Annotated in this window: 49 protein-coding genes; 31 read left to right on the forward strand and 18 right to left on the reverse strand. The window is 63.3% G+C overall.

From position 1 onward, the window contains the following. The 3 genes from L981_RS35040 to L981_RS13955 all read left to right on the forward strand — a co-directional run. A partial coding sequence (locus L981_RS35040) for a hypothetical protein (protein WP_043616249.1) occupies positions 1 to 203 on the forward strand: 203 nt, incomplete at its 5' end. Positions 204 to 319: 116 nt separating this feature from the next. Next, the gene (locus tag L981_RS13950) at positions 320 to 1,204 is read left to right on the forward strand and encodes an AraC family transcriptional regulator (protein WP_043616891.1); all 885 of its coding nucleotides are present in this window, start codon (positions 320 to 322) and stop codon (positions 1,202 to 1,204) included. 174 nt (positions 1,205 to 1,378) lie between these two features. Then, positions 1,379 to 3,583 carry a TonB-dependent siderophore receptor gene (locus L981_RS13955; protein WP_043616894.1) on the forward strand — a complete coding sequence of 735 codons (2,205 nt, stop codon included), beginning with the start codon at positions 1,379 to 1,381 and terminating at the stop codon, positions 3,581 to 3,583. 197 nt (positions 3,584 to 3,780) lie between these two features. Here L981_RS13955 and L981_RS13960 read toward each other — a convergent pair whose 3' ends face one another. The 6 genes from L981_RS13960 to L981_RS13990 form a co-directional block, all read right to left on the reverse strand. Continuing rightward, positions 3,781 to 4,263, reverse strand: a complete 483-nt coding sequence (locus L981_RS13960) for a heme-binding protein (RefSeq protein WP_043616896.1) — start codon at positions 4,261 to 4,263, stop codon at positions 3,781 to 3,783. 88 nt (positions 4,264 to 4,351) lie between these two features. Next, positions 4,352 to 4,960, reverse strand: coding sequence for a response regulator transcription factor (locus L981_RS13965; protein ID WP_043616898.1), 609 nt, complete (start codon positions 4,958 to 4,960; stop codon positions 4,352 to 4,354). Next, complete coding sequence (locus L981_RS13970) at positions 4,957 to 6,498, reverse strand: sensor histidine kinase (protein ID WP_043616900.1); 1,542 nt, start codon at positions 6,496 to 6,498, stop codon at positions 4,957 to 4,959. Before L981_RS13970 ends, L981_RS13965 begins: the two co-directional genes overlap by 4 nt. Before the next feature lie 219 nt (positions 6,499 to 6,717). After that, positions 6,718 to 8,310: an MDR family MFS transporter gene (locus L981_RS13980; RefSeq protein WP_043616982.1), complete on the reverse strand. Its 1,593-nt coding sequence runs from the start codon at positions 8,308 to 8,310 to the stop codon at positions 6,718 to 6,720. 68 nt (positions 8,311 to 8,378) lie between these two features. Next, entirely contained in the window at positions 8,379 to 9,581 is a 1,203-nt protein-coding gene (locus L981_RS13985; protein WP_043616904.1) for an HlyD family secretion protein, read from the reverse strand. Positions 9,582 to 9,823: 242 nt separating this feature from the next. After that, a complete protein-coding gene (locus L981_RS13990) occupies positions 9,824 to 10,720 on the reverse strand; it encodes a LysR family transcriptional regulator (RefSeq protein WP_043616906.1) in 897 nt (298 codons plus the stop codon). Between the two features lie 116 nt (positions 10,721 to 10,836). Here L981_RS13990 and L981_RS13995 point away from each other — a divergent pair, with 116 nt between their 5' ends. Further along, the gene (locus L981_RS13995) at positions 10,837 to 11,823 is read left to right on the forward strand and encodes a cyclase family protein (RefSeq protein ID WP_043616985.1); all 987 of its coding nucleotides are present in this window, start codon (positions 10,837 to 10,839) and stop codon (positions 11,821 to 11,823) included. A 190-nt stretch (positions 11,824 to 12,013) separates the two neighbouring features. Continuing rightward, on the forward strand, positions 12,014 to 12,625 hold the full coding sequence (locus tag L981_RS14000) for an NUDIX domain-containing protein (protein WP_043616987.1): 612 nt from the start codon (positions 12,014 to 12,016) through the stop codon (positions 12,623 to 12,625). Between the two features lie 37 nt (positions 12,626 to 12,662). Here the strand turns inward: L981_RS14000 and L981_RS14005 are convergent, their stop codons facing one another. From L981_RS14005 to L981_RS14015, 3 genes are read right to left on the reverse strand one after another with little or no spacing between them, the layout of a single operon-like run. Then, positions 12,663 to 13,613 carry a U32 family peptidase gene (locus L981_RS14005; RefSeq protein ID WP_043616907.1) on the reverse strand — a complete coding sequence of 317 codons (951 nt, stop codon included), beginning with the start codon at positions 13,611 to 13,613 and terminating at the stop codon, positions 12,663 to 12,665. A 5-nt stretch (positions 13,614 to 13,618) separates the two neighbouring features. After that, on the reverse strand, positions 13,619 to 14,596 hold the full coding sequence (locus L981_RS14010) for a peptidase U32 family protein (protein WP_043616908.1): 978 nt from the start codon (positions 14,594 to 14,596) through the stop codon (positions 13,619 to 13,621). Continuing rightward, positions 14,587 to 15,105, reverse strand: coding sequence for an SCP2 domain-containing protein (locus L981_RS14015; protein ID WP_043616909.1), 519 nt, complete (start codon positions 15,103 to 15,105; stop codon positions 14,587 to 14,589). Before L981_RS14015 ends, L981_RS14010 begins: the two co-directional genes overlap by 10 nt. Before the next feature lie 115 nt (positions 15,106 to 15,220). Between L981_RS14015 and L981_RS14020 the strand changes: the two genes are divergently transcribed. Next, complete coding sequence (locus L981_RS14020; RefSeq protein ID WP_043616911.1) at positions 15,221 to 16,723, forward strand: UbiD family decarboxylase; 1,503 nt, start codon at positions 15,221 to 15,223, stop codon at positions 16,721 to 16,723. A 4-nt stretch (positions 16,724 to 16,727) separates the two neighbouring features. Continuing rightward, a complete protein-coding gene (locus L981_RS14025) occupies positions 16,728 to 17,318 on the forward strand; it encodes a UbiX family flavin prenyltransferase (RefSeq protein ID WP_043616913.1) in 591 nt (196 codons plus the stop codon). Position 17,319: 1 nt separating this feature from the next. Here the strand turns inward: L981_RS14025 and L981_RS14030 are convergent, their stop codons facing one another. From L981_RS14030 to L981_RS34505, 3 genes are all read right to left on the reverse strand, one after another. After that, complete coding sequence (locus L981_RS14030; protein ID WP_043616915.1) at positions 17,320 to 18,009, reverse strand: NnrU family protein; 690 nt, start codon at positions 18,007 to 18,009, stop codon at positions 17,320 to 17,322. Between the two features lie 10 nt (positions 18,010 to 18,019). Then, positions 18,020 to 18,448 carry a hemerythrin domain-containing protein gene (locus L981_RS14035; RefSeq protein WP_043616917.1) on the reverse strand — a complete coding sequence of 143 codons (429 nt, stop codon included), beginning with the start codon at positions 18,446 to 18,448 and terminating at the stop codon, positions 18,020 to 18,022. A gap of 78 nt (positions 18,449 to 18,526) precedes the next feature. Further along, entirely contained in the window at positions 18,527 to 18,682 is a 156-nt protein-coding gene (locus tag L981_RS34505; protein ID WP_089044838.1) for a hypothetical protein, read from the reverse strand. A 122-nt stretch (positions 18,683 to 18,804) separates the two neighbouring features. On the opposite strand from L981_RS34505, the gene L981_RS14040 reads away from it, so the two are divergent. The 6 genes from L981_RS14040 (at position 18,805) to L981_RS14065 (ending at position 24,428) form a co-directional block, all read left to right on the forward strand. Further along, positions 18,805 to 19,362, forward strand: coding sequence for a cytochrome c oxidase subunit 3 (locus L981_RS14040; RefSeq protein WP_156134080.1), 558 nt, complete (start codon positions 18,805 to 18,807; stop codon positions 19,360 to 19,362). A 5-nt stretch (positions 19,363 to 19,367) separates the two neighbouring features. Next, complete coding sequence (locus L981_RS14045; RefSeq protein ID WP_043616919.1) at positions 19,368 to 19,646, forward strand: cytochrome C oxidase subunit IV family protein; 279 nt, start codon at positions 19,368 to 19,370, stop codon at positions 19,644 to 19,646. Between the two features lie 169 nt (positions 19,647 to 19,815). Next, the gene (locus tag L981_RS14050) at positions 19,816 to 20,268 is read left to right on the forward strand and encodes a cytochrome c (RefSeq protein ID WP_034790599.1); all 453 of its coding nucleotides are present in this window, start codon (positions 19,816 to 19,818) and stop codon (positions 20,266 to 20,268) included. A 24-nt stretch (positions 20,269 to 20,292) separates the two neighbouring features. Beyond that, the gene (locus L981_RS14055; protein ID WP_043616924.1) at positions 20,293 to 21,639 is read left to right on the forward strand and encodes a nitric-oxide reductase large subunit; all 1,347 of its coding nucleotides are present in this window, start codon (positions 20,293 to 20,295) and stop codon (positions 21,637 to 21,639) included. Between the two features lie 66 nt (positions 21,640 to 21,705). Continuing rightward, entirely contained in the window at positions 21,706 to 22,518 is an 813-nt protein-coding gene (locus tag L981_RS14060; protein WP_043616927.1) for a CbbQ/NirQ/NorQ/GpvN family protein, read from the forward strand. A gap of 8 nt (positions 22,519 to 22,526) precedes the next feature. Further along, the gene (locus tag L981_RS14065; RefSeq protein ID WP_043616930.1) at positions 22,527 to 24,428 is read left to right on the forward strand and encodes a nitric oxide reductase activation protein NorD; all 1,902 of its coding nucleotides are present in this window, start codon (positions 22,527 to 22,529) and stop codon (positions 24,426 to 24,428) included. Positions 24,429 to 24,900: 472 nt separating this feature from the next. On the opposite strand, the gene hemN is transcribed toward L981_RS14065, so the two are convergent. Further along, positions 24,901 to 26,253: an oxygen-independent coproporphyrinogen III oxidase gene (gene hemN / locus L981_RS14070; protein ID WP_043616934.1), complete on the reverse strand. Its 1,353-nt coding sequence runs from the start codon at positions 26,251 to 26,253 to the stop codon at positions 24,901 to 24,903. Between the two features lie 224 nt (positions 26,254 to 26,477). On the opposite strand from hemN, the gene L981_RS14075 reads away from it, so the two are divergent. From L981_RS14075 to L981_RS14090, 4 genes are all read left to right on the forward strand, one after another. After that, positions 26,478 to 26,756, forward strand: a complete 279-nt coding sequence (locus L981_RS14075; protein WP_156134081.1) for a DUF2249 domain-containing protein — start codon at positions 26,478 to 26,480, stop codon at positions 26,754 to 26,756. Between the two features lie 135 nt (positions 26,757 to 26,891). Continuing rightward, entirely contained in the window at positions 26,892 to 28,271 is a 1,380-nt protein-coding gene (locus L981_RS14080) for a hypothetical protein (RefSeq protein WP_052201790.1), read from the forward strand. Next, entirely contained in the window at positions 28,252 to 28,782 is a 531-nt protein-coding gene (locus L981_RS14085) for a DUF2249 domain-containing protein (RefSeq protein ID WP_043616941.1), read from the forward strand. Before L981_RS14080 ends, L981_RS14085 begins: the two co-directional genes overlap by 20 nt. Continuing rightward, positions 28,769 to 29,095, forward strand: coding sequence for a metal-sulfur cluster assembly factor (locus tag L981_RS14090; protein WP_043616944.1), 327 nt, complete (start codon positions 28,769 to 28,771; stop codon positions 29,093 to 29,095). Before L981_RS14085 ends, L981_RS14090 begins: the two co-directional genes overlap by 14 nt. A 69-nt stretch (positions 29,096 to 29,164) precedes the next feature. Here L981_RS14090 and L981_RS14095 read toward each other — a convergent pair whose 3' ends face one another. After that, positions 29,165 to 30,388 carry an NnrS family protein gene (locus tag L981_RS14095; protein ID WP_043616947.1) on the reverse strand — a complete coding sequence of 408 codons (1,224 nt, stop codon included), beginning with the start codon at positions 30,386 to 30,388 and terminating at the stop codon, positions 29,165 to 29,167. 339 nt (positions 30,389 to 30,727) lie between these two features. Between L981_RS14095 and nirK the strand changes: the two genes are divergently transcribed. From nirK to L981_RS14130, 7 genes are all read left to right on the forward strand, one after another. Next, complete coding sequence (gene nirK, locus L981_RS14100) at positions 30,728 to 31,864, forward strand: copper-containing nitrite reductase (RefSeq protein ID WP_043616950.1); 1,137 nt, start codon at positions 30,728 to 30,730, stop codon at positions 31,862 to 31,864. A 102-nt stretch (positions 31,865 to 31,966) separates the two neighbouring features. Then, entirely contained in the window at positions 31,967 to 32,884 is a 918-nt protein-coding gene (locus L981_RS14105) for an SUMF1/EgtB/PvdO family nonheme iron enzyme (protein ID WP_052201791.1), read from the forward strand. A gap of 175 nt (positions 32,885 to 33,059) precedes the next feature. Further along, a complete protein-coding gene (locus L981_RS14110) occupies positions 33,060 to 33,707 on the forward strand; it encodes a Crp/Fnr family transcriptional regulator (protein WP_082006020.1) in 648 nt (215 codons plus the stop codon). A 273-nt stretch (positions 33,708 to 33,980) separates the two neighbouring features. Then, positions 33,981 to 34,214 (forward strand): YtcA family lipoprotein, encoded by a 234-nt coding sequence (locus L981_RS14115; RefSeq protein ID WP_245281628.1) that lies wholly within the window; start codon positions 33,981 to 33,983, stop codon positions 34,212 to 34,214. Further along, a complete protein-coding gene (gene mdtN, locus L981_RS14120) occupies positions 34,211 to 35,275 on the forward strand; it encodes a multidrug transporter subunit MdtN (protein WP_043616956.1) in 1,065 nt (354 codons plus the stop codon). The genes L981_RS14115 and mdtN overlap by 4 nt, the downstream gene beginning before the upstream one ends. After that, a complete protein-coding gene (locus tag L981_RS14125; protein ID WP_052201793.1) occupies positions 35,253 to 37,313 on the forward strand; it encodes an FUSC family protein in 2,061 nt (686 codons plus the stop codon). Before mdtN ends, L981_RS14125 begins: the two co-directional genes overlap by 23 nt. After that, positions 37,310 to 38,902: a TolC family protein gene (locus L981_RS14130; RefSeq protein WP_082006018.1), complete on the forward strand. Its 1,593-nt coding sequence runs from the start codon at positions 37,310 to 37,312 to the stop codon at positions 38,900 to 38,902. Before L981_RS14125 ends, L981_RS14130 begins: the two co-directional genes overlap by 4 nt. Before the next feature lie 419 nt (positions 38,903 to 39,321). Here the strand turns inward: L981_RS14130 and L981_RS14135 are convergent, their stop codons facing one another. Next, positions 39,322 to 40,242 (reverse strand): LysR family transcriptional regulator, encoded by a 921-nt coding sequence (locus tag L981_RS14135; protein ID WP_043616961.1) that lies wholly within the window; start codon positions 40,240 to 40,242, stop codon positions 39,322 to 39,324. A gap of 395 nt (positions 40,243 to 40,637) precedes the next feature. Between L981_RS14135 and L981_RS14140 the strand changes: the two genes are divergently transcribed. Both L981_RS14140 and L981_RS14145 read left to right on the forward strand, forming a co-directional pair. Then, positions 40,638 to 41,561, forward strand: a complete 924-nt coding sequence (locus L981_RS14140) for a DMT family transporter (RefSeq protein ID WP_043616964.1) — start codon at positions 40,638 to 40,640, stop codon at positions 41,559 to 41,561. Between the two features lie 42 nt (positions 41,562 to 41,603). Beyond that, the gene (locus L981_RS14145) at positions 41,604 to 41,936 is read left to right on the forward strand and encodes a multidrug efflux SMR transporter (protein WP_043616967.1); all 333 of its coding nucleotides are present in this window, start codon (positions 41,604 to 41,606) and stop codon (positions 41,934 to 41,936) included. A gap of 169 nt (positions 41,937 to 42,105) precedes the next feature. Here the strand turns inward: L981_RS14145 and L981_RS14150 are convergent, their stop codons facing one another. Continuing rightward, positions 42,106 to 42,873: a sulfite exporter TauE/SafE family protein gene (locus tag L981_RS14150; protein ID WP_371258869.1), complete on the reverse strand. Its 768-nt coding sequence runs from the start codon at positions 42,871 to 42,873 to the stop codon at positions 42,106 to 42,108. 87 nt (positions 42,874 to 42,960) lie between these two features. Between L981_RS14150 and L981_RS14155 the strand changes: the two genes are divergently transcribed. Together L981_RS14155 and L981_RS14160 are read left to right on the forward strand one after the other, a co-directional pair. Continuing rightward, entirely contained in the window at positions 42,961 to 43,851 is an 891-nt protein-coding gene (locus L981_RS14155; RefSeq protein ID WP_043616970.1) for a LysR family transcriptional regulator, read from the forward strand. Positions 43,852 to 44,124: 273 nt separating this feature from the next. After that, the gene (locus L981_RS14160; protein WP_043616973.1) at positions 44,125 to 44,406 is read left to right on the forward strand and encodes a hypothetical protein; all 282 of its coding nucleotides are present in this window, start codon (positions 44,125 to 44,127) and stop codon (positions 44,404 to 44,406) included. Positions 44,407 to 44,463: 57 nt separating this feature from the next. On the opposite strand, the gene L981_RS35800 is transcribed toward L981_RS14160, so the two are convergent. Further along, entirely contained in the window at positions 44,464 to 44,586 is a 123-nt protein-coding gene (locus L981_RS35800) for a hypothetical protein (RefSeq protein WP_256364282.1), read from the reverse strand. Between the two features lie 391 nt (positions 44,587 to 44,977). Between L981_RS35800 and L981_RS35045 the strand changes: the two genes are divergently transcribed. Both L981_RS35045 and L981_RS34510 read left to right on the forward strand, forming a co-directional pair. Next, on the forward strand, positions 44,978 to 45,328 hold the full coding sequence (locus L981_RS35045; protein ID WP_043616976.1) for a GNAT family N-acetyltransferase: 351 nt from the start codon (positions 44,978 to 44,980) through the stop codon (positions 45,326 to 45,328). 51 nt (positions 45,329 to 45,379) lie between these two features. After that, entirely contained in the window at positions 45,380 to 45,544 is a 165-nt protein-coding gene (locus L981_RS34510; protein WP_156134083.1) for a hypothetical protein, read from the forward strand. Positions 45,545 to 45,602: 58 nt separating this feature from the next. Here the strand turns inward: L981_RS34510 and L981_RS14170 are convergent, their stop codons facing one another. Further along, positions 45,603 to 46,592 carry a hypothetical protein gene (locus L981_RS14170; protein WP_156134084.1) on the reverse strand — a complete coding sequence of 330 codons (990 nt, stop codon included), beginning with the start codon at positions 46,590 to 46,592 and terminating at the stop codon, positions 45,603 to 45,605. A 314-nt stretch (positions 46,593 to 46,906) separates the two neighbouring features. Between L981_RS14170 and L981_RS14175 the strand changes: the two genes are divergently transcribed. Then, positions 46,907 to 48,041 (forward strand): IPT/TIG domain-containing protein (locus L981_RS14175; RefSeq protein ID WP_043616979.1); only part of this gene is annotated, 1,135 nt, incomplete at its 3' end.

Here is a 48,041-nt window from a genome sequence, read left to right on the forward strand (position 1 = left end):
ACGGCCTGATCCTGTCGCCGACGATCGGCGCCGATGTCGGCTTTGCTTCGCTCGATGGCGAAGGCCTGTTTGGCCGGGTCTCGGCCGGGCTTGCCCTTTCCAATAACGACAACTGGGACCTCGACTTCTCGTTGCTGTTCAACATCGAGGGCGACGGTTCGCAAGCCGCCGGCGCCAAAGTCGGTGCGCGCGTCCGGTTCTGACGGCGGAAGCCCCGTCGCCTTATCGACGGGGCTTCCGCAAAACATTAAAGATGAGTAATAGAGGAAGGAATTAGCCGGAGGCGTCGCCTCGTCCCTAGAGCATTGGATACGCCTGGATGTCGTTTCAACCGCGGATGCAGAACAAGATTTCCGGGTTCAAGGTGATCGGCGGGCTCAATCGGCGGGAGTGGAACGGCATCATCGCCGATGTCTGGGACGTCGAGTGCGAGGCGGGGGCAGGTGGCCACTATTTCTCGGATGATCCGCGCATGTTCATCGTGCTCGACGCCGAGGGTGGTAGCCGCTGCAATGTCAGACTTTCGCCCGACGGGCGCGGCGCGGTTGAGAACGCGCACCAGCAGGCGCTTTCCTATATTCCAGCGGGTATGGAAATCTGGGCCGACATGGTCGATGTCAGGCGCATCCGCCACCTCGATTTGCATTTCAATCTCGATGTCCTCAGCCGGCGCCTGGCGGAAGATCTCGATGCCGGCCGTTGCGACACACCGCGGCTGATGTTTCATGACGAGCGCTTTCTGCAACTCGCGCAATTGATCGCCGCCGAATGCGTCAATCCGCAGCCTTTGCACGATCTCTACGGCGATGGCCTCACGGTCGCCCTGTTCATCGACCTGATGAAACTCAACCGCAACGATGGCCGCAAACGCAGCCCGCTTGCGGCCTGGCAGCTTCGCCGTGCGGTCGAGTACATCGAAGAGAACTGGGGGCGCAACATCCGCCTGGAGGAATTGGCGTCTCTCGCCGGACTGTCGCAGTCGCATTTCAGCCATGCGTTCAAGGCGTCGACCGGCATGGCGCCGCACCAGTGGCAGACCAATGCACGGGTCGAACGAGCCAAGGAATTGTTGCTGAAGAACGAGGCGTCGTTGACGACGGTTGCGGCCGAGACCGGCTTCTCCGATCAGGCGCACTTCACCCGGGTGTTCCGCAAAGTCGTAGGTGCCACGCCGGCAGCGTGGAAGCGCAACCGAACGGCCTGAGCAAGTGCCATCTTCCAAAGCAGTTGTTCGCAGTAAAGAGCCCAGGAACGTTCAATTTCCGCCGATCGCGACAAGAGTTGCCCGAATAGTTGATATAAACACTCATCTTATTAGAGGGTGTACGCCGCGTCGCCTGGAAAGGCTCTGCGGTCGATCGGGTGAGACGACAGACAGATGATGGTAAGAGGCAAGGCAATACGGCTGACGGAATGGCTGGCAAGCGGGGTCGCCGCCGTTGCGGTTCTGGCAGCGGGCGCAGCTATCGCGCAGGATGCACCGGCGACGAGGTTGGAAACGATCGAGGCGACCAGCGCCAGGACGGAGAGCGATGCGACCGGTCCGGTCGACGGTTACGTCGCCAAGGCAACGACGACCGGCTCGAAATCCGCAACGCCGATCGCCGAAATCCCGCAGAGCGTTTCCGTCATCGGACGTGAGGAGCTTGACGACCGCGGCGTCGTCAACAAGGTCGACGAGGCGTTGCGTTACACGCCGGGCGTGATGGCCGAGCCCTTCGGCGTCGATCCGGATACCGACTGGTTCTACATCCGCGGCTTCGACGCGACGCAGACCGGCGTTTTCCTCGACGGTCTCAACCTTTTCTCCTACGGTTTCGGAGGGTTCCAGATCGATCCGTTCATGCTGGAGCGTGTCGAGGTGCTCAAAGGTCCGGCCTCCGTGCTCTATGGCGGCGCCAACCCGGGCGGCATCATCAGCCTCATCAGCAAGCGGCCGCAGGCGGAGAACTCGACCTATGTCGAGACCGGCATCAACAACAACGGCAATGCCTTTCTCGGCATCGACGTGAACCGGCAGCTGGACGACGCGATCAACTACCGCGTCACCGGCAAGGTTTCCGGCGGCAACAACTATGTCGACCACTCGGAGGATCTGCGCGGCTTCATTCTGCCGCAGATCACCTACGAGCCCGACGATGCGACCAGCCTGACCGTCTACGGCCTGCTGCAGGGCCTCGATCAGGTCCATACCGGCGGCGGCTTCCTGCCCTATAACGGCTCCGTCGTCGACGCATCCTTCGGCAAGATCGATCGCAAGGCCTTCTTCGGTGAACCGGACATCGATACCGGAACCTACGTGCAGCAGATGCTCGGCTACGAATTCAAGCACGAGTTCGACAGCGGCTGGCAGTTCAGCCAGAACCTGCGCTACGGCCATCTCTACAAGCACGAAAACGGGCCTTACACCTACGGCTACTACGATCCGAGCCTTCCCTTCCCGGTTTCGAACACGCCGGCGACCCCGGGCAATCTGCTTTATCGCCTTGGCTTCGAGGCGACCTCGAAGGTGGATACGTTTGCCGTCGACAACCGGCTTGAAGGCGAGTTCGAGACGGGAGCGCTTGAACATACAGTCCTCGTTGGTCTCGACTACAAGTTCTTCCGGCTGGACCACGTCCAGGCGTCGTCGGCGGGAACGCCGATCAGCGCCACCGATCCGGTCTATGGCGCGCCGCAGCCGGCCAACGCCATCTACATCAACCAGGTGATCACGCAGCAGCAGCTCGGCGTTTACGCGCAAGACCAGATCCGCTTCGGCGATGGCTGGCTCGTGACGCTTAACGGCCGCTACGACTATGTCGACACCAAAACCGACAATGGACCGACCTTCTGGGTGCCGACCCAGAATTCGAGCTTCGACTACAGCGAAGGCGCGCTCAGCGGCCGCGCCGGACTTGCCTATGAATTCGACAATGGCCTCACCCCCTACGTTAGCGCCGCGACCTTCTTCAATCCGGTCGTGGCGGTAACGGCGACCGGCAACACAAAGCCGGAAGAGGGCGAGCAGTTCGAAGCCGGGATCAAGTACGAACCGACCTTCTTTGACGGCGTGCTGACGGCGTCCATCTACCAGCTGACCAAGCGCAACGCTCTCGTCACCGACCCGCTGACCAGCATCTCCACCCAGACCGGTGAAGTCCGTTCCCGCGGCATCGAGTTCGAAGGCAAGGTCAATCTTGACGAAAGCTGGAAGCTGATTGCAGGTCTCGATTTCATGGATATCGAGGTGACCGAGGACGCAAACCGGGCGCTGATCGGCAAGGCGCCCTATTTAGCGCCCGATACACAGGCCTCGCTGTGGCTCGACTACACGGTGCAGCAGGGCGCGCTGGAAGGCCTCAGCCTCGGCGCCGGCGTGCGCTATCGCGGCGAGAGTTGGGCGGACAAGGAAAACACCAAGAAGGTGCCGGCATCGGCGGTCTTCGATGCAGCCCTGCGCTACGAGAAAGATGGCTGGGGTGCTGCCCTCAATGTGACCAACCTGTTCGACAAGGACTATGTCAGCGGCTGCAGCGGCCTGCTTGTCTGCGGATATGGCGATGCGCGCACGGTCACGTTGAAGCTCAGCAAGACCTGGTGAGACCGGTCGGCTGATCGACGATCTGCCAAAAGCAAACAGGGCGCTCTACCCGTGTCGGGGAGCGCCCTGTTTTCAACCCGGAGTGCCGCTATCGCACGCCAAAGGCGCCGACGACTGAGAGCACTCGAAACGGGTAGTGGCCTTTAGATGGAGAGACCTCACGCCTTTTCAAGGGCGGGAGCCTCCCTTGGAGCAAATTACTTCGCGCCGATTGCAGCAAGGCCCGCGGTTGCGCAGTTTGCGTCAACATCGCCCGACGGCGCGCCGCCGACACCGATGCCGCCGACGAGCGCCTTGCCGAACTTGATCGGCACGCCGCCGGCCTGGATGACCATGCGCGCGTCCATGTCGCGAAGGCCTTCGTTGGCGGGCTTCGAAGCAATGAACTCGCCGAGGCCAGCCGTGTCGCGACCCATGGCCGCCGAGGTGAAAGCCTTGCCCTGGGCGCTGTTTCCGGTATGCGGGCCGGCATTGTCGGCCTTCAGCAGAACCTTGGTCGAACCGTCACGTGCAACGACCGCGACGCTGACATTGTGGCCTTCTGCGGCGCATGCCTTCAGTGCCACGTCGGCAGCCTTGACGGCCATGTCGAGCGGCAGGTAGGCAGCGGTCGGAAGCTCCTGCGCGGTGGCGGCAACGGGAGCGAGAAGAGCGGCTGCAAGCACGATATTGCGGATCATCAATGGGTTCCTTTCCTGTTGATATGGAAAGGTTATTGCGGAACGCTGCCCGTCGGTATTCGTAGCTCTTCCGTCACCATCCGTAGTTCTACGGAGTTTGCGTCCCTTCGAGCCAGATGCGGGTCATCTCCGCCTGCGAGGTGCTGCCGAGCTTGGCGCCGATCGCGGCGCGATGGCTTTCCACTGTTCGCGGCGACAGGCCGAGCCCCTCGGCGATCTGGCGGGTGGTGAAGCCTGCCGCAATGCGGTCGAGAACCTCGCGCTCGCGCTGCGTGAGTGCCGCCAAGAGGGCAAGCGTTTCCGCCTTTTCCGCCCGCGCCTGCAGGGTGCGTACCAGCATTTCCTGCCCCTTGTGGATCGCGTCGATCAGGTCCTGCTCGTCGATGGGCTTGGAGAGAAAGTCGATGGCACCATTGCGGAAGGCGCGCCGGCAGGCCTCGATATCGCCATGGCCGGAAATGACGATCGTCGGCCAGTCGACGCCACTTTCACGGAGCTTTTCCTGCAGCTTCAGTCCGGAGATCGCCGGCATGCGGATGTCAAGGATCAGGCAGCCCGGCTCTAGGCGCGACAATTGCCCGAGAAAAGCCTGCGGATCGCCGAAGGGGATGACCCTGATGCCGACCGTCGAGAGCAGCAGGCTTAGCGCGCGGCGGACCGCATCGTCGTCGTCGACGAGATAGACGGGAACGGTCATTGTGTCTCTTCCTGTCGCGCCCGCGCTTTGGGCAGTGTCACCCGGAAGGTTGCACCCTCGTCGCCGGTCACCAACGCGATCTCGCCGCCGGCGCGTTCCACCAGGCGTTGGCTGAGGGCGAGGCCAAGCCCCGTGCCGCCCGCCCGCGTCGTCATGAACGGGGTGAACAGGCGCGGGCGCAGCGCTTCGGGAATGCCCGGACCATTGTCCACGACATCGAAGACCACCCCGGTGCCTTCCTGCGTCAAGGTTACGACGACGCGGGGCGTTTCGCCCGCATGGCCGTCGAGCGCTTCCATTGCATTGCGCACCAGATTGAAGGCGACCTGCTCGATTTCAACGGGATCGCCACTCACGATTACGGGCGCTTCCGGAAAGCGGAACTCAAGTTGGATCTGCCGCGACCGGGCGTCCTGCTCCAACAGCGCCTCGACATTGCCAAGCGCCCGGCGCAGGTCAAACGTCGTCACCGGCGTCGCGTGCGGCTGCGACCAGTTGCGGAACCGCTCCAGAATGCCGGAGGCCCGGCGCGCCTGGCTGACGGTATCGTCGAGCACAGAGGCGAGGGCTGCGTGGTTTCCCTGGTTGAGCAGGCGGCGCCCGGCCTGCGCCTGGGCGAGGATCGCGGTCAGGGGCTGGGTCAGTTCGTGGGCCATGCCGCTTGCCATCTCTCCAAGCGCGTTGACGCGCGAGGCGTGGCTGAGCCGTGAATCGAGCGCGCTCAGCCGCGCCTGCTGTTCCGCCATGCGGGTCCTTGCCCGTTGGCGCAAGGCGGCCAATCCGGCGAGATAGGCCAGCGTGAGGGCAACGAGGGTCAGACCCGTCTGGACCGGCGGAAACATATCGGAGAGGCCGATATCCATGCCGGTTTCGAGTACGAGCGGTTGCGACGCGCTGCTGAGCGGCCTGGAAAAGCGGATGGCATCGGGGAGTGCCGCCGGCTGAAGCAGGCTGTGGCCGTCGGGCAGTGAAAGCCGGACGGCGGTGCTCGGCCGGGACCAGAACGGCCCGCCATCGCCGATCAGCTTGCCGGCGTCAATCGCAAGCATCAGCCCGTAGCGGGCTTCGTTTGTGTTGGGGCTGCGCTTGACCATCATGTAATGATCGGGGCGCTGCGGATGGGGAAGAAGAGCAATCCGGCCGTTGGAAGCCTTGGCCGCAGCGCGAATGCGCTCGGCCGTCGCTGCGTCGAGCGGACCGGTCCCGATGGTCTCTGTTGCCGGATCGAGCGAGACGAGCTGGACTTCGTCGATGCGCGGGTAGAAGCGGGTGATGGTGCGGGCGACATCGAGGAAGAGGTCGTGCCTGCGCCCCTCTGACGCAACCGCCACGGCCGAAAGCGCCGTCAGGTGGGCGTCGTGCTGATCGGCGCGCTGGGAGGCCAGGCCATGGAGCACGGTGCTTTCCCGCTCCAGTTCGGCAACCAGCGCCTGCCGCTCGCGGGTGCCAAGGGCTGCCGCCCCGACCAGCAGGATAAGACACCAGAGAGCAACAAGGTAAAAGGGCCGGTCAAGCAACGGACGACTGTTCGGTAGCATCGATCATTCTTGTCATTTGCAGGCTTGCTTGCGCAGCCTGCTCTTTTGTTGTCCGGCTGAGCACAGCATCGGCCGAGAAAATACGACCGCAACAACAGAAAATCCAGCCGCTCGCTTCAGCCCATCTCTCGCGCGACCACAAGTTTCGCCTGAGGGTCTGCGCGGCCTCGCTGTGCCGGTTGATCGTCCGGCTGCCGTCCCTCTTTCTCCGCCTTCGACTTAGTGTGCTCCACCTGCACCGGCGCCGCCGAGTTGGATCTTGCGGGTGAAGAGCAGCGCGACGGCTGCGAGCGCCAGCACGATCCCGATCACCGCGAAAGTATCACTGAACCCGAGGATGAGCGCCTGCCGGCGAACCGTGGCGGCGATCGCGGCGATCGCCTTTTGCTGTGCGACGGCGGCGTCGGTGACGCCGTGCGTCATGAAGTGCCGGGTTAGATCGCCGATCCGGTCGCGGACTTCGTCGCGGTAGACGGTCACGGACTGGCCGATGATGTTCGAGTGGAACTGCTCACGCTTGGTCAGCACCGTCGCCAGCGTTGCCGTGCCAATGGCGCCGCCGAGATTGCGCAGCATGTTCGACAGGCCAGAGGCGGCGGCCGCGTCGCTTGGAGCGATACGGGCCGTGGTGATCACCGTGATGGGGGTCAACACCAGCGCCTGCCCGATGGCGCGCACGATGTTCGGAATGAAGAACTGGTCGCCGGCGCTGTCGAGCGACAGCGTCGTGTTCATGAAACAGCTGGCCGCGAAGATGCTGATCCCGACGAAGCCGATGTAGCGTGCGTCGAAGCGCTTCATCAGCGCCGGTACGAACGGGATGATGAGAAGCTGCGGCAGTCCGGTCCAGGCAAGCACGAGGCCGATCTGCTCGGCATTGTAGTGCTGCACCTGGCCGAGATACTGCGGCAGGATGTAAACCGTGCCGAATAGGGCGACGCCGACAAGTACGTTGACGAGAACGCCAACCCCGAAATTGCGCTGCTTGAGCAGGCGCAGCTGTACGAGCGGCTTTTCGACCTTGAGTTCGATAACGATGAAGGCGATCAGGAACACGGCCGCCGTCAAAGCGAGCTTCACGATGAACGGCGACTGGAACCAGTCGTCCTTGTTGCCTTCCTCAAGAACAGTCTGCAGTGCCGAAAGGCCGATAGCCATGGTGGCGATCCCGGCCCAATCGCCCTGCTTGAGCAGGGACAATTGCATCGGCTTCTTCTCGAGGGTGAAATAGAGCGCGATCACCATGATCAGGCTCGGTGGAGCGTTGACGAAGAAGATCGACTGCCAGCCGTAATTCTCGGTAAGGTAGCCGCCGATCGTCGGGCCGATCGCCGGGGCGAAGGTGACCGAGAGCGCAAACAGCGCCAGCCCGAACGGCTGCTGCGCCTTGGGGAGCCGGGTCAGCACCATGGTGAAGGCCATTGGAATGAGCACGCCGCCGGCAAAACCCTGCAGACCGCGCAGCGCGATCATCGAGCCAAGATCATGGGCAAAGGCACAGGCTGCCGAAAACAGCGGAAACAGGATCGCGTTTGCCAACATGTAGCGCCGGAACGAGAAGACGCGGCTCAAATAGTCCGTGAGCGGGATCACGACGATTTCGCCGATGAGATAGGAGGTCGATATCCAGGCGCCGTTGTCGACGCCGGTCCCGATGCCGCCTTCGATATCGAGCAAGGAGGCGTTGGTGATCTGGATGTTGAGGATCGCCATGAAGGCGCCGATCAGGCCGGCAAGAACGGCGATCCAGGCCGTCGTGCTCGCCTTGTCGGGTGACGTCGCTGTGGGTTCCCGCACGCCGGGCGAAACCATGGGCATCGTGGTGGTGGACATCGCATCCTCCGGCCAGCCTTGGGGCTGGGACCTGCGTTTGAGCGCCCTTAATTTGTGTTTGCCGACACGGCGGCCACCGCTGTTCCTGCGGTTCTGGTGTCGATCGTCGGGTAGACGGACATGCCCGGACGCAGCACCACGTCGAGCGGACTGTCGCGGTCGAGCACGATCTTGACAGGGATGCGTTGCACCACCTTGGTGAAGTTGCCCGTCGCATTGTCCGGCGGCAGCAGTGCGAATTCCTGGCCGCTTGCCGGCGAGATGCTGTCGACGTGGCCCTCGAAAACCTGGCCGGGGAACGTGTCCACCTCGATCGCGACAGTCTGCCCGGGAGCGACGCCGGCGAGCTGTGTTTCCTTGTAGTTGGCGACGATGTAGGCGGTATGGGTCGGCACGACTGCCATGAGCTGCGTTCCGGCTTGCACATATTGGCCGACGCGCAAGGTGCGGTTGCCGATCACGCCGTCGATGGGCGCTGCGAGCGCGGTGTAGGAGAGATTGAGCTCGGCTTGGTGCTCAGCCGCCTTCGCGCTGTCGAGCGCGGCCTTTGCCTGCGCGACCTCGGCCTTAATGACGTCGAGCTGCTTGACCGCGCTTGTGAGCGCTGCCGTGTCGCGCGTCACCGCGGCCCTTGCGGCGGCAATGCGTGAGGCCGCCTGTTGCGCGTTCTGCAATGTGCCGAACCCTTGCCTTGCGAGTTCCGAGTAGCGCTGGTCGTCCTGTTCGGCGAAAGTCTGGTCGGCCTTGTCGGCCTCGACCGTCGCCTTGGCCGAATCGATCGCGGATTGCTGCGCGACGAGCGCCGACTGCTTGTTTGCGATGTTGGCCTCCGCGGCTTCGACCCCGGCCTTGGCCTGTTCGAGGCTGACCCTGAAGTCGCGGTCGTCGATGCGGGCGAGAACCTGTCCGGCCTTGACCTGCTGGTTGTCGGTGACCAGGACCTCAGCGACATGGCCCGAGACCTTCGGGGCAATCGTCGTGCTGTCGGCCTTCACATAGGCGTCGTCTGTCGCCACTTCGAAGCGACCCGTCGCCCAGTAGGCCCAACCGAAATCGACCCCGCCGGCAACAGCGGCGATGGCGACGGAGGCGAAAAGCAGATTGCGAAGCCAGCGCTTACGGGTTCCCGCGGCGTTTGTGGCTGCCGCGGTCGGGTTGGCTGTGAGCGTCCGCTGTGCCTCCATGCCGGGCACGGCCTCCATCGTTTCCACGGGCTGGGCATTTTCGATGCTGAATGACTGCTGGCTCATTTTCCGGTTCCTTTCACCGGTGTGGCGCGCGTCGAATTGAACGGCTGGCCAAATAACGAAACTATATGCTTTCTAAAATATTCGCGCCGCCATTTACTGTCAAACGAATTTGGAAAGTTTGCATGTTCCATAAGCTGGGCTGTCACCCAGGTAACATGATTATGAGGCGTTCGGGATCGAGGGTGCCTGCTGGGCGCCCATGCTGCGCAACCGAGTTTCCGAGGCAACGACAGGCCAGGCCCCTAAAGCCCGGCCTGTCGCATCTCGCTCGCAAGAAACTCGGTGAAGACCTTCACCTTGGGCAGCAACAGCCGATTGGTGGGATAGACCACGTAGATGCCGCGCTCGGCGAGCCTGTGGCCGGGCAGGAGCTGGCAGAGCTTGCCCTCGGCGAGCAAGGGCTTCGCGATGAAGGAGGGCAACACGCCAATGCCGATGCCGGCCTGGATCATTTCGCTGAGCATCAGGCTGTTGTCGGCGACGAAACGCGCGGGCAGGTCGATCATGACGGCGCCGTCAGGCCCTTCCAGCCGCCAGCTGCCGGGTTGGTCGGCCAGGCGATAGGTCAGGCAATGGTGGCTCTTGAGGTCGCCAACGGTTGTAGGCGTGCCGTTGTCCGCGAGATACGACGGGGCGGCACAGATAACTTGGCCGATGTCGCCGAGCCGCCGGGCGATCAGCGACGAATCCGTCAACGTCGCGCGCACCCGGATGGAAACGTCGAAGCCTTCCGAAACGACGTCGAGCACGTGGTCGTCGAGCGTCATGTCCACTTTCAGCTGCGGATGCAGCGCCATGAAGCGCGCGAGCATCGGCGCAAGCACCGTCAGGCCGAAGGACAGCGGCGCATTGAGCCGCAGCCGGCCGTTGATTTCGCCAGCTTCGCCGGACGTGGTGCGCTCCAGATGGTCGAGCTCGTCCAGGAGCCGGCAGCATTCGGAAAAGTAGGCGCGCCCGTTTTCCGACAGGCTCATCCGCCGGGTCGTGCGCACGATGAGCACAGCCCCCAGGCGCTCTTCCAGTTGCCGGACCTGCTTGCTGATCGAGGCGTTCGATTGTCCGAGTTCTTCGGCCGCCTTGTTGAAGCTCTGAAGCTCTATGACGCGTCGGAACGAACGCATGGCAGCCAACAGGTCCATATTTTCTCCAGAGTGAATTATGTTTTCCATTCATCGCTGATTATTCGCGCTAGCGCCAGCAATAAGGTGAACCCAGCTTCCTGATGTCGCGGGAAGACCAGAAGAAGGAGTTCATCATGTTCAACACCACAGCCCTGGAGCGTCTCATGGTCGCTTCTCTCGTCGCCGGCCTTTTTGGCGGCACGGCCTTCGCGCAGGAGGTCGGCAAGAGCCCGTGGGGGCCGAAGGACGAGATTGGTCGGCTCAACCTGATTACCCCGGAAACCCGCGCTGCCATTCTGTCGCGGATCGAAGGGAGCAAGTCCTACGACCTCGCGGTCGAGTATTTCATCGGCATGCCCAGCTGGGAGGCAGCTGGCGACCCGCCCTATCAGATGTGGATGACGCACACGCCGAATGGCACCCTGGTCTCCGATCCGATGAAGGTCGGCAAGGAGATGAACACGCATGTCAGCTACAGCGGCTCTGCGGTGTCGATGTATGCGCATATGGGCACGCACATCGACGCGCTCAATCACTTTGGCCTGAACGGCAAGATCTGGAACGGCTATGCCGCCGCCGACCACCTCGGGGACCAGGGCTGGACCGTCACCGGCGCCGAAAAACTGCCGCCGATCGTCGCGCGCGGCGTGATGATCGACGTTGCGGCCGCCAAGGGCATGCAGATGCTGCCCGACAACTACCGGATCACCCGCAAGGATCTCGAAGAAGCGCTGAAAAGTCAGGGCGTGACGCTGGCGGAGGGCGATGTCGCCTTGATCCGCACGGGGCGGATGCAGAACTACGAAAACAAATCCGCCTATATGAGCAACCCTCCGGGACTCGGCATCGACGCGGCAAAGTTCCTCGTCGAGGAAGGCGGCGCGATGGTGGTGGGTGCCGACAACTTGAGCTTCGAAGCCTTCCCGGCCGAAACCGAAAACAACTACATTCCCGTTCACACCTACCTGCTTGCGCAGCAAGGCGCCCCGATCATCGAGCTCATCAATCTCGAACAACTGTCCAGGGACCGGGTCTACGAGTTCGCCTTTGTCGGCGCGTCGCTGAAGTTCCGCGGCGCGGATGCAGCCCCAATCCGGCCGGTCGCCTTCCCGTTGCGATAGGCGGATGCCGTTAGGTCATAATCCGCTGACACGAGTGCCGCGGGCTCGGTCCCGCGGCAATCGCCATTCCTGAAACAAGCGCCACCGAAGTACCTGTCGCACGGCGATGTCGATGCATGATAAATCTTGACATTGCACGACAATGCACGAAATTGCCCGGCCGAACGACAACCTTGTCATGGAGGGCAGGATGAGCATTGCACACCGGATTCAAGTGGAAGACGTCACCATTCTCTCGGATGATTGGTACGTCCTGAAGAAGACCACCTTTTCCTTTCTGCGTGGCGACGGGAGCTGGCAGCGGCAGTCACGGGAGACCTACGATCGCGGCAACGGCGCGACGATCCTGCTCTACGATCCGGTCCGCCGCACCGTGATCCTGACCCGGCAGTTTCGCTATCCGGCCTTCGTCAACGGCCACGACGATCTGCTCGTCGAGGCGCCGGCGGGACTGCTCGACAATGCCGAACCGGAAGCGCGCATCCGCGCGGAAACGGAGGAGGAGACGGGCTTTCGCGTGCGCGACGTGCGACCGGTTTTCGACGCCTTCATGAGCCCCGGATCGGTGACGGAGCGCCTGCATTTCTTCGTCGGCGAGTATCAGCCCGGCGACCGCACGTCGCAAGGTGGCGGCAATGAAGACGAAGGAGAGGATATCGCCGTCCTTGAAATCGGCATCGATCAAGCGCTTGCCATGATCAGCTCTGGCGCCATTCGCGACGGCAAGACGATCATGCTGTTGCAATATGCCGCCTTGAACCTGTTCCCCGGCTCAACCCCGATTGCTGCAGTGGCAGGCTGAGGCGATCGCGTCGCCAGAGCCGGCGGTCGGAACACTGCTAGGTGACCGACGAGCGTGCTGCCGCTCCAGCGTCTACGGAGATCCAGGCCGCTCCCGTGTGACCGTGGTGGAAACCATTCGAAAACGGTCTGTTCGGATAGATGTCGGCAAGATCCGCCTGTGCCTCACGCGGTGAGCGCCGCCCGGAGATGACATCGTCGAAGATGTGCGCCACGGCTGCCATGTCGCAATCCTGCGGCGACAGCCGAATGCGGGAAACGCCGGCGGCGGTAAGCTCCGGCAGTTCCTGCATCAGCGACTGGCAGGTGTGTGACATGGTCTGGACGCCGTTCAGCGCCAGGAAGGGCTGGCTGTCGAGGGTCTCGACGGGCAGGCCATCCGGGTCTTCGCCACAGATGAACTGGCAATTGTCCTTGATCAGCCCCTTGGAGCGGGCATGAGCGCAGCGCGCCGAAATCGCCAGCGGCACGCGGCCGAACGCGAAGACCTCGAAGTCGACCCCCGGACTTTCCTCGATAATGCCGCGCACCGACGTCATCGGCAGTTCTGGCGGCAGACAGATGCTCGTCGCGCCCCTCGCGGCCAAGAGCCGGGCGGTCGCGCCGTTATAGACGTTGACCAGCGGCCCGATCGAATGCGGCCTGCCGGCAAGCAGATGCAGTGCGGACAGGTCATTGGCCTCGATTGGATGGGCGCTGTCGCGCACCAGCGCGCGCACGAGCTGGCTTTCGCGTTCCAGCGTCACCAGCGCGAGCGAGGCGAGGCTCACTTGTTTGCCGGCATTCTCCAGCCGCTCGATGACCTCGGCGACATGCGGCTCGATGAAATGCAGCCGCTTCGAGCAGACGGCCTCGCCGATCGTGATGTGGGCGATCGGCGCTTCGTCAGCGATGCGGAAATAGAAGTCGCGCCATTTGGGGCCATCCCAGAGATAGTAGACCGGGCCGAGGCTCAAGACGGGTTTGGATGCACTCGTCGATTTGGTCATGGCCGCTATCTCCACCGCTTTTCATAGGCGCCCGTCGTTGTCTTCTGGCCTTCGCTGAGCGCCTTCAGCCGCGACACCAAAGCAGGTCGCTCGGCGACGCCGGCGGTCAGTGCCGCCCGCATGACCGAGACGACCTCGGCGACATAGGCCTTGCCGCGCTGCCGGCCCTCGATCTTCAGCGCGCTGACGCCGGCGGCGCGCAGCGCATCGATATGGTCCATGACGTCGAGCGAGACCGGATCCTCGAAGGCGTAGCCGCGCTCCTCGGCAATGTCGAAACGGCCCTTGCAGAGCGTCGGATAGCCGGCCGCTTCGCCCGCCGGGAAGCGGTTGATGGTGTAGTCGCCGAGCTCGGACACCAGCTCGCGTCCGTCCTGACGATAGCGCACATGGCTCGCGGGCGAGCAGACACCGTTCATGTTGGGCGACTTGCCGGTAGCGTAGGAAGAGAGCGAACAGCGCCCCTCGGCCATGACGCAGAGGCCGCCGAAGGCAAAGACTTCGATCTCGCAATCGATCTGCTTGGCAAGGCGGGCTATGTCGGCGATCGTCAGCGTGCGCGGCAGCACAACGCGTTTTGCCGCGAAAGCTTCGACGAGGAAGCGCACGGCATCGGCGTTCGACGCCGAGGCCTGGACGGAAACATGCAGCCGCTGCTGCGGATGGCGTTCGACCGTATAGGCCATCAGGCCGAAATCCGCGAGGATGACGGCATCGGCGCCAAGTGCTGCGGCATCATCCACCGCCTGATGCCAGAGCGTCTCCTGGCCGGCGCGCATGAACGTGTTGATCGCGACGAAGGTCATCACCCTGCGCTGTTTGGCATAGGCAATGGCCGTCCGAAGTTCGTCACGGGAGAAGTTCAGGCCCGGAAAATTGCGGGCGTTCGTCTCGTCGCGAAAGCCGCAATAGACCGCGTCGGCGCCGGCATCGACGGCTTCGCGGAAGGCAGCGGGCGTGCCGGCGGGGCAGATCAGCTCCATTGGGGAGCCTCCTCCTTGAGAACACGGCCAAGCGCGCGCTCGCGGATCTGTTCTCCCGCGCGACGCACGAGCGGCGCCAGCGGTCCGGCCATCTCAGCGAGATCGCTTGGAAGGTCGATCTCGCAATCGTCGAGTGCGTTGCGCAACGCCAGCATTGCCTCCATGTCGCCGCTGACGGCAAGGTCGCGCGAGAAGAACACGGCGTCGCCGTCGATGCGGCCCTCGAGTAGCGCCAAGAGCAATACGAGTTCGCCTTCCATGCAGGCATCGGAAACCGGCGCGCGCTCCTTGCGATGTACGGAGATGCGCGGCACGGCCGGTTCGACAAGGAAGCCGATCGGCAGGTCCGACGGCTGGAAGGCATAGCGCTTGGCTGCATGATCCGCGAGACGGTCGAAGAGGCCCGGATGGCTCTCGATCACGCGGGCAAAGACGCGCTGCACCACGCTTTCGATGGCGATGATGGGAACGAAGCTGAGGGGAGCGGTGATCGCGAGCGGAAGTGTCATTTGCTACCTGTGGAGCGTCGGAATCGAACGATGCGACGCATGCTAGTCGCCCGCTGCCGGCCGTTGTTTGCGCCACGTCAAAGACAAGGGCCATTCGCCGCCACAAACAGGCTCCATGAACAGGACCTTTCGCCCGTCCAAGGGCTTTGCAACGCTTCAGGATTTTGTCGACGCGCTCGAGCGCGAAGGCGATTTGAAGCGGATTTCGCGACCGGTTTCGCTGGTGCATGAGGTGACCGAAATCCACCGCCGCGTGCTTGCCGCCGACGGGCCGGCGCTTCTCTTCGAGCGGCCGGTCGATGCGACGGGCGCCGCACAGCCGATCCCGCTTCTGACCAATCTCTTCGGGTCGGAACGCCGGATCGAGCGTGGTTTCGGTTTGGCGCCGGGCGGGCTCGATGCGCTTGCGGGTGAACTTGCGGAACTGCGCGATCCGAGAGCGCCGCAGTCGCTGCGCGACGCCTGGGATCGGCTGCCTCTGCTCCGATCGGCGATGTATATGCGGCCGCGAGCGGTAACGCGTGCGCTGTGTCAGGATGTCGTCTGGCGCGATCAGGACATCGACCTTGGGCGCCTACCGGTTCAATGGTGCTGGCCGGGCGAGCCGGCGCCGCTGATTACCTGGCCACTGGTGATCACGCGCGCGCCGGATGATCCGCTCGATGTCAATGTCGGGATCTATCGCATGCAGGTGCTGGGGCCCGATCGCGCCATCGTGCGCTGGCTCGCCCACCGCGGCGGCGCCCGTCACCATCGCCTGTGGCAGCGCCTGGGTCAGGACATGCCGATCGCGGTCGTCATCGGTGCCGATCCGGCGACGATCCTTTCTGCGGTCATGCCGCTGCCCGACGGCTTGAGCGAACTGAATTTCGCAGGGCTGCTTCGGCGCGGCAGGACGCAACTCGTCAACGCGAAGACCGTGCCGCTTTCGGTGCCGGCCAATGCGGAGATCGTGCTCGAGGGCACGGTCTCGGCGAGCGAGACCGCGGAGGAGGGCCCCTATGGCGATCACACCGGCTATTATAATTCAATAGAGCCGTTCCCGGTCATGCGTCTGTCGGCGATCACCATGCGTCGGAATCCGCTCTACCTTTCGACTTATACCGGCCGACCGCCGGACGAGCCTTCGCGGCTCGGAGAGGCGATGAACAGGCTGTTCGTGCCGCTCGTTCGCAAGCAGTTTCCGGAGATATCCGATCTCTGGCTGCCTCCCGAAGCCTGCTCCTACAGAGCCATGGTCGTTTCGATCGACAAGCGTTATCCCGGGCAGGCCAAGCGTGTGATGATGGGGCTTTGGTCTGTCCTGCCGCAGTTCAGCTACACCAAGCTGATTATCGCCGTCGACCCGGATATCGACGTGCGCAACTGGTCCGACGTAATGTGGGCTCTTGCGACCCGCTTCGATGCCAGCCGCGACGTGACCGTGATCGAGGGGACGCCGATCGACTATCTCGACTTCGCCTCGCCGCGCTCCGGCCTCGGCGGCAAGCTCGGGCTCGACGCCACCAACAAGATCGGCAGCGAAACCGACCGCGAATGGGGAAGGGTGCTCGAAATGTCGCCGCATATCCAGAGCCAGGTCGATGCGATCTGGGCCGATCTCGGGCTTGGAGGCTGACGCGATGAACCGGTTGAAGATCGTCCTTGGTGTCACCGGCGCTTCGGGTGCGGCGATTGCCGTTCGCATCGCCGAGCGGCTCAGCGAAATCGAAAGCGTCGAGCTGCATCTGGTCCTGTCGCCGGCGGCGCATCGCACACTCGCACACGAGGTCGGCACAGAGGCTCTTTCGTACCTGCTGCGTCTGGCCGCCCGGGCCTATGACCATGCCGATATCGGCGCGACGATTGCGAGCGGGTCGTTTTCGACGGCCGGCATGATCGTGGCGCCGTGCTCCATGCGCACACTTGCTGCGATCTCTGCCGGCATGGCCGATAACCTCGTGGTGCGTGCAGCCGACGTGCATCTGAAGGAGCGGCGCAGGCTGGTGCTGATGGCACGCGAGACGCCGCTGCATCTCGGTCACTTGCGCAACATGTGCGCCGTCACCGAAATGGGGGCGATTGTCATGCCGCCGGTGCCGGCCTTCTATCATCGGCCTGAGAGCGTCGAGGCCATCGTCGACCATCTGGCCGCCCGGGCGATTGACCTGCTGGCGCTGCCGATCACCCCGCTGGCTTCGGCCTGGCAGGGTGAGGAGCAAACATCATCGTGATCTAGAAGACGGTCGCCTGAAGCAGCGGATCAGCGCCGAACAGGACCTCGTGACCGCCAAGCAGCAGCCACGCGGCAATCGCGACGGTGGCAAAGGCGGCGATGATCATCACGGGATCGGCGCGCAAACGGGTTTCGCCCCGGATGATCGCTGCGAAGGGCCAGACTGACGTGCCCTTCGAGGCGGCTTGCCAGCTCTCGCCCAAACGTCGGCGGGCACGCTTTTCGAGCATGAAGAAACCACCGACGGAAAACAGCGCGAAACCGCCGAACAGCACCAGCGCGCGCAGGTCACCATTGGGCACGATGTGACCGGCGGCCCAGAGCAGGAAGCCCCAGAGCACCGGGTGACGGGTGATAGCAACGATGGCGCCCGGCCGTTCGTTTCCCTGATAGATCGAGATCGACAGTGCGTTCTCGCTGAAGAGGCCGGCCAGCACGAGAAAGATGCCGAGTGGCGCCAGCACGAAGGTTACCCAGGCCTGCCAGGCCGCCGGCTCCCAGAGCGGGATGAAATCGAGCTGAAGCGCCGCGTGAAAGACGGAACTGAGCGCCAGCACGGACAGAAGCGAATAGACCGCGAAATAGGTCGAGCGGCCGAGCCGGTCAATCAGCCCTTGGCGCAGGGCCGGCCAGGCCGGCACCAGATGGAGCAGCAGAAAGACGGCGAAGGCGAGGAGAAAATAGGTCATATCGGTTGTCTCACGCATGGCGCCAGAGAAGCAGGCGCTCTGTTGCCACATGGCGGCGAACCGTTTCGAAGAAGCCCCGCAACATGTAGCCGATCGCATCCCAGCTGAGCGATGCCCTGTTGTCGAGAACCGCCTTCAGCACACGCACCAGTTCGACGGCTGCCCGATCGTCCTGGTCATGCTCGGCGCGCAGCCGTGCGATCAAGGCGTCGCGGCCGCCGTCCGCCCGCTGAATTTCGACCGCTGGAAACAGGATCATCTCCTCCAGCGCGTGGACGCGCCTGAGCTTTTCCGGCAGCTCCGTCATGATCATGCGGCAGCTCGTCAGGTCGATGCGGCGCGGGATGGAATCGGCAAGCGTCTCGAGGCGATCACACAGGGACAAAAGCTCGCGATAAGCCTGCCCCAGCTCGTGATGTTCTGAAAATTGCTGCTGCATCGATCTGCTCCGTTGAGTGTTGGTTCGAACTACACCCGACGGCAATGATCCTCTTTGACATTTCTCAAAGTTTGCAGATCAGCGATCGAGAAAGAGAACGATGGCGATAGCAACGGAGGAGAGGATCGCCGACAGCGTCGCGCCGCGCTGAAGCACGCCCATGCGATAGAGCACGAGGGCGAAGACGATGATGATGGGGGTGGCGACGGAAAGGCCGATCTGTGCGTCTGTCATCGGAAGGCTCCTTTGTCGTCAGCCAATAGCCCCGCCCCTTGGCCGCTTCTTTGCTCAATCGCAAAGACAGGGTCAGCGCCCGCGCCTAGCTCGAACGATGTTTTTTCAACGGAGGCGCTGACATGGATGCCCGCAGTCATCCGATTGCCGCAACGGCGGAAGAGGACACGACGGACGCCTTGCTGCTCTGGGTGCTCGTCTGGAGTGAACTTGCCGCCTTCGGCATTCTGCTTGTCGGTTTCCTGATTGTGGGCCTTCTTCAGCCGGACGCGTTTGCCGCCGCCCGCTCGCATCTCGATCCGCTGCTTGCCGGTATCAACACGCTTGTTCTTTTGACAAGCGGCTGGCAGGCGGCCTTGGCGACGAGGCCGGGGGCACCGCTTAAGCAGCGCAGGCGAGCGCTGGTGAATGCGGCGCTTTTCGGCTTCGCCTTCGTGGCGATCAAGCTCTTCGAATATAGCGCCGAGGCTGTCGTTGCCGGCGATCCTCGGTTCGGCTCCTTCTTCGAACTCTATTTTCTCGTCACTGGCTTCCATCTGCTGCACGTCGTCTTCGGTGCGTTCGTGCTCATCATCGTTGCCTGGCGACCGAAACCCGGCAATGTCGAGTTGATAACCACGCTCTGGCACGTGATCGATCTGGTATGGATCGTGATGTTCCCGCTCGTCTATTTCGTGTGAGCGCCATGACCAGTCATAATCCCAGACAATTGTTCAACACCTGGCTGCTGCTTGCCGGAGCCGTGATTTCGGGCATGGCGCTGATGGCGATCGCCGGGCCGGCCGCTCTCGTCACCGCCGTGCTGCTCGGGCTCGCGATCGTCAAAAGCCGGTTCGTCGCGCTCGATTTCATGGGGCTCCGGCAGGCGCCGTCGGCCCTTCGTCTCGGCCTTTTGATCTGGCCCGCAGCGCTCGTCCTTGTCGCCGTAGCGAAGCTGGTCCTGAGCACTGCTCTCTTCAGCTGAGACGACCCGCGGACTTGTTTGCCGAAACGCAAAGAAGCCGCCGCCGATTTCCCTAGACATGGGTTCGCCCCGATTGTTGCCAGCGCAGGAAATGCATCGCCGCACGGGGAGGGGATCAGATCAGCCGGCCGCGCTCTCAGCGGCCATCTGAAATCGAAAGGACCACGTGATGGCAGAACGCCTCACCAAAACCGGGGCCCGTAACGTCTTTTACGGCGGGTCCTTCTTTTTCTTCGCAATCTTTGTCGGGCTGACCGCCCACAGCCACTACTACATGCGCACGACCTCGACGGATGAAACGACGCTGACCGATGCGGTCGCGCGCGGCAAACACGTCTGGGAAAAGAACTCCTGTATCAACTGCCACACGCTTCTCGGCGAGGGCGCCTATTTCGCGCCCGAGCTCGGCAATGTCTGGAAGCGCTTCGGCGGCGAGGCCGATCCGGATGGCGCGCGAGATACGCTTAAGGCCTGGATGGCTGCCCAGCCGACCGGCATCGAGGGGCGGCGGCAGATGCCGCAGTTCAACCTGACCGAACAGGAACTCAACGACCTCGCCGACTTCCTCGAATGGACGAGCCGCATCAAGACCCAGAACTGGCCGCCGAACGAGGCAGGCTAAGCGAACCGATTGGAGTGTGACACCATGAAATACCAAACCCAAAAGGTCGCGATGCTCTACTTCTACGGAGCGCTCGGCCTGTTCCTTGCCCAGGTGCTGTTCGGCGTGCTTGCCGGCACCATTTACGTCCTGCCCAACACGCTCTCCGAGCTGCTGCCCTTCAACATCGTGCGCATGGTCCACACCAACGCGCTGATCGTCTGGCTGCTCATGGGCTTCATGGGCGCGACCTACTATCTGCTGCCGGAAGAGGCGGAAACTGAGCTCTACAGCACGAAGATCGCCATCGCGCAGTTCTGGATCTTCCTGATCGCCGCGGCCATCGCCGTCGTCGGCTACCTCATGCACATCCACGAGGGGCGTGAGTTCCTCGAGCAGCCCTTCGCGATCAAGGTCGGCATCGTCATCGTCGCGCTGATGTTCCTCTACAATATCACGCTGACGGTGCTGAAAGGCCGCAAGACGACCGTCACCAACATCCTGATCTTCGGGCTCTGGGGCGTGGCGATCTTCTTCCTCTTCGCCTTCTACAATCCGATCAACCTGGCGCTCGACAAGATGTACTGGTGGTACGTTGTCCATCTCTGGGTCGAAGGCGTCTGGGAACTGATCATGGCATCGGTGCTCGCCTTCCTGATGATCAAGCTCAACGGTATCGACCGCGAAGTCGTTGAAAAGTGGCTCTATGTCATCGTCGGCCTGGCGCTCTTCTCCGGTATCCTCGGCACAGGCCACCACTACTACTGGATCGGCGCGCCGGGTTACTGGCAGTGGATCGGTTCGCTGTTCTCGACACTGGAAGTGGCCCCCTTCTTCACCATGGTGGTCTTCACCTTCGTGATGACCTGGAAGGCCGGCCGCAAGCATCCGAACCGCGCAGCCCTCCTCTGGTCGATCGGCTGCTCGGTCATGGCCTTCTTCGGCGCCGGCGTCTGGGGCTTCCTGCACACGCTGTCCTCGGTGAACTACTACACCCACGGCACCCAGGTAACCGCGGCCCACGGACACCTCGCCTTCTTCGGCGCCTATGTGATGCTGAACCTCGCGGTCATGGCCTATGCCATCCCGGAAATTCGCGGCCGCGCGCCCTATAACCAGTGGCTGTCGATGGTGAGCTTCTGGATCATGTGCACCGCCATGTCGGTCATGACCTTCGCGCTGACCTTTGCCGGTGTGCTCCAGGCGCATCTGCAGCGCGTGCTCGGCGAAAGCTACATGGACGTCCAGGACCAGCTGGCGCTGTTCTACTGGATCCGCCTCGGCTCGGGTGCCGTCGTGCTGATCTCGGCGCTGATGTTCATCTGGGCGGTTCTGATGCCCGGCCGCGAGCGCAGCGAGAAGCTCGCCGGCGTCGTCCAGCCCGCCGAATGACCGATCAGCCGGCGCGGTTCGCCGCGCCGGCATCTCCCCAAGAATTCCCAGCATGGAGAACTTGCCATGAGCCCTGTCCAATCTGCCGTCAGTCGCGCGGCGCTCGATATCCCCGCCTATAGCCCCTCCGGCAATGAATGCGCGCTGTTCGAAACCGCCTGGGTGCGGCAGTTGCCGCTCCTCTTGAAGGGACCGACCGGATGCGGCAAGACCCGCTTCGTCAGCCACATGGCGGCGAAGCTCGGCCTGCCGCTTTCGACCGTATCCTGCCATGACGATCTGGCCGCCGCCGACCTCACCGGACGGTATCTTCTCAAGGGCGGCGACACCGTCTGGGTCGACGGCCCCCTCACACGGGCCGTGCGCAACGGTGGCATCTGCTATCTCGACGAGATCGTGGAGGCTCGCAAGGACGTGGCCGTCGTCCTGCATCCGCTGACCGACGATCGCCGCATGCTGCCGCTCGAGCGTACCGGCGAATTGCTCGAAGCACCGTCGAGCTTCATGCTGATCGTTTCCTATAACCCCGGTTACCAGAACCTGCTGAAGAGCCTGAAGCCCAGCACAAGGCAACGTTTCGTGGCGATCGAGTTCGATTTCCTGCCGCGCAACGCGGAGATTTCAGTCGTTTCGCAGGAGAGCGGCCTGCTGGAGAGCCAGGTCGCGCCGCTCGTCAACCTTGCGCACCGCCTGCGCGCCCTGAAGGGGCATGACCTCGAAGAGGGGGTGTCGACCCGGCTGCTCGTTTATTGCGCCTCGCTCATCGATGCCGGAATGCCGGTCAAGGATGCGGTGCGGGCCGCGATGATCGAGCCGCTCACCGATGAACCGGACGTGCGTGCAGCCCTTCTCGAAGTGGCCGGTTCGCTGATCGCGTGAGGTGAACCATGCTTGATTTCCTCGAGCTCGAAGAAACCGTCGGACGGGCCTGGCACCGTTTCGTCGGTAACACCAGAACCTGGCGGCGTTATCCGGGAGAGGCGGTGAAGCTCGCCGACATGCTGCCGGTGCTCGGCGCCTCCTTTCGCGGACATGGCGGCGAGGCGGCGGTGCAGATCGTGCCCGCTCGCGGACGCACGTCGACCCATCGCCTACGGTGGCGGCAGCGCATGGGGCTCGGCGAAGAAAAACTCGTCCAGCCGGCGCGTGACCACGCGTCCCTGATGCTGCCGGGCGAGATCGACATCTTTCCGACGAAAGACCTGAACCGGGATCTCTATCACTGGCTCGTCGCCTATATGGCGACGATGCCGGTCGACCCGGTCAACGAAATCGATCCGCTCCGTCGTGATCTTGCGCTGGTATCGCGCGCGCTCGAAACGGTCGAAGAAGTCTTCCAGCGGTTCCCAGGCCTTAGGCGGCGCTATCGGCGTCTCGCCGAGGCAACACTTGCCGAGCGGCAAAGGGGGGCGTTGCCGTCGGTCGAGCAACATCTCGAAAACCGTATCCTGCGCCTGTTGCGCAAGACGACGGGGGAAGCAGACACCACGCTGCCGTTCATTTTCCCGCACCGCGCGCCGCCCGGCTACCTGCCGATGCTGCCGATGCCGCTCTGGCCGGATACGCTGCTGCGCACCGAAACCACGACCGTGCGCGACGAGGATGTCGCCGCGACGGCAGGCACGCAGAGTGCGGGTGTCGAGAGCGAACGCCACGTCGCCGTGCGGGAGAACCCGGAGAACCGCAAGGGCGAACGCAGCCCCTTCATCCTCAATCGCTTCGAGAAGATCCTGGCCATGGCGGAGATGGTCAACGTCGACCGCCCCGGCGACGACAGCGACGACCACGACGGCAAGGCTGCCGAGGAACTCGACGACATGACGCTCGGCGAGCGCAAGGGACGGCCCTCGGCACGCTTCCGCTTCGATCTCGACATGCCGCCGGAAGCCGTCGACCCGACGCCGCTGACGGCCGAACTGACCTATCCCGAATGGAACTATCGGACCGGCCAGTACCTCAAGGACCATTGCCGCGTGCTGGCCATGCCGGCTTCCGCTGAGGCGGAGCGGAGCGAACTGACGGAGGAAAGCAGGAGCCTTATCCGCCGGGTGCGGCGCCAGTTCGAAGTGCTGCGCCCGCGGCACGAGATGCTGCGTGCGCAACTCGACGGCGCCGATCTCGACCTTGACGCGGTCGTGCGTGCCCGAACCGATCTCGCGGCCGGCGGCCAGGGCAGCGACCGTATTCATCTGATGAGCCGACCGCAGGTGCATGATCTGGCAGTGACGATCCTCGTCGACGTGTCGCTGTCGACCGATTCCTGGTCCGATAACCGGCGGGTGCTCGACGTGGAAAAGGAGGCCCTGCTCATCCTTGCGCACGGGCTCTCGGCCTGCGGCGACAACCACTCGATCCTGACCTTCACCTCAAGGCGGCGCGACTGGGTGCGGGTCGAAACCGTGAAGGCCTTCAATGAGGCGATGGGGCCGCTGGTCGAAGCGCGCATCGCAGCGCTGAAGCCCGGCTATTACACTCGCATCGGCGCCGCGATCCGGCATGCCTCGGCCGAGCTTCGTCGGCAGCCGAACCGCAAGAAGCTCTTGCTTGTGCTGACCGACGGCAAGCCCAACGATATCGACCACTACGAGGGGCGTTTCGCGCTTGAAGACAGCCGCCGCGCGGTCACGGAGGCACGGCGCAGCGGCATCAACACCTTCGCCGTTACTGTTGACCGGGAGGCGAAGTCCTACGTGCCCGCCATGTTCGGCCAGAACGGCTACGCCGTGGTCGGCAACATCTCGCGGCTGCCGGCGGCACTGCCGGCGATTTATCGCAATCTGGTTGGGTAAAGCGGTCGGTCAGTCGAAAGAGAAGCAAGAGGCTCGGTAACCGCCGGGCCTCCTGAATTCAGGGTGTATGTCAGCCGCGCGTTTGCCGTTTCTCGGCAATTCGCGGCGGATTGCCGATCCGCTCGCGGCGCGGGAAGGAGGCTGGGTCTGGATGCTCGGGTCATGCCCGAGCATGACGTTTTGGATGGGCAGTCCGGCCGAATTGTACCGCTGAGGCGCGCCAGCTATGGCCGCCGTCGATAAGCTTGAAAAGGCTCGTTTTCAATGAGCGGAGTTGCCCCAACCTCAGTCATCCTCGCCCTTGAGGCGAGGATCCAGGGCGCCGTATCCAAGCGTATTTCGAGGCGCATCACGATAAAGAGATGCTCGGGTCGAGCCCGAGCATGACCGAAGAGACGGACGGCGTCTTGCCGGCTTGATTTCGGCGGCCGAGAGCTCGGCAATAGCCAAGCCTTCTCGGCGATAAGCGCCCTCAAGCTGCCTTGCTATGCACCCTCTGGGACTCGTCGATATAGGCATCGAAGGCCGCGGCCACCGCGCGGATGACGAAGCGGTGTTCGGGGCGGACGTTGATGACGCCATCGGCGATATCGATCACGCCATCCTTTCGCAGTTCGGCCAACTTGCTGTTGCCGGCTACGAACGATTGCCAGTCCCGGCCATGCGCTGCGGCGATCGCGGAAATATCCGCGCTGAAATCGCACATCAGCCGTTCGATGATCGTTGCGCGCAGCCGGTCCTCGTCGGTCAGGCGGTAGCCCTTGGTGGTTGCGAGGCGACCGGATGCGATGCGGCTTGCATAGACGCCGGGGGGCACCTCGTTCTGGACATAACCGTCGTGCGAGCGGCCGATTGCCGAGGCGCCGAAACCGATCAGCGTTTCGCAAGTGTCGGTGGTATAGCCCTGGAAGTTGCGGCGGAGTTGCCCAGCCTTCTGGGCGGTGACGAGATCGTCGTCAGGCAAGGCAAAATGGTCGAGGCCGATCTGCCGGTAGCCGGCTTTGACCAGCGCTTCGCTGATCGCCATCGCCTGTTCGGCGCGCGCGGCACTGTCGGGGAGCGCCGTCTCGTCGATCATGCGCTGGTGCTTCTTGAAGCTCGGCACATGGGCGTAACCGAAAACCGCGAACCGTTCCGGCCGCATCGAAACGGCCGCTTCGACCGTCTCGACGCAGGAGCGCACCGTCTGATGCGGCAGGCCGTAGATCAGGTCGAAATTGATCCCACTGACACCGGCGCCGCGCAGGTGGTCGACGGCTTCGGCCGTCTGCTTTTCGCTCTGGATGCGGTTGATTGCCTTCTGCACGACGGGATCGAAGCTCTGCACGCCGAGGCTCGCACGCCGGACGCCGCCTTCGCCGAGCGCCTCGGCCATGGCGAGCGTCAGCCGGCGCGGATCGATCTCGACGGCGACATTGGCCGATGGTGACAGCGCGAACCGCTCGCGCATCAAAGTCATCAGCGCCAGGAATTCACGCGGCTCGATGATCGTCGGCGTGCCGCCGCCAAAGTGTACCTCCGATACTGGAAGCGGCCGGCCAATGGTATCGGCGACCATGCGGATCTCGTCCCGGAGCACATCGAGATAGTCGAGGATCGGATCGTCCTTCTTGGTGATCGTCGTGTGGCAGCCGCAGTACCAGCACATGGAGCGACAGAAGGGAATGTGCAGGTAGAGCGACACGTCCTGCCCTTCCGGGATCGCCTTCAGCCAGTCGCTGTAGGTGTGATCGTCGACATCAGCTGCAAAACGTGGGGCGGTCGGGTAACTCGTATAGCGCGGCAGGCGCATTTCACCATATTTCAGGAGCGCGGAAGCTAACATTTCGTCCTCATCTGGATGGCGATGGATGCAGCTTTTCTAGGCCGCGCGGGCCTGCATCTCTTTGCGAAAAGTCAAGGACGGGGCTGGTCCCGGCCAAAGCGAGATTTGTTTGCGCTTCGACAAAATGTCGCGGCGGCGCTGTCGCTAGGTTGCGGAAATCCGGGGCGTGTGCGCCGGCGTTTCCCGGATCATCATTAAACGACGGCGCTCAGAAGCGGATGACCATGACCATTGCAGAGACCGACAAGCCCTTTATCGATGTGCGGACGATCCCGCCGGTAGAACGCCATCCGAAAATCTTCGGCATGTTGAACGCGCTTGCCGAGGGCGGCGCCTTCATCATCGTCAACGACCACGATCCGCGCCCGCTGCACTATCAGCTCGAAACCCGCTATCCGGGCGAATTCACCTGGGAATATCTCGAGCAGGGACCTGACGTCTGGCGTGTGGAAATCGGCCGGCAGCAGTCCTCCGGCTGTGACTGCTGCTGCGGCGGGCACTGAGCCCCTGGTGTCCTTCAGGAGCGGGGTGAGAAAAAGCGTGTGTCATTTTCCGCTCCCATCCCGCTCTCACTTACCAGAATCGATCGCGCTTGCTTGGCTCAACCAGCGCCATCGTGATCCGAGGGTTGAACCACCATGTTCGCAGCCACGCTATCCCGCTGGACCATGTCCTATTTCGCGGCCGCGCTGATCTTCCTCGTCCTTGCCGAGATCATGATGGTCCTCGGCTTCGGCTATCCGGTCTTGGCCCTTGAGGCGCCTGAAACGCTGGCGCTCGTCCATGTTGTCGTTCTGGGTTGGCTGAGCTTGCTGATGACCGGCGCATTGCTGCAATTCGTGCCTGTTCTCGTCGGCCAGCCGCTGTCCTTGCCGAGCGTCGCTTTGCCGGCGCTGCTCTTTCTTATCGTCGGCATCGCCACCCTGACCCTCGGCTTCGTCGGTCTTTCCGGTGCGATCGATGTTCCCGTGACGCTGCTTCCTCTTGGAGCCGCTTTCTCGACCGTCGGCTTTTCGGTGCTCGGCTTTTCCTTCGCGGTCACGCTTTGGCATGCACGCCCCCTGCCACTCCCGGCCCGCTTCGTCGCGGTCGGCCTTGCCGCTCTCTTCGGCACGATGCTGCTCGGCGGCGTCTATGGCGGTGTGCTCTCGGGCCTGATCGACGCGGAGGGTGCGATCGACCTCACGGTCGACGGTCTTTCCCTACATGCTTCGCTCGGCCTTTGCGGCTGGTTGAGCTTCACCACGATGGGTGTCAGCTATCGGCTTTTGACCATGTTCATGCTGTCGCCGGACAAGGAGCGCACAAGCAGTCGTGTGGTCTTCGCGCTTGGCACCCTTTCCCTCGGCCTTCTGGCGGCAGCAGTGCCTGTCATTCTCGTGGGCAGTATTGGCCGCTCGCCGCTTCTCCTCCTTGCCGTCGGTTCCGGCGTGGCCGTGGTCGCGATCTATGTCGGCGATATCCAGCGTATCTATCGGGAGCGCCGGCGCAAGGCGATCGAACTCAACAGCCGCGCCAGCATCGGCGCCTTCGTGTCACTGGTCGCCGCGGCTATGCTCTTCGTCGCGCTGCTCTCGGCTGGCCGCCTTGATGAGGCTATCGGCGCCGTTATTTATCTCGCCACCTTTGGCTGGCTGACGGGCATGGGGCTCGCCCAGCTCTACAAGATCGTGCCGTTCATGACCTGGCTCGAATGTTACGGGCCGGCGCTTGGGCGCATGCCGACCCCGAGGGTCCAGGACCTCGTCAGCGAAACGTCTGCCCTTCGCTGGTTCCGGCTCTTTTATCTGACGGTCGCGGTGGGCACGCTCGCGCTCCTGATCGGCAGCGCGCCTCTCTTTCGTTTTGCAAGTCTCGGCCAGTTGATTGCCGTCAATGCGCTCATCCTCGAGTTCGTGCGAACACGGCGACTGATCAACGTTCCGGCCGAGCTTCGATTGCCTGACGGACTAGTTCGGCCAGGCCTGTTTCTGCCATCCATTCCTCACGGAGGTTCCCATGAGCCAAGATCCCTATGAACTCGACGTACGGCCGCACTTGCGCGGCGGCAGCGATCCGTTCCAGGCCATTATGAACGCAGTCGATAGCCTCGCGCCGGGCCAGGCGTTGAAGCTGATCGCAACCTTCCGGCCCGTTCCGCTTTTCAGCGTCATGGCAGGTCGCGGCTTTACCCATCAGGACCGCCCGCTCGACAATGGCGACTGGGAGGTTCTGTTTACGCCGGAAGGGGAGGTCGAGGGGATCAGGCTTTCGGCCGGTGAAACGGAACTCGACACCTGGCCCGATCCGAGCCGGCAGCTCGATCTGACGGAGCTCGATCCGCCTGAACCGATGGTGCGCATCCTGGCGACGGCCGAGAAGATGGCCGAAGGCGAGGTTCTGTTCGCCTTGCTTGCGCGCGAGCCGCTGTTCCTCTATCCGGAACTCGCCAAGCGCGGCCACAAATGGGCCGGCAATTTCGATACGACCGGCGAGACCTATCGGATCCTCATTCGCATCGGCGGGAGGCGTTCCCATGTCGGCGCCTGAAAACCTGGACCTCGAAGCCAAGATCCGCGATGCCTTGCGCATCATCATCGACCCCGAAATGGGCAAGAACGTCGTCGATCTCGGCCTAATCTATGACATCGACGTGCAGGAGGGCGGCATTGCCCGCGTCACCATGACGACGACGATCAAAGGCTGCCCGGCGACCGCGTTCCTGAAGGAAGCGGTGCAGAACTGCGTCTGGTACGTGCCGGGCGTCGAGTATGCCGAGGTCCGGCTGACGTACGAGCCGCCGTGGACGCCTGACATGATCGCCGACGGCGCGTTGGAACTTGGCCACGGCAGCATCTTCTAGGACCAGCCTTCTAGAAAAGAAAAGGCGCCGCAGATGCGGCGCCTTTTGCATTGGGGTTCGGGCGTGCGGTCAGGACGAGGCGCGGGGCGCGCGGCGTTCGCGCACCAGCATCGGTCCGTATTCCACCGTGAACAGTGCGAAGGCGGCGATCCACAACACACCCGAAAGCGCAATTAGATGGTGGTAGTGAGCCGGCAGCACCTCGGCCAGCGGCCGGATCAGCGACGCGCCCGCAATCGCGACATAGGAGGCACTGGTGAGTGCCGATCCCACCAGTGGCCGTCCGGTATGGCCGCGCGTGGCGCGTGTCATCACGGCGAGCATCATGAAAGCGATCACACCGACGGTCAGCACATGCATGACCGGGTAATCAGTTACGAGCTCGATCGCGCCGGCCGATATCGCCAAGAAGCCGAGCGGCACGAAGGCGTACGCCACGTGCAGGACGAAGAGCAGCTTCTCCGGCCACGTCGGCGATCCATGCCAGCGCAGCAACCGTACCATATGAAAGGCGGAGGCGATGAGCGCGATTGCCGCCGTGATGATATGAACGGGCGCGAAGGTCCAGGCGGCGAGCGCCGCAACGCCGATCAGGATTGCCGCGGTGTCGAACCGGTTGTAGGGCACCGGGAAATCGGTGCGGCCAACCTTGTTCAGCCAGTTGCGGGTGAAGCTGGGCACGATGCGTCCGCCGACGATCATGATCAGCATGGTATAGGCCCCGATCGCCAGCCGCGCTGCGGCGTCGACATCGAGATTGCCGAGGACCGAGAGGTGGAACCAGATATTGGCGGCGGACAAAATTATGAGCCCGCCGATCACCTTGAGGTCCTTCCACTTGCGACCGATGATCACCTCGCGCGCGCAGATCAGCAACAGCACCGGCAGAAACAGAGCTTCGACAGCGGCTGCGACAGGGAGGCCGATGAATCCACTCGACAGGAGAGCAACTCGACCAATGACCCAGAGCCCGAAGAGGGCCGCGAGCGGTCGGCCGGAAACCGGCAACCGTCCGGTCCAGTTCGGGATCGCCGTCAACAGAAAGCCGCCGAGAACGGCGGAGGAAAAGCCGAAGAGCATCTCGTGCGCGTGCCAATGGGCGGCACCGTAGTCGCCGGCTAGGTCTAGTCCGAGAATCAGTGCGGCGATCCACAGCGCCATGGCGCCGATCGCCCACAGGGCCGCTGCGAGGAAGAACGGCCGGAAGCCATAGGAGAAAAGCACTGGGCCGGTGGTCGAGAGCCCGCGCGGAATGCCGCCGCTTGGTTTCGGTCTTATCAATCTGTCCAACATGGTCGTGGTCCTCGTCGTGCGTCCTTTAGGGACTTGCGGATGAGGCTTGATCTATCAATGGGTTCGAAGGCCCTCTTTGCGAAAACGCAAGTATCGCGGCCCGGTCGGACCACCGACGCCGCAAGGCGCAAAGAAAAGCGATCTCCTCGCAACGATTTGTTCCAAGACAAAGACGCGATTCGTCTGTGGTTCTACTTCTTGTGTGACTGCTGGGGGACCGGTGGTCGAGACCGGAGGTGAGGCCGCCAAAGTCGGCGCCGCCCACCCTAACGCGTTGAATACAGGCGCGTTTCGCAGAAGGCCAATCCCGGCCGCTGGAACGCGCCGAAGGAGAGCAAGATGACTGAACAACTTCAGATGACCCGCCGGACGATGCTTGCCGGCGCTGCCCTGGCGGGCGCGGTTGCGCCGCTTCTCCACACCGCTCAGGCGCATGCCGCTGGCGCTGCCGCGGCGGCCGGTGCTGCCCCCGTCGATATCTCGACTTTGCCTCGCGTGAAGGTCGACCTTGTCAAGCCGCCTTTCGTGCACGCCCATGACCAGGTCGCCAAGACCGGACCGCGCATCGTCGAGTTCACCATGACGATCGAGGAAAAGAAGCTGGTGATCGACCGCGAGGGCACCGAGATCCACGCGATGACCTTCAACGGTTCGGTACCTGGTCCGCTGATGGTGGTGCATGAGAACGACTATGTCGAACTGCGGCTGATCAACCCTGACACCAACACGCTGCTGCACAACATCGACTTCCACGCCGCGACCGGCGCGCTCGGTGGCGGGGCGCTGACCCAGGTCAACCCGGGCGAGGAAACCACGCTGCGCTTCAAGGCGACCAAGCCCGGCGTCTTCGTCTACCATTGCGCGCCTGAAGGCATGGTGCCCTGGCACGTAACCTCGGGCATGAACGGCGCCATCATGGTGCTGCCGCGCGACGGCCTGAAGGACGAGAAGGGCCAGCCGCTGACCTACGACAAGATCTACTATGTCGGCGAGCAGGACTTCTACGTGCCGAAGGATGAGGCCGGGAACTACAAGAAGTACGAAACCCCCGGCGAAGCCTATGAGGATGCGGTCAAGGCGATGCGCACGCTCACCCCGACCCACATCGTCTTCAACGGCGCGGTCGGCGCGCTGACCGGCGATCATGCCTTGACCGCGGCCGTGGGCGAGCGCGTGCTCGTCGTCCATTCGCAGGCCAACCGCGATACGCGGCCGCACCTGATCGGCGGACATGGTGACTATGTCTGGGCGACCGGCAAGTTCCGCAACCCGCCGGACCTCGACCAGGAAACTTGGCTCATACCGGGTGGTACCGCGGGCGCTGCCTTCTACACTTTCCGCCAACCGGGTGTGTACGCCTACGTCAACCACAACCTGATCGAGGCGTTCGAGCTGGGTGCCGCTGGCCACTTCAAGGTCACCGGCGAATGGAACGACGACCTGATGACATCGGTCGTCAAGCCGGCGTCGATGTAGCCGGGTGACAGCGGATGATCGTGGGGCCGCGCCGACAGCGACCCCACGTGCGAACAAAGGTACGCGCCAACAGGCGCGTGCTACTTCCCCCGGAGACCTCCCATGCCCAGCACCAAGAAAACTGCGGTTTCGCTCCTCTCGCTCGCAGCCCCGGCCGTCCTTTTGGCGGCAATCGGCGGCGTGCTTTCGGCGAAGGTAGGGCTGTTCGACGATCTCAAGGACGGCATCGATCTGTCGATCCGGCCGCCGGTGACCGTCACGATTGCGCCGCGTCAGATGAGCTATCGCGCCGAGGGCCACTTCCTGAAGAACGGATTTGCCGTCGATGCGCCGATCGTGGTTGCCGCCCTCAAGCAGCCGCTCGAGATCATGAAGTATCAGGTGACGCGCGACGACTACGAGCGCTGCGTCGCCGATGGCGGCTGCCAGCAGCCGGAAGGCGGCCATGGCGCCGGGCTGTCGGGTGTGCCGATGACTGGAGTGAACTACACAGACGCGACCGACTACGCGGCATGGCTGACCAAGAAGACCGGCGCGGTCTGGCGCCTTCCGACCGACCAGCAATGGGCCTTCGCCGCCGGGTCCAAATTCCCCGACGATGCGCTGGGGATCGATGGTACCAAGGACAATCCGGCGCTGCGCTGGCTTGCGGACTACGAGCGCGAATCCAGTCGGCAGCGGGCGAAGAACCCGATGCCGCAGCCCTCGGGCGCCTTCGGCGAGAACGAGTACGGCGTTGCCGATCTCGACGGCAACGTCTGGGAATGGACTGAGACCTGCCACCGCCGCGTCACGATCGGCGACGACGGCGAGGTGCTAAAGGAGGCGCCCGCCTGCGGCATCTTCGTCGTCAACGGCAAGCATCGGGCGTCGATGAGCTTCTTCATCCGGGATCCGAAGAGCGGAGGCTGTGCGGTCGGCGTCCCGCCTGACAATCTCGGCTTCCGGCTCGTGCGCGACGGCCGCTGGTATTCGGGCTATCTCTATGCCTTCGAACGCCGGTTTCAGGGTGCGGGCTGAGATGGGACGGCCGATGAAATTGCTGGGAAAACCCTCTCTAGTGCATAAATGCCGGGTCCTTTTGCAGGACCCGGCGCTATGCTAGAGCAGAGGCAATTTCTAATCGGCAGGATGTAGGGCCAACGTGGCTGCACTCGATCGCACACTCGTCAAATCGCTCCCTCTGTTTCAGAAGATGAGCGACCCGGAACTGGACACGCTGCTGACGCGCGCCACGGTGCGGCGCGTGCCGCAGAACGAGGCCGTGTTCGAACAAGGTGCGACGGCCGATTTCTTCTTCCTGTTGCTGAATGGTCGGCTGAAGGTGACCCAGGTCACCAAGGACGGGCAACAGATCATCGTGCGGGTCGTCAATCCCGGCGATCTCTTCGGTTTCGCCCGGGCACTGCAGCGCAGCGACTATCCGGGCACGGCGACGGCGGCGACCGAAAGCCTGGTCCTCGCCTGGCCGACGGAACTCTGGAACATCTTCGTCGAGAAAAATCCGCATCTTGCGGTCAATGCCCTCCATACGATCGGCCAGCGCCTCGACGAGGCCCATACCCGTATCCGCGAAATGTCGACCGAAGAAGTCGAGCGCCGCGTCGCACACACGGTGCTTCGGCTGGCCGAACAGGCCGGAAAACCGGAAAGCGGCGGCATCCGCATCGATTTTCCGATCTCGCGTCAGGATATCGCCGAGATGACCGGAACGACGCTGCACACGGTCTCGCGCATCCTCAGCGCTTGGGAGGGGCGGGGCCTCGTCGTCGGCGGACGGCAGAAGCTGACGCTGAAGGACATCCCTGGGCTGCGGCGCCTGGCCGAGCGGGCCGACAGCTAAAAAACGCCTGTGCCCTTGATTGCCTCTACAAGGAATTGGGGCCGTCCGTCGCAGGAACCACTGATCATCAGCCCTTCAACGACCGGTCGTCTCCCGAACCCTGGTGATGCAGGTCCATGAATGGTTGAATCGGCTCGCGTAATTCACCAGTATCGGCAATTGCATGACAATGGCCATGACATGGGGGATGGTGTGGTTCGATTTAGCATGCGTGCCGGCCGCCGGCGGCGGACGATCGGGTGCGCACTTTTGTCGGTGGGGATGCTGACGGTCGTGGGGTGTGCCCGGGATCCGCTTGCGCCTTCGATCGTGGTGTTCGGCTCGTATTTTCCAGCCTGGCTGCTCTGTGCCGGGCTCGGTATCGTCACGACGGTCGTCGCACGGCTGATCCTCGTGCACGCGGGCATCGACGAACACCTCCCGGCGCCGCTTTTGGTCTACCTCTCGCTCGCGCTCACCACCAGCATCGTCTACTGGTACCTGGCCTTTGGCGGAGCACCGCATTGAGCGCCGGCGACCTCTTCCGGCGCGCGGTCGCGCGCGTGCTTGGCCCTCTCATCATCGCCAGCGCGGCCTTCGCGGTCTATTTCGCTTTCTGGCAGGTCGATCGCAGCCCGCGCACGGACGTCGCTGAAATCGATGCGCCGACGGTCGCGATCGCCGCGAGCGTGCCGGGCCGGGTCATCGCCGTCGAAGTGCGCAACAATGCGAGCGTGAAGAAGGGCGACGTGCTTTTCCGCCTCGATCCGGAACCCTATCGCCTTCGCCTTGAGCAGGCGCAGGCCGAACTGAAGGCGACGCAGTCGGAAGTGGCGCAGGGAGAGCGCAATCTCGATCTCGAGCGTGCCAATGCCGACGTTGCGGACCGGCAGATCGCCCGCGCAAAGAACAATGTCATGCTCGCGCGCCAGACACAGCAGCGGCTGGAGCCGCTCTTGCCGAAGCGGTTCGTGACGGCGCAGCAGGTCGACGAGGCGCGTACCGCCGTCAAGGATGCCGAGGTCAGCCTTGCTCAGGCGTTGCAGTCGGCCCACGGCGCAAACCGGGTCATCGGCACCCTCGATACCCGCAAGGCCCAGGCGGATGTCGCGCGGGCGACGGTCGCGCTTGCCGAGCGGGACCTGGACAACACAATCGTGCGGGCGCCGTTCGACGGCAAGATCGTCGGCTTGCGCACGACGGTCGGCAAGGTCGTGGTTCCTGCCGAAACGCTGTTTACCCTGATCGACACGGCCGAATGGGAGACCGTCGCCTTCTTCCGCGAAACGGAGCTCAAGGCGATCGCCATCGGCAGCCGCGCCGATGTCTTCGTCATGGCGGATCCGGAGCGTCGTATTTCCGGCACCGTCGAAGGTGTCGGCTGGGGCGTGCGCTCGGAAGACTCCGCCACGATCCTCGGCATACCGATCGTTTCCAACTCGCTGAACTGGGTGCGGGTCGCCAAGCGCTTTCCCGTACATGTGCGGCTTGAAAACCCGCCGGAGGACCTGATGCGCGTCGGCGCCTCCGCCGTCGTCGTCATCGGGCCCGCGCGCAACGACGCCGATGCTGTTCCAGCCGCGAAGTAGCGTCCGCTACACGTCGATCCTCTGGGACGAGTTGCAGCCCTATCCGGGCCGGCTGGACCTTTCCCTGCGCATGGCGCTGGTTACCACGCTGGTTGCGGTGACGGCGATGGCGCTGCAGGTCCCCGAAGCGGCGATCTCCTGTTATCTCGTCTTTTTCGCTTTCAGAGCCGATGCCGGCTCCGGCATCCTCATCGCCATCGGCTTGCTGGTCGGCGCGACGATCGGGATCTTGCTGGCCATCGTCTGCCTCATGGTCGTGGCGGACGAGCCGGCCTTGCGCCTGGCGCTGGTCGCCTTCTTTACGTTCGGTGGCATGTACCTGACGCAGGCAAGCCGCGCCGGGCCGCCGATCGGCACGGTCGCCATGGTCTTTGCCTTCGTCATGACGCTCTACGACATCGTGCCGATCCCGGAACTGCTGATCCGAGGGCTCGCCTGGATGTGGGTGGTGGTGTTCTTCCCGGTCGTCTACCTGGTCGCGATCCATGTCATCGCCGGCCATAGCCCGGCGCGAAAGCTTCGCTCCGCGATCGCCGAACGGTTGGAAGTGGCAGGCCGGCTTCTGGCCGGCGGAGACGACGCGGCGAAACCTGTGGCTGCGGCATTGCTGGCCAAAGGCAATGGCGAGCTCAAGAAATATGCCGGGTTCGCAAAGTTGCTGGCGCTGATGGGCAAGCGCGACGTGGCGCGCATGAAGGCGGCGACGGACGCGTCCTATGATCTGCTGACACTGGCACTCGCCCTATCGCTCGATGAGCGAAGGCCGCGGGAAAATGCTGCGGCGGAGGAGGTTCTTCGCCGCATTGCCGAAGCGATCCGTAGACATAAGCCGCCCGAACAGGGCTTGCTCGGCTCGCCTGATTTTCGTGCCTTCAAAGCCGCCGATCCCCTCCCGGTGCGCCAGGTTGAAAGGATCGTCGACATTTTGGCGGGGGTTGACCAGCCCGCGCTCGCGTCAGGCGCTGTTGAGGAAGGTTTCTTCCTGCCGGATGCTTTCAGCAATCCGCTCTACACGCAGTTCGCGCTGAAGGCGCTGCTTGCGGTGATGATCACCTACATCACCTATACGGCCCTCGATTGGTTTGCGATCCACACCGCGCTGATCACCTGCTTCATGGTGGCGCTTGGGACGACGGGCGAGACCATGCACAAGCTGGCACTGCGGCTGACGGGCTGCCTGCTTGGCGGCGCCGTGGCGATTGGCTCGACGATCTGGCTCGTGCCGCACATGACGGATATCGGTCAGCTCGCTTTCCTCGTCGGTACGGTCAGCCTCATTGCGGCATGGATTTCCGTCGGTTCGGAGCGCATTTCCTACATCGGCTGGCAGATGGCGCTCTGCTTCTTCCTCGTCGTGCTGCACGGTTTCGGCCCGAGCCTGGATCTCAACGAGGCGCGCGATCGCATCATCGGCATCATCTTCGGCAACATCGTCGTTTCGGTCGTCTTCTCGACGATCTGGCCGGTCAGCATCGGGCAGGGAATACGCAAGGGCCTTGCGGCAAGCGGCGCCATGCTTGCCGACCTCTTGGCGCGCCGCGGCGGCCGCACCGGCGACTATGCCGAGCTGATCAGCGGTCTCGCCGGGGCCCTGCGTCGGAGCGAACTGCTGCGGTTCGAGCCCGCAAACGTGCGACGCGGAGACATTGACGCCTGGACGACGGAGTGTATTGCCCTCGGCCTGCAGGAACTGGCCGCACCCATCGTCGAACTGCGCGAACACGACCGCGCCTTCGGCCCGTTGCGTGGCGCGTCTGCGCCGCTCAAACGCGCCGTCGTTGGCTATGAACGCACGGTGGCGCAATGGCTGAACGATCAGGCCGAGCGATTGGAGGTTTGGCCCCCGACGAAGCCAAATTCTGATCTGTCCCTGGCGCTTCGGCGGCTGAAAGCCCGTCTCGCCCGCGCCCGGCAGGCAAGCGACGATGCGCGAGGTTTTCCCCGGCGAATTCGCGACGAGCTCGCCTGGAGGCTTGAACTCTACGAGAAGATCGAGACTGTGGTTCGGCGGCTGGCAGCGGGGGATACCTTGGAATGATGGTTTCTGCGGGGGCGAGGTGGGTTTCGGGAGGGGCGATCGCCCTTTGCCGAAGCTTGCGCCGTGCCGCCCGAGGCGCCGTTCTCCTTGGCGCATTGTCGATCCCGGCAGCCTGCACGTCCGCGGCACTCGATGATCTGGCGCCACCGAGCGCCGACCGGCCGGCCGTTTCGGGAACGAGCAACAAGGAAGCCGCGAAGGCGAGCGCTGGCGCGCCGGATTTTTCTCTCGCGCCGAACCCTGAGATCCCGATTACGATCGCGACGCCGACGATCGATCCGAAACACGACTACAGCTTGCCGGAACTGGTCGATATCGCCCAGCGAACCAATCCGATCACGCGTGCCGCCTGGCAGCGCGCCCGGCAGGCGGCGATCGCCGTCGGCATGACCGACGCGGTGTACCTGCCTCTCCTGACGGCCGATGTTCTGGCTGGCCTTGAGCAGACGTCGGCGACCGCCCCCGGCATCGGCGGTCCCATACCGATCGCGCCCGGCACGCTGACGACAACCGGCGCGCAGTTCATTCCATCCCTGACCGTCAAGTGGCTGCTCCTCGATTTCGGCGGGCGGGATGCGGGGAAAGCGGCGGCGACGCAGTTGGCGTTTGCCGCAAACGTCACCTTCAACGGCACCCACCAGAAGTTGATCTTCGATGTCTCCAACGCCTATTTCGTCCTGACGGCGGCGCGCGTTCAACTGAAGATCGCTCGCCAGACGGTGCAGAATGCCGAGCTTGTTCAGGCGGCCGCCAAGGCGCGCATGGGCCGCGGCATCGCCACATCGATCGAAGTCGCTCAGGCAAACCAGCAGGTGGCACAGGCGCGCTTCAACCTGACCCAATCGCAAGGGCACGAGCGCAATGCCTACATGACGCTTCTCGAAGCGGTCGGGGTCTCGCCAACCCTTGAGATCCGCATCGCCGACGGCAGCAATCGCGCTCTGCCGAAGGCCGTACCCGAAGACCTCAACCGGCTGATTGCGACATCGCTCCAGCGTCGCCCGGATGTGCAGGCGGCTTTTGCTCGCCTGCAGGCCGACAAGAACGGTATTGCGGCCGCCCGCGCGGAGTTCATGCCGAAGGTTGCGCTGGTGGGCAACGTGAACCGCAACATCGGCTCGCTCAGCGTCGAGGACACCCGTTTCGACCAGCGCTCGACGATCCGGGTCAACCAGCCAAACGCCAACCTGATGATCGGCCTGAGTTTCCCGATTTACGATGGAGGGTTGCGCGATGCACGGCTGCAGTCGGCGATGGCACAGGTCGGCGCTGCCGAGCAGGAGATGGCGCAGCTGCAAAACACCGCGGCGCGCGAAGTCGTCGTCGCCTATGATCTGTTACGCACCAGCTTGGCCGGCTATGCGGCAGCAAGCGAGCTGACGACCGCCGCTCAGACGACCTACGATGCTGCGGTCGACTACTACAAGCAGGGCCTGGGCACGATCACCGATGTCAGCATCGCGCAGACGGCGCTGCTGCAGGCGAAAGTCGCAAAGGCGACCGCCTACAGCGACACGCTCGTCGCCGCGGCCAGCCTTGCTTTTGCGACGGGAACGCTGACCAACCGCAATGTGGTCAATCGCTTCTGACGACCCGACGTGACGTGTGATCCACTTCGCTCACCACAGGATCGACGACGCCTCGATCAACAGTCCATCGAACGCGCCAGCAAGGATGCCCGCCACGGCCGTCGTTCCGATATGAGCGGCAAGAATGAGCAATCCCAGCATAGAGACGGTCGATCCGATCCGGATTGCCGAGACACGCTCGCTTTCAAGGGTCAACGGAATGACGACCGGCGTGGATAGTATTGGGCGTGGCGCACCCCGGAGGTTCTCATTTGCGGCACGCAGGAGACGGCGCGGCCTCGGATATTTCAGGCGGCTTTTTTCGCATATTCCGGGATAGGTTTCGCAAACTGAGCTAGGCATCTGACGTGTCCCTGACCAACTGGATTTTGCAGCGATCTTAAGCGCTCCGTCCACGTTGGCCGTTCCCGAGGGAACTCCTAAGTGGAGGGCTTGTTGCCTTCGAGAAGCCGGCGGTGTTTTGCGAGCGCCTGGCCGACAAATTCGGTGAAGGCGCTGACACGGGCCGTGCGCCGCAGATCCTCGTGTGTGAGAAGCCAAAGCTCTCTCGTCATATCGGCGACCGGTGCGCCGATGCGGATGAGACCGGGCGTCGTATCGCCGAGATAGCAGGGCAGGGCCGCAAGACCGATGCCGGCCATTGCCGCTTCGCGCGCCGTGACCAGCGAATCGCAACGCAAGACCGCGGGTCCCGCGAGCGTCGCGCGCATCCATCGTGCCACGCTCGTGGACGCAAGCGCGTCGCCGAGCCCGATCCAGTGTTCCCGTGCGATATCGATCGTATCGGCAGCGGCCAGTCCCCGAAGGTCAAGATAGGACGGCGCCGCATAGACGGCGAAAGCGACCTTGGCGATCCGCCGGCCGACCAGAGCATCCGGTGAATCGACCGCGGGGCGTATGGCGACGTCCGCGTCGCGATGCGAGAGGTTTGCAAGCGCATTCGAGGTGCTGACCTCGAGCAGGACGCCGGGATGACATTGACGGAAATCGGCCAGGATCGAGGGCAGGATCGACGCCATGAGCGTATCGGTGGTGGTGATCCTCAGGCTACCCTCGAGCCGCAAATCCTGCCCCGTCAAGCGGCGCTCGAGCTCCGTGACCGTGTCAGCCATCTGCCGGGCCACCGCCAGGAGCTCCTCGCCGCCGGCAGTGAGCGTATAGCCGGATGGGAGCCGGTCAAACAGCCGGACCCCGAGCTTCTGCTCGAACGACCCGACACGCCGGAGTACGGTCGTGTGATTGACACCGAGCGCCCTGGCGGCGGCAGCAAGGGAATTCGCCTCGGCAACCGCCAGAACAAAGCGGAGGTCTTCCCAGTCGATACGGTGATGGCTGTGCATGATTGCGCAAACCTAAAACAGGTTGTTCGTCGGATGGGCGAATTTGCACTGCCACCACCGCGTATTGTCAATCGCTTTTCGCAATCGAGTTCCACGGTCTAGACGACCCATTCGGTCTGGAGCCGTCATTGAATGCGGCTGTGCAAATACGCAGAGGCACTAGGCAAAACGACAGATCGTTCTGCAACGGAGCACCGGATAATGTTGGTCTCACGATCGGATGGGCCGGTCGGTGGAGCGACACGAGATGATCCCATTCTTCGGCGATCGGGTGCTTAGGACGAGTGCTCACTCGGCCGCCCCGCACCGTCCTCAGGCATCGCCGCACTAGAGCGCGTCCACCTGATCAACCCTTCCTCCATTTTCAACGTCATTTTCATCCAGGAGGTCCCGTGATGGAGACCCTGTTCGTTCCCTTGGCTTTGTTTGCGGGTGGCCTGCTCGCCGTTCAGGCGGGCGCTAACGCCCAACTTTCCAAAGCCGTCGGATCGCCTTTTGCGGCGACCACGCTTCAGCTCGCGATTGGCACCGGCCTGTTGTTTCTCGTCACCCTCCTGACGGGGACAATCGCTGCCCTTGGCGCAATTCCCGCGGTCAAGTGGTGGCACCTCATCGGCGGCACCGCCTCGGCCGTCTACGTCGTTTCGACCATCGTTCTCTTCCCCCGCCTTGGCGCCGTCGCTTCCGTCGGGTTGTTCATCGCCGGACAGATGCTTGCTTCTCTCACGCTCGATAGTTTCGGCTTGCTGGGCGTGCCGCAGGCGGGACTGCGGCTCGGGGCCGCCGTCGGCACGCTCGTCGTGCTCCTCGGGGTTGCCATGGTGGTGTTCGGGCAAGGCGGGAAGGACAATCTTAGAGCTGATCGGGTCGGCTGGATCGCCCTTGCGTTGATGGCAGGCGCCGTGCTCCCGGCCCAGGGTGCCGTCAATGCGCTCCTGCGCCATGATCTCGGCGGTGCGCCGTTCGCAGTAGGCGCGATCTCGTTTCTCGTCGCCACGCTCGCCATGGCGGCGGTGATGCTTCTGGTGCTCGCTGGGCAAAAGACATCCCGCCCTGACATCGCCGGCGTGCAGACAATGCCCTGGTGGGGATGGCTCGGGGGTCTCGCCGGAGCGACCTATGTCACTACTGTCTTTACCGCGATCCCGGCGATCGGCGCAGCCGCCGCTGTCGGCCTCACCGTGGCCGGCCAGCAGGTCGCAAGCGTCTTCGTCGATCGCTACGGCTGGTTCCGCCTGCCGCAGCGGTCCGTGTCGGGGCTGCGCCTGGGCGGCGTGGTGCTGCTGTTGGCCGGTGTCGCCATCATCAAACTCGTCTGAAGCCGCAACCGATCGCGATCTGCCGAACGCCGGAGAATTGCCATGTCATCCACATCGCTTGCCTGGATCTATCTTGTTCTCTCCGGGGTTGCAGACGTCGCCTGGGCTGTCAGCACCAAGTTCTCGAACGGCTACAGCCGCCTGTCCTGGACGCTGGTCTCGATCGTCGCGTTGGTTGTCTTTCTCTCCCTGCTTACCCAGGCGCTCAAGACCTTGCCGCTAGGTACAGCTTACGCGGTCTGGACCGGCATCGGCGCCGTCGGATCCGTTCTCTGCGGCGTGCTGCTCTTCGGCGAAGCCATCACTCTCTCGCGGGCAACCGCAATGCTGGTGATCGCCGGCGGCGTCATCGCGCTGAAGATCATGCCAGCATGAATTCCAGGGCAGGGCGACCTTAAAACACAGTCTCTACAATAGATTGAGCCATTTTTCTCGAGCGTGCTGTTGTCACAATCATCCGGCCGCCGCCGTGTGTGGCGGGGCAGCATCCCGTTGCGGGAGTTCGCAGTCCCTACGTGACCAAACAGCGGACTGGATGACCCGTTTATAGAAGCGGCCGCGCCAGCATTTCGGCGCCGAGAACGAGCAGGCAGACGAGGAAACCGCGCCGGAATGCGGACGGGCTGACACGGCTGCGAACGAGTTTCCCTGCCCACATGCCGACGAGCGCCGGCGCAATGGCGAGACTGGAGACGAGCAGATTGTCGGCCTCGAAGGCGCCTTGCCAGACGAGCCCGGCGGTGAGGGCGATCGTGGAGACAGTGAATGAGAGGCCGAGCGCCTGCACCAGGTCGTCCCGTTCAAGACCAAGCGCCTGCAGGTAGGGCACGGCCGGGATGACGAAGACGCCAGTTGCGCCCGTCACGATCCCGGTTGCCGCGCCGACGACCGGAGACAGCCACGGCTCCCACTTTGCCGGTACGTGTAGCTGACGCGCAAAGAGTGTGAAGGCCGCGTAGAGAACGAGTGCTGCACCAAGCGCGCCCGTCGTCAGCGCGGTGCTTCCACCGGCAAGCACCGATGAACCACTGAGCGTGCCGACGACGACCGCCAGCATCATCGGCCAAAGCCGAATAGCGAGCGCGCCGAAGCTCGGGCCGGCAAGAAGCTGCCAGACGTTCGTCACGAAGGACGGGGCAATCAACAGGTTGGCGGCGGCAAGGGGTGAGATGAGCGTACCGAGCACACCCATCGCCAGGGTCGGCAACCCCATGCCGGTGACGCCCTTGAGGATGCCGGCGGCGAAGAAAGTTGCGGCAATCGCAACGGCGAGGGACGGAGCAAGATCGAGCATGCCACCGGCATAGCGCATAGCGCATACCCGCACCGGCACAATGCGGATCATCCGCAATCAGACTTCGGCTGGTCCGAAGGCTGTTTTTCCGATAGCCTCGTTTGCATGCGCTTCGACCTCACCGACCTTCGACTGTTTCTTGCCGTGGTGGATGCCGGCAGCATAACCCATGGCGCAGCGGATGCCGGGCTTTCGCTACCGGCGGCCAGCGAACGCCTGCGTGACATGGAGGCGATCGGCAAGGTCAAGCTGCTCGAACGTGGCCGCCGTGGGGTGCGGCCGACGCCGGCCGGAGAAGCGCTGGCGCATCACGCCCGGCTGATCCTGCGGCAGATGGCGCGGATGCGCGGAGAGCTTGGTGAACACGCCGACGGTCTTCGAGCAACAATCCGGCTCGCGGCGAATACAGCCGCACTCACGGAGTTTCTGCCGCAGCGGCTCGGCGCCTGGATGGCGACACATCCGCGGATCGACGTCGATCTGAAGGAACGCCAAAGCATCGAGATTGCGAGAGCCGTCGCCGCCGACCTCGTGGAGATCGGCATTCTTTCGGACCAGGTCGATACGGGCGGCCTGCAACTGCGCCCCTTCGCCATCGACCGCCTCGTCGTCGTGATCCCGCGCGATCATGCACTGGCGGCAAGCAGGCATGTCGACTTTGCCGACGTTGTCGACCAGCCGTTCGTCGGCCTGACGGATGGCGCATTGCAGGGCCACATCGACGCGCACGCGCGCCGATTGGGTCAGACGCTGAAGATCCGCACGCGCCTGCGCAGCTTCGAGGGCCTGTGTCAGATCGTTTCGGCGGGTGTCGGTCTTGCCATCATGCCGGAGACGGCGGCGCGCCGCGGCGGCAGATCCGCAAAGACTGCGTTCGTGCGCCTTGCCGATGACTGGGCGACGCGGCGGCTGTCCGTCTGCGTGCGGGCGGAAGAAGAACTGAGCCCGTCGGCACGAGCTCTGTTCGCACATCTGGGCTCGCGCGGTTCGCGTTGATCTTGGAACGTGCGCCGGCCTTTAATCGCAAAAATTGATTTTCCTTTGGAACTCTTCGCGCCTTTGGCGGTTGGGCTCCCATAGGGATGTCGTTCGGCCCGATCCTTGCCGGGCCTATTGCGTGAGAAGGAGAGGGAGCATGATGCTTTTCCGAAGAGGACAGGAAACGCCCCGGAAGGCTCGGAATCCCACCTTCTCTCAGACGGGCCGCCCGCTCGTTTCCAAGAACGAGACACTATCCCGGACCTTTTCTGCAGGCCGCGAGGTATCGTCATGATCGGCAAATCTATGCCGGCTTATGTGATCGATCTCGCCTTTGTCGAGCGGATGCTGGAGATGGCGGAGCGGCGTATCGCCGAGCCCGCGTCGAGCCAATCGCTCCACCAAGAGATCGCCGACGAACTTGAGCGGACCGGAGGAGATCCGAAGATGGCGCGCATCCTGCTCGTCACCTTCACCAATTCGTACGCCGCGCACGTCACGAGCGGCGACCGACTGCGAAAGCTGAGAATTGAAGCGGAATGGGGTTCTTTCTTGCGCCGAAGGTGGCTTTGAGGCTCGCTTCCAGAGCGCTCAAGGGACAGGCACCGGCCCGAAGCTCGGTAGCCGAAGCTAGCAGAGCAACAGGAATACCGGCATCAGGGCGACCAGATAGGCGAGGCCGTCGGCGGTCAGGCGATCGCGAAGGTTCGGCGCAGCGAAGGAGTTGCCCGATAGGCGTCCATTATTGTTCATTTTTTTGTTCTTCCTTGGTCGTTGTTGTCGAGCCCGCCGGGAGGAGGGGCGGGGCCCGTCGCATATGGGAGACAGGTCGGTCGGGATCAATGAAGGGCGCCAGGCAAAGCAGGCCCTCACGCGAAATTCCGACGTCGACCGGTTGTCGATCTTCCAATGCGGTGCTTGAGGAGCCGGGTGTTAGCAGGGTTTGAACCCGATGCAATGCGTTGCCGGTCACGTCCTTGCACGTTTGCGTGAGCCGCCGCCGCCGAGCCGTCCGAACAGCGCATCCGAACGCCAACTCGCCAGCGGGCGGTCAGCCGCCCGCTTGGCCGCTCGTTGCGGCTTGAGATTTGAAGTTCGGGGAATGCGGTGCAATAGTCCGCGCGTTCACCGGGAGGAATGCCTTATGGATCGGCTGGAACCACGCATCCGTCGCGCGACGGCGGCGGATGTCGGGGAGCTTGGTTATGTCGGACCAGCGGCCTATGCCGCAGAATATGCGTATCTCTGGGACGACAGCGCTGCCCTGGCGCGTCAACTGGCGACGTTCAATTCGGACGCATTCTCGCAGCTGCTCCAACGTCCGGAGGCGCGCGTCTGGGTGGCGCAGGTGGATGAGGCAATTGTCGGCTTTCTCACGATGATCATTGGGGCCGTCGACCCGATCCGGTCAAAGCCCGGCGGCACTGAGATCCCACGACTTTATCTCCTGCCGGCCGCCAAGGGGCAGGCCATTGGCCGTAAACTCGTGGAATGAGCCATCACCCAGGCGAAGCAGGAAGGCAGCCGTTATGTCTGGCTGGACGTGATGGCGTCGGCAGAACAGGCACGACGTGCCTATCTCAAATGGGGCTTTGTCGAACTGGGCGTGACGCGTTTCGCAAAACCCGTGAAAGCGGACCTTGCCGGGATGATCGTCTTGGCCAAGCAACTCGATGGCGCGAGCAGCTTCTGTCCGTCACACCATTCGTGAGGGCGGATTGTTTCAAGGCTCGGCGCGACGCGACTGGCGGCCTCGTCGTGGCATCCCCTCAAGCGATGAACTTTGCCATCGCCGGCTCATGCGCTTGTTCGCACCCCAAGTCCTCTTGCGCTCGCCGATAGGCCACGGAAATGGCCGCGAACTTGATCGCCTGCCAGCGAACATAGTCGTTGAGCAGGGTTTCGGAGACGAACAGGTCGCCTCGATTGCCGGGAAGGCTCCAGACGAGGAGCCCGTCCGATTTGGCCCGGGCAAATACCCGCAATACGTGGCCGCGCGACAGGGTGTGCCTGTTCGAAACCTCGCCTGCGGCGAGCGCTCCGAGACAAACCGGCCGATCAAACACCTCAAGGCCGGCCGGGACCCGGCCGATGAGTTCGTGCAGGATATTGCTTCCCGTTTCTGTTCGCACGAACAGATCCACGCTCGCCGGCGGCTGCGCCCAAGCTGGATCGAATGCGAGGGATCGAACGGCCAGCGGGTGGATGCGTCCAAGCAGGCGCTGGTCGCCCTCGAACCTGGACGCGCGATCACCACCATCGAGCCGATCGAGAGCGACCAGATGGCTCGCCAGCCATTGGCCGATCATGCTTTCGCCGTAGGCGCTCAACCGCAATGGCCTTATGCGTTTGTCCCTGCTTTCCTGCGGGACAAGCAAGCCATAGGCAACCATTTCCGCCAGATGGGCCGTAAGCGTGTTCTTGCTGAAGGGGAGCTGTGGCGCGAAGAACTCGATGAGCGCCCCCGCCGTTAGTGGCGAACGCGTTTCATCGCGCTTGCGTTCAAAATGCAGCGCGATGATCGCCTGCGTGATCAGCCACTTCTGCATGCTGGCGACATAGCGCACCACCCTCGGAGCGACATCGTGCATGGCGAGCAGGTCTTTTGCCGCATCGCGCAGGACGGCCAAGAAAGCCGACCCTTCAAGTGGCGTTATGGGACTGAAAGCGTCTTGCGATCTTAAAGGCATGATTGTGTCTGTCGCACCACGGCTGATGGCATCCCCGGCATTACTACCCATCCACTGTTGCATCACCATGTCACGCCGTCACCTGTGTGACTCAATTTTGGGTGCACTCACCCACAACCTGCTTCTTTAGTTGATCCTGTTCCGTCGCTCTCGCTATGAGTGGCCAGCTTCTGGGGGAAACATCATGAAATCAATTCTTTGTCGTCTACGCGCAGGTTGAGCCAACAGCTTGCCGACGCCGACCGTCGCTGCGGCCGAAGCTTGATGTAGCCGACTGACCGAACGGTCCATCCAGGGTCCATGCACGTCGCGCAAGGCGCGCCATGGCCATGGCGTTCTGTGCCGTTTTTTTGCCCCTGCAACAACGCCCTTAGGCAAATCGAATGCTCAAAAGCCTGCCGTTCCCGCCTGTGTATTCTTCTTTCGCGTTGCCAAAGATGGTCCTGGGACCGTTGCAACGGTGCATGCGCGTGCCGCGAGCGTTGCTGATGCTGCTTGTGGGCGCGATCGCAATGTGTGGGCTCGCAGACGAGGCGATGGCCGTGCCGTGCAGGCCGAGCATTTCATTTGCGAGCGTTGGACTGGCGGTCGACAGAAACTTTAACGCCTGCGATGTCTATTTCCCCGACATTCCTCCGACCTGGGGCGGGCTGTACAGGCTTCACGGAACCCGTTTGGATAATCAGGCTCCGATCGGTGTCGTGGACGGCACGTCTTACACCCCCAAGCCGGATGACCTGGTTGATACGGTAAATGCCCGTTACGGCTTCACTTTCGACGCGTCGACGGGCACCTACACAATCAGGCTGCTCTCCGTCCGAAACGAGGCTGCCACCTCCGACAGCATCGTGCTCTACAGCTACGACAGAAACGGGGCCCCGTACGGCGGCGAGGCCGCGATAGCCACCCAGCCCAACACAATCTCCGTCACACTGCCGAACGCCTTTCCAGCCGTCGGCAGCGTAAGCCCCACGACCGCCTCGCCTTTGGGCGGCACCTCGGTGATCATCACGGGAACCGGATTTGCCGAAGCCACGTCGGTGAAATTCGGTGGTGCTGCCGCGACGAGCTTCACCATCGACAGCCCGAACCAAATCACGGCAGTCGCGCCCGCAGGAGCGGTTGGCCCGGCAGACATCGTGGTCGCGACGGCTATCGGTTCGACAACGTTTTCAGGTGGCTTCAATTATGTGGTCAGCGCTCCCGGCGCTCCCACGATCGGCGCGGTAACGACGCTTGATCCGGATGGCGCCCAGGTGAACTTCACGCCACCCGCCAACAATGGCGGCGGGGCGATCACTGAATATGTCGTAACATCGTCCCCGCATGGAAAGACCGGCGTCGGCTCCCAAAGCCCGATCGCCGTCCGGGGCCTGTGGAGCGGCGTATCCTATACCTTCACGGTGACCGCAAAGAACGCGGCGGGAGTAGGTCCGTCGTCTTCGGCGTCGCAGGCGGTGGTGCCGAGAAATTTCCAGACGATCGACTTCAGCCCGGGTCCCCAGACGTTCGGCACGA

This window comes from Ensifer sp. ZNC0028, from assembly GCF_000799055.1.
Taxonomy (GTDB): Bacteria; Pseudomonadota; Alphaproteobacteria; order Rhizobiales; family Rhizobiaceae; genus Ensifer.

Excerpts from the sequence above, each read along its gene's own strand:
- L981_RS13950 (WP_043616891.1), top strand. The coding sequence starts at position 320 with ATGTCGTTTCAACCGCGGATGCAGAACAAGATTTCCGGGTTCAAGGTG.
- L981_RS13955 (WP_043616894.1), top strand. The coding sequence starts at position 1,379 with ATGATGGTAAGAGGCAAGGCAATACGGCTGACGGAATGGCTGGCAAGC.
- L981_RS13960 (WP_043616896.1), bottom strand. The coding sequence starts at position 4,263 with ATGATCCGCAATATCGTGCTTGCAGCCGCTCTTCTCGCTCCCGTTGCC.
- L981_RS13965 (WP_043616898.1), bottom strand. The coding sequence starts at position 4,960 with ATGACCGTTCCCGTCTATCTCGTCGACGACGACGATGCGGTCCGCCGC.
- L981_RS13970 (WP_043616900.1), bottom strand. The coding sequence starts at position 6,498 with ATGCTACCGAACAGTCGTCCGTTGCTTGACCGGCCCTTTTACCTTGTT.
- L981_RS13980 (WP_043616982.1), bottom strand. The coding sequence starts at position 8,310 with ATGGTTTCGCCCGGCGTGCGGGAACCCACAGCGACGTCACCCGACAAG.
- L981_RS13985 (WP_043616904.1), bottom strand. The coding sequence starts at position 9,581 with ATGAGCCAGCAGTCATTCAGCATCGAAAATGCCCAGCCCGTGGAAACG.
- L981_RS13990 (WP_043616906.1), bottom strand. The coding sequence starts at position 10,720 with ATGGACCTGTTGGCTGCCATGCGTTCGTTCCGACGCGTCATAGAGCTT.
- L981_RS13995 (WP_043616985.1), top strand. The coding sequence starts at position 10,837 with ATGTTCAACACCACAGCCCTGGAGCGTCTCATGGTCGCTTCTCTCGTC.
- L981_RS14000 (WP_043616987.1), top strand. The coding sequence starts at position 12,014 with ATGAGCATTGCACACCGGATTCAAGTGGAAGACGTCACCATTCTCTCG.
- L981_RS14005 (WP_043616907.1), bottom strand. The coding sequence starts at position 13,613 with ATGACCAAATCGACGAGTGCATCCAAACCCGTCTTGAGCCTCGGCCCG.
- L981_RS14010 (WP_043616908.1), bottom strand. The coding sequence starts at position 14,596 with ATGGAGCTGATCTGCCCCGCCGGCACGCCCGCTGCCTTCCGCGAAGCC.
- L981_RS14015 (WP_043616909.1), bottom strand. The coding sequence starts at position 15,105 with ATGACACTTCCGCTCGCGATCACCGCTCCCCTCAGCTTCGTTCCCATC.
- L981_RS14020 (WP_043616911.1), top strand. The coding sequence starts at position 15,221 with ATGAACAGGACCTTTCGCCCGTCCAAGGGCTTTGCAACGCTTCAGGAT.
- L981_RS14025 (WP_043616913.1), top strand. The coding sequence starts at position 16,728 with ATGAACCGGTTGAAGATCGTCCTTGGTGTCACCGGCGCTTCGGGTGCG.
- L981_RS14030 (WP_043616915.1), bottom strand. The coding sequence starts at position 18,009 with ATGACCTATTTTCTCCTCGCCTTCGCCGTCTTTCTGCTGCTCCATCTG.
- L981_RS14035 (WP_043616917.1), bottom strand. The coding sequence starts at position 18,448 with ATGCAGCAGCAATTTTCAGAACATCACGAGCTGGGGCAGGCTTATCGC.
- L981_RS34505 (WP_089044838.1), bottom strand. The coding sequence starts at position 18,682 with ATGACAGACGCACAGATCGGCCTTTCCGTCGCCACCCCCATCATCATC.
- L981_RS14040 (WP_156134080.1), top strand. The coding sequence starts at position 18,805 with ATGGATGCCCGCAGTCATCCGATTGCCGCAACGGCGGAAGAGGACACG.
- L981_RS14045 (WP_043616919.1), top strand. The coding sequence starts at position 19,368 with ATGACCAGTCATAATCCCAGACAATTGTTCAACACCTGGCTGCTGCTT.
- L981_RS14050 (WP_034790599.1), top strand. The coding sequence starts at position 19,816 with ATGGCAGAACGCCTCACCAAAACCGGGGCCCGTAACGTCTTTTACGGC.
- L981_RS14055 (WP_043616924.1), top strand. The coding sequence starts at position 20,293 with ATGAAATACCAAACCCAAAAGGTCGCGATGCTCTACTTCTACGGAGCG.
- L981_RS14060 (WP_043616927.1), top strand. The coding sequence starts at position 21,706 with ATGAGCCCTGTCCAATCTGCCGTCAGTCGCGCGGCGCTCGATATCCCC.
- L981_RS14065 (WP_043616930.1), top strand. The coding sequence starts at position 22,527 with ATGCTTGATTTCCTCGAGCTCGAAGAAACCGTCGGACGGGCCTGGCAC.
- hemN (WP_043616934.1), bottom strand. The coding sequence starts at position 26,253 with ATGTTAGCTTCCGCGCTCCTGAAATATGGTGAAATGCGCCTGCCGCGC.
- L981_RS14075 (WP_156134081.1), top strand. The coding sequence starts at position 26,478 with ATGACCATTGCAGAGACCGACAAGCCCTTTATCGATGTGCGGACGATC.
- L981_RS14080 (WP_052201790.1), top strand. The coding sequence starts at position 26,892 with ATGTTCGCAGCCACGCTATCCCGCTGGACCATGTCCTATTTCGCGGCC.
- L981_RS14085 (WP_043616941.1), top strand. The coding sequence starts at position 28,252 with ATGAGCCAAGATCCCTATGAACTCGACGTACGGCCGCACTTGCGCGGC.
- L981_RS14090 (WP_043616944.1), top strand. The coding sequence starts at position 28,769 with ATGTCGGCGCCTGAAAACCTGGACCTCGAAGCCAAGATCCGCGATGCC.
- L981_RS14095 (WP_043616947.1), bottom strand. The coding sequence starts at position 30,388 with ATGTTGGACAGATTGATAAGACCGAAACCAAGCGGCGGCATTCCGCGC.
- nirK (WP_043616950.1), top strand. The coding sequence starts at position 30,728 with ATGACTGAACAACTTCAGATGACCCGCCGGACGATGCTTGCCGGCGCT.
- L981_RS14105 (WP_052201791.1), top strand. The coding sequence starts at position 31,967 with ATGCCCAGCACCAAGAAAACTGCGGTTTCGCTCCTCTCGCTCGCAGCC.
- L981_RS14110 (WP_082006020.1), top strand. The coding sequence starts at position 33,060 with ATGAGCGACCCGGAACTGGACACGCTGCTGACGCGCGCCACGGTGCGG.
- L981_RS14125 (WP_052201793.1), top strand. The coding sequence starts at position 35,253 with ATGCTGTTCCAGCCGCGAAGTAGCGTCCGCTACACGTCGATCCTCTGG.
- L981_RS14130 (WP_082006018.1), top strand. The coding sequence starts at position 37,310 with ATGATGGTTTCTGCGGGGGCGAGGTGGGTTTCGGGAGGGGCGATCGCC.
- L981_RS14135 (WP_043616961.1), bottom strand. The coding sequence starts at position 40,242 with ATGCACAGCCATCACCGTATCGACTGGGAAGACCTCCGCTTTGTTCTG.
- L981_RS14140 (WP_043616964.1), top strand. The coding sequence starts at position 40,638 with ATGGAGACCCTGTTCGTTCCCTTGGCTTTGTTTGCGGGTGGCCTGCTC.
- L981_RS14145 (WP_043616967.1), top strand. The coding sequence starts at position 41,604 with ATGTCATCCACATCGCTTGCCTGGATCTATCTTGTTCTCTCCGGGGTT.
- L981_RS14150 (WP_371258869.1), bottom strand. The coding sequence starts at position 42,873 with ATGCGCTATGCCGGTGGCATGCTCGATCTTGCTCCGTCCCTCGCCGTT.
- L981_RS14155 (WP_043616970.1), top strand. The coding sequence starts at position 42,961 with ATGCGCTTCGACCTCACCGACCTTCGACTGTTTCTTGCCGTGGTGGAT.
- L981_RS14160 (WP_043616973.1), top strand. The coding sequence starts at position 44,125 with ATGATCGGCAAATCTATGCCGGCTTATGTGATCGATCTCGCCTTTGTC.
- L981_RS35800 (WP_256364282.1), bottom strand. The coding sequence starts at position 44,586 with ATGAACAATAATGGACGCCTATCGGGCAACTCCTTCGCTGCGCCGAAC.
- L981_RS35045 (WP_043616976.1), top strand. The coding sequence starts at position 44,978 with ATGGATCGGCTGGAACCACGCATCCGTCGCGCGACGGCGGCGGATGTC.
- L981_RS34510 (WP_156134083.1), top strand. The coding sequence starts at position 45,380 with ATGGCGTCGGCAGAACAGGCACGACGTGCCTATCTCAAATGGGGCTTT.
- L981_RS14170 (WP_156134084.1), bottom strand. The coding sequence starts at position 46,592 with ATGGTGATGCAACAGTGGATGGGTAGTAATGCCGGGGATGCCATCAGC.